This window comes from Deinococcus alpinitundrae (genome assembly GCF_009982895.1).
GTDB lineage: Bacteria > Deinococcota > Deinococci > Deinococcales > Deinococcaceae > Deinococcus > Deinococcus alpinitundrae.
Map to the genome: position 1 here is coordinate 1 of NZ_WXZL01000024.1, position 56347 is coordinate 56347.

Here is a 56347-nt window from a genome sequence, read left to right on the forward strand (position 1 = left end):
CCAGTCTTGGCTATGTCCCCCCTGCCGAGTTCGCTGCCCGCTATCATCCAACCTAGAAGTGACTTGCCTGCTGGTCCTGCGTTTTGGGTTCACTCCAGCCTTGATCAGCGACCGACCTTACCGGGCGGCCTGGAGCCAGGAGCGGGCCCTGGAGCACATTCAGATGGAGGCTGACACCCACTTCGATCCTCAGATCGTCGCGGTCTTTTTCCAGATGCTTCAGCAGGGTGCACCGTGAAGCCCCTACGATCTTCGAGAAGGGCTCACTCGGACGCTGTTCAGCAGCTGGCCCGGGTCAGGTCACAGCTGCGGGCAGCCTTGAGAAGCACGGCTGTCGCGGAGGAACGAGCGGCGGTGGCCGAGGAGCGCGCAGCGGACGCAGAGTACCTGGCCAATCTCAGCCTTGAGCTCGATGTCACCGCAGATCCCCGAATCATCAGCGAGCACGTGGTGCGGCGCCTTCAGCAGCTGACCCATGCCGACCAGATCTGCATCAGTTTTGGGACCGTCCTCGAGGGCGTTCAGGTGCTGGTCCTGCACGGCGAAGGACCGCCCGAGTTCGAGATGTTTCGCCACCAGCGCTTTCAACGGACCGAAGGCGGCGTCCTCTGGGAACGCCTCGAGTCGGGCGAACCGCTGTTCGTTGACGACTATCCTCGCAGCCTGATGACGTCACCGTTCATGCTGCAGGCCGGCCTGAGCGCCGTGGCGCATCTGCCGTTCGGCCAGCTGGACGGCGAGGTCGGGGTGCTGACGGCGTTCCGCTTTGGTGCACCGAGGCTCTGGACGTCCAGGGAACGGATGCTGCTGGAGGCCACGGCCAGAACGCTGGGTCACGCCCTACAGCGGGCGCAGCACGTCCTGGAACTGGACCAGGCGCTCCGGTTCTCGAAGGCCCTGGCTCAGGTCGCCCGGCTCACGGAGCTGCCGCTGAGTCTGTACGACACTGCCCGGCAGGCCGCTCAGATCATGGCGGGTCCGGCCCAGCTTGACCTTGTGGCCCTGGCGCAGGTGGCCGGTGAGGTCGTGCTCCGCCAGGTGGCCTTTAGAAGCGCGGCGGTGTCCGCAGAACTCGTTCGCTTGATCGAACAGCAGGTGCCCCGGTCGCAAAGTCTGGCATGGCAGAGTCTCGAACAGAACGAGGCGCTGTTCATCGACCGGTACCCGGACTACCCTAGGCGCATCGAGGCGTTGGTGGACGAGGGTGTCGGGGCGGTGGCGTACATCCCGTTGACGCCGGGAGACCCGGGCAGGGGCCTGGCGCTGATCATCGCCCGGGTGGGTGATGCCCCGCCCTGGTCTGAGAACGACCGGGCGCTGTTCCTGACTGCGGCGCAGAGCATCCGCTTGGCACATGAGCGACAGCAAGCATTGACGCAGCTGCGTGACGCGGCCCTCACCGATCCGCTCACCCAGCTGGGCAACCGCCGCGCCCTGGAGGACACACTGCGCCTGAGCCTGGCGGAGGCCCGTGAGAGCCGTTCGGGGCTGAGCCTGATCTCACTGGACCTCGACGGGCTCAAGGCCTTCAACGACCGTGAGGGGCATCACCGAGGCGACGCGCTGCTGGCCGGTTTTGCCAGGTCGCTCCAGCTGGCCTTCCGGGGCGAGGATGCGCTGTTCCGCGTTGGCGGTGACGAGTTCGTGGTGCTCGTGAAACATGCCGATCCAGCAGGCGCGGCGGTGGGTGGTTCGCTGGCCCGTGTCGAGGTGGCCTTAGAAAAGCTCAGGAGCAGCGGGTTCGACCAGGCGGATGTGAGTGCCGGGATCGCCACGTTCCCAGATGACGGTGACGAGGCCGAGGCGCTGCTGCGGCTGAGCGATCAGCGCATGTACCTCCAGAAGCAGGAGCACCGGGCATACATCAGGACGTAGAAGGAGACCCAGCTGGCTGAAGGGTTGTGTTGCCTTCATCGGGTCAGCCTACCCCGACCTGATGAAGGGCCTGTCCGGAAAGTCCGGGCATTCAGAGCCGAAAGGCTGCCCATGATGTGATTTTTAGCGTTGCTCCTTCAAGGATTCGCTCCGCTCTTCTCTGCACGGCTCTGGCCGCTGACTCGAACTGCTCAGGCCCGAACCGACGCACATTGACCATGCCGTGGGTCTCAGCGCGGCACAGTTGACCGGCCCCCGCTGCTCAACTCACGACGGTCGGCTTAAGAAGCCGCGCCACCTTCAGTAGGAGGCACATCGCGCGTTGCCATCACCCAGAATCCCCTTCAGAGATTTGTATGCTGTTCCAGTGGGCTTCGAAGACGACTTGAGGATGCTCCAGGCCATCACTGTTCAAGGTTCACAATGCTCTGGCGACTCCGCCTCCGTTTGTTCCCCCCTCCATCAAGCTCAAAAAGGCCCGCACGACATCCGGATCAAAGTGCCGACCGGACTGCTGTTCGATCTCCGAAACGGCGTCTTCGTGGCTCCAGGCGTTCTTGTACGGACGTTCGCTGATCAGCGCGTCGTACACGTCGCAGACCGCGAAGATCCGCGCACTTAGGGGAATGTTTGCGCCAACGAGGCCATCCGGATAGCCTCGGCCGTCCCAGTGTTCATGGTGCGAGCGAATGACATCCAGAGTGTTCTGCGGAAGCCCGGGAAGGCGAGTCGCGAGGTCATACCCCTGCTGGACGTGGCTCTGCATGGTCGTCCATTCTTCCGGTGTGAGCTTGCCAGGTTTCCGCAGGATCTGGTCCGGGATGCAGAGCTTTCCGACATCGTGCAGGTATGCGCCCTGCCGCAGATGACTGAGATGGCTGCTTGTCAGGCCAAGGGACTTACCGAGCCGCTCGGCCATGCTGGCAGCGCGGGTGGTGTGCCCTTGTGTCTCGAAGTCCCTGGCTTCGAGGACGATGCCGAGCGTCAGCATGCCCGCTTCGAGGGTCCGTTGGATCTCGCCCACAGCGCGGCGCAGTTCCAGGGCGTGCTCCAGGCGCAGCGCGGTGAGTTCCACAATCTTGCGCATCTGCGGCGTGATGGTCTGCCAGCGGTTCACGGCGCGCAGCACGATGGCAGCAACCACCTGCCCCTGACGGAAGACGGGCGTGACGATGCCACTTTTGACACCCTGTGCGATCACGCTCGGCATGCGGTCCGAGAGGCTCGGGTAGTCGGTGCTCCACGCTGTTGTCCGCGTACGGTGTACCGTGTCAACCAGGCCGGTCTCGGCGAGGGGGACCCGGACATTCAGGGCCGGTTGCGGAGCCGGGACGCCTTCGCGCAGGGCCTGATGCGAGAAGAAAGCCTCGTTCTCATCGATGATGGCGTAGGTAGCCTGATCGAAATTGAGCAAGCTGAGCAGTCGGTCCAGGGCATGCTGGATCAGGTCACCAGGCTCCTGGAGGGCCTCGAGTTCCTGAGAGAACGTCACGAGAGCGTCGGCTTCACGCGCGCCTGGGGCGGCTTCCTTGAACTGCTCTTTCTGGAGTTGGAGCTGTTCGTCCGCGATGGCAAATGCCCGCTCATAGGCCGTGTCAGCTTCCCAGACGGTCAGACCGACGGTGAACGCCAGGGTATTCGGCATCGGACCCGGCAAGGCCCGGTTCGTCTCATCCAGCAGATCCTGGAGGGCGTTCTGGTCACGGCCGGGGCAAAGGATCACGAACTCGTCGCCGCCCCAGCGGCAGATCAACGCCTCAACGGGCAGCGCTTCTCGCAGGGCATGCGCGATGGTGCGAATGTGCGCGTCCCCGCCGCTGTGTCCGAGCCGCGTATTGACGCTCTTGAGCAGGTTCAGGTCGATGATGGCTAGAACCTGCGGGAAGGTCAGCGTGCGCTGCGCTTGCACGAAGGCACTGCGGGTGAGGCAGCCGGTCAGCGCGTCGAAGTCGGTGTGCGAGGTATTCCCGGCGCTTCTGAGCAGCGGCCGGACGTGAACGGTCAGGCCGCCGTCGTCGGGGTAGATGATCAGGCCGATCCAGCCCTGGTGGCGGTCACCGAAGACTTCCAGCTCGGTGCGCTGCTGGGTTTTCAGAACGTGCCTGAAGGCAGTCATCACTTCAGGCTGGGCTTTCGTCGGGAGGGCGTCCTGATAGGTCCGCCCGAGCAACTCTTGAGGCTCTTTCCCCCACGCCTTCAGGGCGAAGGCGTTCACGAAGGTCAAGCGTTCATTGGCGTCGAGGGTAAACATGACGTCTTCCACCCGGTCGAAGGGGTGCACGCTGGCGTGCGGGAAGAGGGGAAGCATATGACAGCCTACGTCCCAGCCCCCACAGAAGCCTCACGGGCTCAGAAAATGATGGGGGTGCCTCAAGGATGGGCACGTGTGAAGTGCGCCCAGTGCCGGGGCGGCAAGGCTGGCCGCCCTCAACCCAGGGGTGAGCTGCTGGCACATTCCGGGAACAAAAAGCGTTCCTCAGCTCGAACGCCCGTTGACCTTCCGGAAGTCGACTCCCTCACCGTCCATATCCTCGCGGCTGTTGCCGAGAAGGAAGCCAAGATGATCTCCACCCGCACCAAAGACGCCTTGAAAGCGGCCAAGGTGCGGGGCGTCAAACTCGGCACGCCCAGCAATCTCACACCCGAAGCGCGCCAGCGTGGCGCTGATGCTGGTTGGTGGCGGGCCGTCGAGGCGTATCGATTGGTCAGCGGCTCTATCCAGTTGCTCAGGTCACAGGGGCTTCCATTGCAGCAGATTGCCACGCGCCTGAACGCCGAGGGGCACCGAACGGTCATGGGCAAACATTGGCAGCCCACGCAGGTCAGGAACGTCCTGCTCAGATGCACCGAGATCCTTCCTTGACAGCTCCATTCTCCTCGCGCGGAAGTGAACACCCAGGTCTGAAGTTCCCCGCACCCGTTATGGAAACTTCAACGTCGAGCGGAGGTGGGCCTCCAGTTGATTCGCCGTCAGGGGCCGGGCGAAGAAATAGCCTTGCCCGGCAGTCAGGCCCAGTTCGATGAGCTGGACACGCTGCGCCTCAGTTTCGATGCCTTCAGCGACCACAGTCAAGCCGAGTGAGTGTCCGATCACCGCGATGGTCCGGACCAGTTCCCGGTTCTGATCGAGGGTGGCCACAAACGAGCGGTCGATTTTGAGCATCCGCAGGGGAAAGCGGTGCAGGCTGCTCAGTGACGAGGTACCGATTCCGAAGTCGTCCACCACCAGTTCAATGCCCGCACGCTGTAAATCTTGCAGCGTGCGGGCATCAGTCTCCGCCGGGTGCATCAGGACCCGTTCAGTGATTTCGATCAGGACCTGCCAGGAGGAAGGGAGGGGTATCTTGCTCAGCGGGGCCGTGACGGCGGCGACCTGTCTTAGGTGGGCTGCCGAGACATTGACATTGAGCCACAGCGGGCGCTCCAGGGAAGGATTCACCGGCCACTCGGCCAGTTGCCGCACGGCGGTTTGAAGCACCCAGCTATCGAACTGTCCAATGAGACCCAGCTCTTCAGCCAGGGGCACGAACGCCCCAGCGGGCAGCAGCCCCTGCTGTGGATGCTGCCAGCGAATCAAGGCTTCGAGGCCGAGCAGCTGCCCACCTTGCAAGGCCACGATAGGTTGATAGTGCACCACCAGTTCGTCGCGTTCGAGGGCGTGCCGCAGATACGCTTCCAGCTCCAACTGGCCCCGGAACTCGTCGCGCATCGACAGCTCAAACAATCGGGTGCCCGCCGGTCCACCTCGCTTGGCCTGATACAGCGCCAGATCCACGTCCCGCAGGATGTCTTCCGGCGAGTGATACTCGTCGGTGACCAGCAAGACCCCACTCCCGACCTGAATAAACAGCTCCTGACCCATCACGACGAACGGGACCTTGAGCGCTTCTTCCAAGCGGGTAGTAACGCGCGACACCAGGACCTGATCCGCCATACCGTGAAGCAGGACCGCGAACTCGTCGCCGCCCAGCCTCGCCACCTGATCGGTGGGCCGGATGACGGTTCGCAGGCGGCGGGCCAGTTCCTGGAGCACCTGGTCCCCAGCCAGATGCCCCAGACTGTCATTGATCCGTTTAAACCGGTCGATGTCGCAAAACAGCACCGTAAACGCTTCTCCCCACAGGTGCAGTTCTTTGAGCGCCAGCGTCAGGCCTTCCTCGAACGCCACCCGGTTGGGAAGGGTGGTGAGAGCGTCATGCCGCGCCTGATGCCGAAACTGGTCGGCCAACACCCGGAGGTGCTGGGTGCTCTCGCGCACTCGCTCTTCCAGGCCAGCGTTCAGGGCATGCATGGCTGCCTGGGCCTCGAAGAGCGGCGTCAGGTTCGTGAGCGTCAGCAAAAAGGTGGGCTGATCCTGCAACGAACCCGGCAGTGTCAGGGCCTGCAACTGCACCTCCAATCGCTCGTTACTGCGATGAATCACGCGCAACTGCTTATCGACGGTGGTCCCGGTGTGGAGCAGCCGGCTGAACTCGGCCCGGTCTTCGGGGCCAACGAACTGCAAGAAGTGCCGGGTCAGAAGGTGGGAGCTGTCAAAGCCGAGGAGTTGTTCTCCCGCTCGATTGACGCTCTGGATATGTGCGTGTTCGTCTAAGGTGAAGTAGGCCGTCGGCGCGTGTTCATAGAGCGTGTGGTAGAGCCGGTGTTTGTACTCCAACTCCATGACTGTGAGCTGCAGTGACTCGTTCTGCGCAGTCAGTTCGGCGTGGTACACCTGAAGTTCGTGGGTCAGGGCGTCGGCGGGCCATCCATCCCACAGCGGGAGCGGTACGGCCAGACGCACCTGCTGTTCGGCGTTCTCTCGCAGAACCTGCGGGTTGGATAGCGGTTTGGGATCGGTCATATCGCCTCAGGAAAGAGCCGGGTGCTCAAGAAGCGAAATCTCTAAGACCATATCAGTCCGCACTTCAGTTTTTGAGGAAGACTGTGAGACATGCTACTAAACTGTTCAGCTTCGGAATGTGAATTTTACCAAGGTCGGTGGGTTCAGTCTGACCGAGGCGGCCCATCCCGCCGGGCATCATGTTCCAACTGCTCCACACTCAGACTCCTGTTCTGCGTGACGTTTTCAAAAATCAGTGCGCTGCGGGCTTCCATTTCTCTGGCCTTGCGCAGATACTCCCCGGCCAGTCGGGTATTCCCGGCTGCCTCAAACTCCTTGCCGGTGTTCTCCAGCAGCATGCTGGCTTCTTCCAATGCCCGCAAGGTGGCCCACAGTTTGTCCTCGATGGCCTCGGTCACACTGACCAGGAGCGTGTCCCCGCTGTAAGCATGCCCGGTATGACAGCGGTAGCGGGTAAAGCCCCCTTCCTGAATCTGCACCAGGACGCCGCCGCACTCCGGACAGGTCTGCGGCGTGACCTTGCCAAAGTCCATGATGCCCTTCTTAAAGGCGTGGCCACTGCTGGCGATACTGATCTCGGTGGCCACCCGCTGTTTTATCTGTTCTTCGATCTTGCCCCCCGGTGCTGGCGTGGACCCAGCGGTCAGCTTGACCAGCAGCGCGGCGAGCTCCTTGGCAGGCAGCACATGATCGATCTCCACCTGATTCAGGGCGCTCGTCGGCATCGAGTCGTACTGGGCATCGCGTGGGTCCTGCACCACGGTCGTGCCGCCGAAATGTTTGATCGCCCACAGACCGGAGGTGCCGTCGTCCAGCAGGCCGGAGAGCACCACTCCGATGACGTTCGGGCCAGCGCTGTACGCTGCCGAACGGAACAGGGTATCCACGGCGGGCCGCACCCGGTTTTCCTTGGGACCTTTGGTCAGGTTGAAGTGACCATCTTCGATCAGGAGGTGGTGATCCGGCGGCGCGCAATAGATCCGGCCCGGCAGCACCGGGTCACCCGTCGCCGGGTGCGAGGCCGGGAGCGGCCCAGCCCGGTCCAGGATGCCTGGCAGGAAACTCGGCGCGTAGGCCGGGATGTGCATGACGATGCACACTGCTGCCGGAAAGTCGCTGGGCAGGCCAGTTGCGAGGTCGAGCAGCGGCTGCATCCCCCCAGCCGACGTTCCGATCACCACCACACGATGTGTATCCATGCTGCCAGTCTGCGCGGCACCTGGAGCGGGGAAGTTTAGTATTCCTGAAGCTGGAGCGGATGTTGAGCGTGACGCCGGGTCAGTCAAGCAACAGGGGAAGAGGGGGGCCTGCGTCATCTGACGTGGTGTTGGGCTCTACACGCAGCGCGCTCGGCAGTTGCACTGAGAACACCGCTCCCTCCCCGGGCACGCCCTCGGCCCAGACCTGGCCCTGCCAGCGCTCCACGATGCGCCGCACCAAGGCCAGCCCCAGACCTTGTCCCTGGAAGTCATGGTCGCTATGCAGCCGCTCGAAGATCCCGAACAGTCGCCGTCCCTGTCTTGGATCGAAGCCCACGCCGTTGTCGCGGACGCTTAGCAGGACATGCACCTCACTCACCTGCACGCCCACATGGATGTGAGCGACCGGGCGCGGCCCGGTAAACTTGACGGCGTTCGAGAGCAGGTTCTCGAAGACCATGTACATGCTCTGGTAATCGACCAGCAACGTCGGCAGCGGGTCGTGGGTGAGCAAGACCTGCCGCCCCTGGCGCTGCGGTTCCAGCTCGTGAAAAATCACCTCGATGAGGCGGTTGAGATTCAGTGGGCGGGCCGAGTCTCCAGGCTGACCACTCTGGTAGAAGCGAATCAGCGAGGTTGTCAGTGCCCCCAGATTCGTGGACGCCTGAAGCAGGTCCTTGAGCAGTCTGGCGGTGGCCTCGTCCGTGGGCTGAAGGTGCTGGCTGAGCAGGGCGGTGAAGCCCTCGACCTGGCGCTGCGGGGCACTCAGATCGTGCGTCATCGACCGCAGGAAGGTCTGCAGTTCCTCATGCAGATGCAGCGTCTGCGTGACATGCCGCTGGGTGTTGCGCTGCGACTCCTTGAGCGTCGTGATGTCCGTCAGCACCATCCGGACCAGCGGAGTGAATTCGCCTTGTAGCAGCGTGCATTCCAGTTGAGCATCCCAGGGCTGGCCGCTGCGTCTCAGCATGCGCAGCTCCAGGCGTGGCGGCCCATCCGCTTCCAAGTCATGAAAGACCCACTCCAGAAACTGGGCCAGTTCGGGTCGCTGGACGGCCTCTACGAACAGCGCAAAGCGGCGTCCGACGAGTTGCCCGCCGTCCGAACCGAGTTGAGCACAGCCGGTCTTGTTGATTTGCTGGATGGATCCGCCTTCGTCGCAGATCACGTACCCGATGGGCGCGAACTCGAAGAGATCCGCGTAGCGGTTGCGGGCCTCCGCGAGTTCCACGTTACTCTGACGGAGCGCCTCGTTCTGCTGCTCGAGTTCGGCCTGATGAACGTGCAACTCGTGCTGCTGCTCGGCAAAGCGCTTTTCGAGCTGGGCGAACTGAGTCATGGGACTCCTGAGCGGGCTGCCGGGAGATCGGCGGCTGAATTCTCCAGGGATGATGAGGAGAAGTGGAGGCGGCTCAGTCCATGAAGTGCTCCTCGATGAAAGCACTTAGGGTTCTCTTAACTTACCACCGAAGCGGCGTTGAACCGTGACGCGGGGTGGGAACGCCCTAGGCCTGCCGCTAGGATGTCTCCGCTGGGTCAGCGTCCTGAGCTTGCTGCTCGGCATCATCTGCAGCGTTGAGCTGAAGCAAGAACAGCTCGCGGCGGCCGTCCCGACTGACCACCCGTTCGGCCTCAATCTTCAACTCGCGCGCGTGCTGCGCGCCTGGCACCCGCGTGGAGACCGGCTCCCCCGTTTCGATCACTGCCAGCAACCGTCGGCGCAGTTCCGGGAGGTTTAAGGCGAAATCCCCGGTGTTCAGCAACCGCTCGCCCTGCAAGAGCGGGCCGGTGGTTTCCAGCAGCGTCAGCAGGGCCTGGCTGGCCGTCACAGCGCGCAGGTGCTGGTCGAGCAACAGCAGGGGATCATGCGGCGCGTCGAGCGCCGCCTCGGTCAGGTTCAGCGCCTCAACCAGCTGCCATTCCAGCGCCTTGACCAGAGCGATGCTGGTGAGAGCCACCACTACGCCATCGATGTGGTTGTCCGTCGTGCGGTAGGGGTTGATCCGCAGCAGGAACCACTCCCCGTCATGGGTCTGCACCTGGGCCTCATGGGGTTCCAGGGTCTCCAGCACCCGGTGGATGTCTGTCAGAAGCTGGTTGTGGCGCAGCAGGATGTTGAAATCACTCAGGGGTCGGCCCGCATCAGCCGGGGTCAGGCGCACCAGGCGCCCGATAGGAAAGGTGAACCGCCGGATGGTGAGATCATTGCCCAGAAAGAGGATGCCGGTGCCCGCCGTATCCAGCAGGTTGTTCAGGTCGTCATTGGCGCGGGCCTGATCCTGAATGATGACCTGATGCTCGGCGTTTACGGTGCTCAGTTCCTCGTTGAGCGACTGGAGTTCCTCCTTGGAGGTCATCAGTTCCTCGTTGGTGCTCTGAAGCTCCTCGCTGCTGGTCTGAAGTTCCTCCACAGAGCGGGCTGAGTCCTCGACCATGGCATGCAGCACCTCACGGCCGTGGCGGAGTTCCAACTCCAGGGCCAGGCGGTGGCCGGCGTCGCTGGCATCCTCCGGCTGCGTGACCCCCCGGTGTCTTTCCTGGAACGTGATCAGTAGCGGCTCAGCGCTGGAGGATTGGAGTGGCCGGACGCTCAGGTCGAGCATCTGGGCGTGATCTGTCTGGGACTCACTTTGGCGTGCGGCCACCAACCCTCGGTACGTCACCCGTCGCCGCTCGCGGTGGGCCTCTCGTACGGCGGACTGCAGGGCCAGGCGCAGGCTGACCGGCACCATCTCGAACACGTTGTTCTGCACTTGCCCTGGCGGGAATTCGAGATAACGACCGGTACGTCCATGCACGAACAGCACGTCACCCTGCCCATTCACCACCACGGCTGGCGGGGCATACTCAGCCAGCAAGGCGTCTTGCAGCCGTGGGGACAGATCAGCGGGAATGGTGGGCGTGATTCGGACCTGCCCCCTCTCGGGGGCACGCCAGCCACTGGGCGGCGTCTCGCCAGTGCGTGCTAGGAACGTCGTACCCAGTGGTGGCAGGCCCGCTGTCCCCTCGCGGCGCCGGTAAATCTTCCAGCGCCTGTCGAGCGCGGTAAACGCGTCTTGGTCAGTGCCGACCGACTCGCTGGTTCCCAGAAACAGCAGGCCGGATGGCCTGAGGGCGTAGCGGAACAGTCCCACAATCTGCCGTTGCAGCTCGGCTCCGACGTAGATCAGCAAGTTGCGGCAGCTCACCAAGTCTAGGCGCGTGAACGGGGGGTCGGCAAAGGTGCTGTGGGTGGCGAAAACGACGCTGTCGCGGATCTCGGCTCGGACCCGGTACTGGTCGCCTTCAAGCTGAAAAAACCGCTGCAAGCGCTCCGGCGACACGACGTAGGCGATGTCCCTGGAATAGCGGCCCTGCCGGGCGGTCTTCACGACCACCGGGTCGATGTCGGTCGCGAAGATCTGCACCTTGAGGGTGTGATCCCCAGCCAGTTCACTAATCAGTTCGTACAGCACGATGGCGACCGAGTACGCCTCCTCACCGGTCGAGCAGGCCGCGACCCAGACCCTGAGGGTATCCTGCACCTGCTTATGGTCCTGGAGGTAGCTTCTCAGCTGGACTTTCAGGACCTCGAAGGCCTCGGCGTCTCGGAAGAAGCTGGTGACGTTGATGGTGAAATCCTGAAACAGCGCCTCGATCTCCTCCGGCGATTCTTCCAGCAACCGCAGGTAGCCGGCGACGTCCTGGATGCCTTGGCCCTTCATGCGGCGGTCGATGCGGCGAACCAGCGTGGCGTGCTTATAGCGCGTGAAATCATGGCCGCTGCGTGAGCGGATCAGCCGCAGGATCGTCTGGAGTGGCGTGCCGGATTCGCTCCCACCCTGGCTCAGTTCCTTCTCGTTGAGCAGGTGGGGCACTTCAGTCAGGCTCATCAGGCGCGCGGCGAGTTCCAGGGCAGGCAGCACGGCGTCCGCCAGCCCCGTGCTGGCCGCGCTGCTGGGCATGGCAGGGGACTGTGCGGTCTGCGGGTCTTCGATGAGCACCCGTCCGCCGAGCCGTTTGATGGCCCTGATTCCCTGCGTCCCGTCGCTTCCCAGACCCGACATGACGATCCCTACCGCCCGCCCACGCTGATCGGCGGCCAGCGCCTCGAAGAAGTAATCAATCACGTGACGGCCCGCTAGGGCCAGGTCTCCAAGGTGCAGCGTTCCACTGGCCACACTCAGGCTATGTCCCGGCGGAATGACGTGGACACAATTGGCCCGCAGGGGCTGGCTGCCAGTGATCTGTACCACGGGCATGCTGGTGCAGCGCGACAGGATGTCGGGCATCAGGCCCTGGTGGTTGGGATCCAGGTGTGGCAGCACCACGAAGGCCATCCCGGTGCTGGGCGGCAGGCCCAGAAAGAAGCGCTCGTAGCTGTCCAGTGCCCCCGCTGACCCCCCGATGCCGACCACCCGCAGCGGAGGATCCAGAGGTGACAAAGGACGGGAGAGGGAATCTTCAATAATGGCAGGCTCTCCTTGACAGGCGACGAGAGATTCAGGGGTACGCGAACGACCCCTGACGGCCTGCTGTTGCCCACATGGCAGTCTAAACCTTATCGGGCTTGTGCCCCGTACAGAGCTTAGCCCGGCGAAGGCCAGAATTTTGACCAGCTCAGGGTCGCCTTTTTAGAGGCGTACTGACGCGACTTCTGCGATCTGGAATACCTGAACGGCGTCAAGGACGCGGCTGATGACCCAGCCCACATCACCGCCTGGCTGTCCCGCTCAGAGGCTCAAAGAAGATCGATCAGGCTGACCAGCTGCGCAGGCAGACTCGGGGATGTTGCCGCCCTGATCCGCTCACGCAGCGCTGTTTCAGGATGCGTGAAGTACGTCTTGCCAAACCCGGCCAGCAGGCGCTCCAAGTGTTCGTCGATCTGGGCCGACAGATGGAGTGCAGTGTCCCGCCACTCCAGTAGAGTCGCCACCGCCTCGAAGCGGGAGAGGTACAACGCCAGGTGGATGGCACGTTTCCTGGGGGCGTCGGACTGCGCCTCGTTCCAGAACGCCTGCAGGAGCGGCGGTGTCACCAGGTCATGCTGTTTGATGCTGCGTTCGGCTTGCCGGGCCACCTGACCTCCCTGAGACAGCGCGTTCCACAGCAGCGGCTTCGCATGCCCGATGTCCAGTGCCGCGAGGGTCCGCAGGGCCTCCACTCGCTGCTTCACTGACGCGGGCGGGTTCAGATAGGGCACCACACGCTCACTGTCCACGGGCCGACCGACATCGGCCAGCCCTCCCAGGAAGCCCAGTTGCTCACGCGGCGACAGGGTTGCGTCTTCCAGATCAAGGTAGAGCTGCCGGACATCGTGGTCCGCCTGCTGCAAGGCGTACTGCACCGGCAAGCGGACACTGTTGTGCGTGTCCAGGAGTGCGCGCCGGATCTCTTCAACCTCGGGAGCAGCGATCAACGTCGGCAGCAACCGGCTCAGCGCCGAGGAGCGCACCCTCCCGTCCGGGTCACGCAGCAGCGCCCTCAAGGCGTCCGGGGCGATCAGCGGTACGAGCGCCCGGCGGATGCGCACATCCGGATCGCCGATCAGCAAGGTCTGGAGCTCAGCATTCATCTGATCGGAGCGGAGCAGCTGGAGCAGGGCACGGCGCACCGCCACGTCTGGAGAGCGCCAGCCTGCTTGGAGGGCTTCGGCGGCTCTAGGATCGCTCAGCAGTGTTTGGACCCGCCCAAACAGCGCAGGGAAGGGAGCCCGGACCGCCGATCCGAACCGCAGAACGAGAGGCAGGTGCTCGATCCACCAGGCAGCCAGAGCAGGTTGATCGTAGACGTCCAGAGCCGCGCGGGCCTCAGCGCGGACAGGGAGAACCCAGTCGTTGCTGCGCAGGAGCAATAGGCCCAGGCCACGGTTACTAGGGTAAGTGGCCAGAAGGCGGCAGCCCTGGGCACGCACGTAACCACTGGGAGCGCAGGCCAGGGCCAGCCGCAACTCGGGGTGAACCCTGATCAGAGGTGCCCACTCCTTCCATCCAGGAGTGACCTCCCAGTCTGGGCCCGCCAGTACCCGGCGTGCCCACTCGTCCAGCTGAGGCAGCTGACTCGCGTCTGCGCTGGCGATCTGCGTGGCGACCTCGAGCGCCGTTTCGAGTTGTGACCTGGACCCATCTATCATCTCCCCACTCTAGAGAACGCGCCGTGAACAGGCATCCGCATGTTGATCAGGTGCCAGCAAGCGCAGCCCGTTCCTCTCCCATCCCAGGCTCTCAGGTGGAAAGGCACGAGTCGCCGGACCACTCGGCGTGCCCGTCAGGGGATCAGCACCACCTTGCCCATCACGGTGCGGGACTCGGCGAGTTCCATGGCCTGCCGCACTTCGCTCAGGGGAAAGCGGGCCGCAATGTAAGGTCTGATCACGCCCTGGGCGAGCAGGTCCAAGACCTGACGGAGTGCTTCGTGCTGGCGCTGACGGAACCGTTTGGGGCTGAACGTTTTCCCACTCCAGAAATCGTAGAACGAAGCACGCCGACCATTCGGCAGCACGGTCCAGGCGATGATCTGACCGACCATCTTAAGAAACATCGGCAGCATTGAGCCGGCTTCATTCAGGTCGGCAGCCATCCCGTAAGCCACCAGAGTGCCGCCTCTGGCGAGCAGACCAAACGAGCGGCGGGCACTCTCCAATCCCAGGTGATCGAAAGCGGCGTCCACGCCGCCTGGGGCCAGTCGCCGGACCTGGGCCGTCAGATCGGAGGCATTGTAGTCAAGCGGCTGCACACCTAGCTCACGCAGTGCGGCATGGTGGTGGGGTGACGCCGTACCGATGACCCGTATCCCAGCATGCCGGGCCAGCTGCACCAGCACGTTGCCCACACCGCCGTTGGCACCGTGGACCAGGATGGTCTGACCCGGTTTGGCGCGGGCGCTGACGTACAGCATCTGCCAGGCGGTGATGCCGTTGACGATGACCGTTTCGGCTTCTGCCGGATCGACGGAGATTGGCACCGCCACCAGGTCGGCGGCGTCCACCAGGGCGTGGCTGGCCCAGCCGCCGGTCTTGGTGGCCACGGCAACCCGCGTGCCGATCAGGGTCGGGTCGACGCCAGTTCCGATTTCCCGAACGGTTCCGACAAGGTCGTAACCGGGCACGAACGGAAACTTCGGCTGGCCGGGGTAGCGGCCCCGCCGCATCCCCTGCTCGGCGAAGGAGACGCCGCTGGCCTCGACCTGCACCAGGACCTGGCCTGCGGTTGGCGCAATTAGCGTACGTTGCCGAATCTGAAGGCCGGACGGTTCGACGAGTCCTGGCAGGACGATCTCAGTGATCTGGGTGGTATGGGGGCGGGGCAGGGTCTGGGTCATGGTGGTTCTCCTTGGAGTCAGTTGAGGGCTGAGGGGCGTCGTGTGAAAGCTCAGGCTATAGGTATGTTTGATCAATCACTCACTCATTGGGACGATTCGTCAAGGGACACCCATCGTTCTGCTTCACCTCAGAAGTGCTGAATGCCGTTGGTGAGCGTGCGGGCCCAGTCGGCAGCGTTGTCGTCGAGTCCGGCGACCGTGATCAGGTGGCACAGTTGGCCGTAGGCGACAAACTGCTGGACCGCTGCATCCGGAGCCTGGGACCGGGCTTTGACGAAGGTGACGATCAGCGCCAGTCCGTCCCGCAGGGCAGCGGCGATGTCCGGCACGGTCGAAGCCGACTGGGCATGCACCTGAAGCATCAGCAGGGAGCGGTCGGCGATCAGGGCGGCGTATGCTTCACCCATCGCGTTCAGGACGACTTCGGGAGACTGGTCCGGAGCCGTCTTGGCTCCATCTTCGAGGGCCACTCGAATCAGTGCAAAGCAGCGCTCCAGGGCAGCGACGAAGAGGTCTTCCTTACGGGGGAAGAGCTTGAAGACGTAGGCGGTCGAGATCTGCGCATGCTCAGCGACGGCACTGACGGGCGTGCCGAGGTAGCCAGCACGGGCGAAGACGGTCAGGGCACTGGTGATGACCGTCTCGCGCCGGGCTTCTGAAGTGGAGAGGGTCAGTGGAGGAAGCACGAGGTGAGTGTACGCTCACTCATTAGGGAAGTCAAGCGAGGAATTCAGGGAGAAAGCTTCCCCCTTGAACGGTTCCTATCGACGACTCAAGAAGACATCGAGTTGTGTCCAGAACGCAGCGAGCCGAGTTTGCCAGACCTGGATTTCTGGAGATTCCAGGCCGGTCTGCTCAGCCAGGGTACGGAAAGGATCGGCCCAGTCTTTTGGTGCCGAAGGCCAGACGACGGGCAATGGATGCGTGTCGTAGCGGTCGAAGGTCACCACCAGCGCCTGCGCTGCCAAGGGGTCGGCCTTCAGTTCCAGCGTCAAAAGCAGGGCCAGATCGACCAGGTCTTTCACCCGAGTCTGGCGTTCGCGTGGACGGGTATAGGCATGCACCTTCTCGGCGAAGTGGCTGACCAGGGGATACACGCGCAGCGACGTTGGTGGCAGCGACGCGAAGCTCAGATCGACCTGACCCGGCATCCACTCTGGCTCGGCCGTGAGGACGTCTCCCAGAGCGATATCGACGTGGAACCGGGAGAACGGGCGTCCGGCCAGACGCGCTTCCACATGAAAGCGCTGGCCACCCTCCGGCGGCCCGGCCAGTCCTACCCCCTGGGTTCTGATGGTGAACTCGAAGTGGTCTTCGTGTCCGAACGCTGCGGCCCGCTGCAACGTTCCGAGAAGATCAAGCTGCGCCGTGGCGTTCAGATCGAGATCGAGCGTGCTGCGGGCCCGGTCTTGCAACCGCACTTCAAGCGCGTACCCGCCCTTGAGTACCCAGCTCTGCTGCGCCGTGAAGACCCGCAGGAGAAAGCGCTCAAAGGCGACCTGGGTCCGCAGACGATTGACGTCGCGTCCTTGTGTGCGGGCTTGCGTGAGGAGCCGGGTTTCCAGTGAGGCGCGAAAAGAAGCTGCTGTAGTGAACTTCATCGGCGCTGATCCACCACCTTCCGGAGCGTCCTGGCTTTCACTGAGCTGATCGCGCCGGTCTGGGCGGCTTGCGTGAGGGCTTGCTCCAGAACATCAGTGACATTGCCGCTGGCCAGAAGATCCTCGAGCGTGCGTAAAATGGTCGTCACCTGGAAACCGTGTTCGGTCTGTAGATCTTCAGCACTGAGCTTTGAGCGGTGAAGTACGACGCCTTCGGGAGGAGCCTTTCTAAATCCAGGCGGCACCGTCAAATGCAGGCGTTCCGGCAACAGATCGCTGACGCCGTGAAACGCCAGTGCAGTGTCATGCGACATGACCGCCTGAGGGTCACCTTGCCGGTTGCGGCTCCACAAGCTCAATTCGGCGAGTTGCTCATGTGGCGTGATGGGGTAAGTGGTCAGCCGAAAAAGTCCATGACGAACACGCTGCCAGTTGCCCTGCCGCAGATGATGGTGATGCAGTGGGTAACCGTAGCCGAGCACAGAGGCCTGGGCTGCCGTGAAGTAACCCGCTTGTGAGTCGGCGAGTGAGAAGAGCTCCTGGGCACGTCGAGTAGATGAGGTCATACAAGAACCTTCGTCATTATAGAAGGTTTTTGTATGACCCTTTGCTCATTCTTTGCTCTACCCAGCAAGTTTGCATTCCAAACGAACTACGAAAAGCGGCACCTGCCCAACAAAAAGCGTTGGGCAGGTTTTTTGTGTGGTGTGAATCACTTCAGGAGGGGCAATAGGAAATCAGTCATGAGGTCGCAAAACGCAAGCTCGTCTAGGTAGGGGCAGGGCGTAAGCCGTGTCCTGTCACCACTGCCCATCCTCTTCAGGCCACCCAATCTGGGTGGCCTCGCCATTTTAAGGAGTCCACCATGACCACACCTGACCACCAATGGATCCAGATCAAAAGAAGAAGCTACGCTACTGTCCGCAACCTTGCCCACGGGAGCTTCGCCCAGCCCAGCGCCCGACTCCTGAGTGGTGTCAAGACTACCGAAACCTGGCAGCTCACCGCTCACGCCGAGGTGATTATTCTCTCAGACGAATGTCTGTCCATCGCGGGCCAGTTGGTGGCGGCCCAACTCAGCCATCTGCCCACACACACTTACCGCTCGCTCGTCGCCGGATCGGCCTCATTCACGCAATACGAAGGTCTGGACGCGCTGTACCAGCAGGTTCGCCAGCCTCCAGAGGGCTGGAACCCGGCCAAATTCGCGCGTTTGCTGGAAGACACCGTCCGGGCGGGACGGCGACCCGATGTGCAGCCACGTCTGGTGGTACCGACCACGTACACGGCTCAGTGGCGATCAGATCAGATCTATCTACGTCAAAACGCAAAGGGTGACTGGTTCCTGGGGTTGATGTTTGACGCTCAGCACCTGCCCGGGCGGCGGCATGCGGCCCCGGTTCCGGTGGGTCTGGACCTCGGCTTGAACCCGTTGACGGTCGCGTGCACTGGGGCGGGGGGGGAGACTCAGACATTCTCCTCAAGCAGTATCGAGCATCTCCGGGAGGTGACCCGCCTTGATCTGACGCCTGGAGCCCAGGATTTGCTCGCTCAAATGGCCTACGCCGGTGGCCGCGAGGACGCGCAGCAGGTTTGGGTGAGACTGGCCAACATGCTGGGCGCGGCAGTGGTGACTGCGCCAGTGAGCGGGAAAACTGCAAAATCTCAGGTACTGAGATTTACCGCTAGCTTGAAGCAGCTTGACTACGGAATAAGTGGGCAGCTAAATTGAATTATGCGCAACGAGAGGCTGAGCAGAAGAGAAAAGTTCTCCGAAAGAATGGGAGACATGCTTGGCGTCTTTAAATATTTGCGTACTACAAAACGTACCAAGCCGATTGATGACCTTATATGGATTGGAAGAGCTTATGAAGAATTAGATTATATAAGCAAGGCAATACAATTATGTAGGGAGGACGTGAATTCAAGAGAATTTAAGGTCACAACTCAAGATGTCGAAAATATGAGTAAAATACTAGAATCGAGAGACAATTTGTCGATTGCACTGAAAAGTGGTATAGAGCATATTATAAACAACAAGAGCGTCTATAGAGTTGATATAACAAAAATCTACATAGAAAAATTGCAGAAAATATACTTGGAGAGCGGATTAACACATAATATACAATTTTCTAGTGCGGTCTCAATTATTATAGGTCTATCAGGGAGCAAAAAGAAGAAAAGGAGAAACAGAATTTCAAATAAAAGCGCTGGAAGATCTCCAGGTGAATTTACTGTGTTAACTAGTGAACTCCTGTCAATGCAGCGGGAGAGGGCAGCTACCTTAGAAAAAAGGGTCTGCACTGAAGAATTCAAAAGCGCGTTTAGTAATAAGTCATCTCAACCTCGATCTGATTTCAGAAGATTTAGAAATTGATAGTTTCACCTCTCCAATCTCTAAGCATTTCTAACGGTGGTTAGCAAAACGAAATCCGCCTGTTTGCCGGGTCACTCCGGAACCGGATCAGGGGAAAATTCCCAATATTCAGACCCTCGCGCCTGCTCTAGCCTGGGCTTGGCGGTGAGTTATAAAGGTTCTCAAACGCCCGTTCAACAACCTTTATACTTGAGCCAACCGTGAAAGCCATCGCCTATTACCGCGTCTCCCGCCAAAAACAAGCCGCCTCTGGTCTCGGCCTCGAAGCTCAGCAAGCCAACGTCGCCGCCTTCGCTCGCACCAGAGGCTACGAGGTCATCGCCTCGTTCACTGAAGTCGAAACCGGCACCAACAAACGTCAACGTCCTGAACTCGCCAGTGCCCTGGAACAGGCCAAGCGTGAGGGTGCCGAACTGATGATCGCCAAGCTCGACCGCCTGGCCCGCAACGTTCACTTCGTGTCCGGCTTGATGGAGAGCCGGGTCCGCTTTACGGCCGTCGATCTTCCCGAGGTGGATTCTCTGACCGTCCATATTCTGGCGGCGGTCGCCGAGAAGGAAGCCAAGATGATCTCCACCCGCACCAAAGATGCCTTGAAAGCGGCCAAGGTGCGAGGCGTTAAGCTCGGCAACCCAGAGAACCTCACGCACAAGGCCCGCTTGCGCGGTGCCCAGGCCCGCCGCCATCAGGCATTCGAAGCCTACCGGCTGGTCAGTGGGCACATTCAGCTGCTCAGATCACAAGGGTTGTCACTGCAAAAGATCGCCACCCGCCTGAACGCCGAGGGGCACCGCACCGTCATGGGCAAACACTGGCAGCCCACGCAGGTCAGGAATGTGCTGCTCAGAAGTGTGGCGGATTCAGTAGCGGGCGTTGAAGGGCAGCATGACGAATGACTTCATTCCACCGCCCATCTGGCCTGCTATTGCTAACACCGATTAGCATAGGGCTGACTTATCCGGTGAGGGGTGACAGGGCGGGTGTGCGGGTGTGATGCTGTCCAGGTGTCCCCGATCTCACAGCCGGTGAAGTGGCGACCCGCCTGGGCGTCAAGTCGAGCATGGTGCGCCGACATGCCTAGGCCCTCGAAAACGTCACCGGTATCAGCCTCCAGGGAGACCCAGTGCGGGGCCGGTTATTTCCTAAGCAGCGACGTATAGCGGCCTACCTTGGAACCCACCATCCGTGAAATCGGCTTCCACCTCGAGGCACCTCCACTTATATTGACTTATTTTTAGTTGGGGCTAATAATAAATCTATGACCCCGACGTATCCAGATTCTCATGTGTCTAAATCCAGGCTGTCTTCAAACGCAGAAGACTACCTCAAGCAGATATACCTGCTGGGCAACACCGAGCGGGTCGGTACTCAAGACTTGGCGGATGCGATGAATGTTTCGCCTCCGAGTGCCACCGGTATGCTGCGTAAACTTCATGACCTCGGGCTGGTTCACCACGTCTCATACCAAGGCAGCACCCTGACCGCACAAGGAACTCAAGTGGCGCTGGAAGTGCTTCGTCATCACCGACTGATTGAAACTTTCCTGCACAGGGCGCTGGGCTACACCCTGGATGAACTCCACGTCGAAGCCGAAGCACTCGAACATGTCATCAGCGAACGTTTGGAAGAGCGAATCGCTGCTTACCTGGGGTATCCGGAACTGGACCCACACGGTGATCCGATCCCCACCCCCGAATTCCATCTTCCATTGGCCAGTGGGGTGCCGCTCACGACCCTGGCCAGTGGTCAGCTCGTCCGGCTGACCCGCATTCCTGACGCGCCAACCGTGACCCGGAAACTCGTTGAACTCGGGCTTACCCCGGGTACGCTGATACGCATCGGTCAACACGATCCGGAACTGGGTGTGAGTAGTGTCTGGCTGGACCGCAATGAGGTCACGGTGTCGTTAGTGCTCGCTGCCCAACTGTTCGCGCAAGCAGAGCCTGAGGTCAGCGTATGAGCGTAGGACCAAATCTCACCCCACCCACCACTGTGCAGAGCTCCAACCTCGATCAGCGCATGACCACACGGGCTCAAGAAGTCCTGAGTGGTGGTGGCCGCCATCACGGTTGGCGCAGAATTCTTCCATTTTTCGGACCGGCATTTATCGCCTCCGTGGCCTACATGGATCCTGGGAACTTCGCCACGAATATTCAGGGCGGCGCGCAGTTTGGCTATTCCCTGTTATGGGTGGTGCTGCTGGCCAGCTTAATGGCCATGCTGATCCAGAATCTGAGCGCCAAGTTGGGGATCGCCACCGGGCAAAACCTGCCCGAAGTCATTCGCGAACGCTGGCCAAGGCCTCTGGTCTGGTTTTACTGGGTCCAAGCTGAACTGGTCGCGATGGCCACAGACCTGGCGGAATTTCTCGGCGCTGCACTGGCCATTCACTTGCTGACCGGTCTCCCCATGCTTTGGGGCGCTGTCGTCACAGCCTTCATCACCTTTTCGCTGCTGACGCTCCAAAAGCGCGGATTTCGGCCTCTGGAGATCGCTATTGCAGTGTTCGTTGGTGTGATTGGCATCGCCTATTTGGTGCAGGTGATCTTGGCCAAGCCCGGCCCAGAGGCCTTGACTGGATTTCTCCCGAGCTTTCAGGGGCGTGAGAGCCTCTACCTGGCGGTCGGCATCATTGGCGCGACAGTCATGCCCCACGTGATTTATCTGCATTCTGCTCTGACCCAGGGCCGGATTCCAACCATCAATGACGCTGAGAAAAAACGCTTGGTTCGCTTTAATCGCATCGACGTACTGGTGGCCATGAGCTTGGCTGCCCTGATCAACATGGCGATGCTTGCTTCGAGTGCGGCTGCTTTTCACGGAAAGGGTGTCGAGAATGCCGGTGACCTGACCGTGGCCTACCAGACCTTGACGCCACTGCTGGGGCCGTTGGCTGGCCTTGCCTTTGCGGTGGCCCTTCTGGCCTCAGGACTGAGCAGCAGTGCGGTCGGGACCATGGCCGGGCAAATCGTGATGCAAGGCTTTGTCCGACTGCAGATTCCGTTGTGGGTCAGGCGCGTGATCACCATGATTCCAGCCTTCGCTCTTATTCTGACGGGACTCAATGCCACCAACGTCTTGGTGGTGTCGCAAGTGATCCTGAGCTTCGGCATTCCGTTCGCACTCGTTCCCCTGCTGATGTTCACCGCCCGCAAGGATGTGATGGGGGTCCTGGCCAACGATGCTGCAGTGACCTGGACAGGTTGGGCGATTGCCAGCGTCATTATCGGTCTGAATTTCTACCTCCTCTGGTCCACCTTTATCGGCTGAACGTCTAGAGCAGGACTGACCTGATTGGGGATAGTGTCGCCGTGCACGGCGACACTATCCCCGATTACGAGGAGCTTCAGTGGTCTCCAAGCCAAAAGACTGAGTGTCTGGGGTTCTGGCAACTTAGCATTGAGCAGGGCAAATCTAGCCAGTGGCGGTCTGAATTTCAGACCGCCGCATCAACGGCGTGTTGCCAGGCCAGGTGAGCCTTGGCTTGATTCCTTCTTCGATTGAGTGCGGGGACAGTGATGCGGGTGTGCTGGTAAAGGTTCGAAACACGGGCATGCGGGGCCAGAAATTCCTGCGTTCGTCGCTGTTTCTTGAGGCTCAGCTGACTTCGCTTCTGTTCTCGGGCCTTGCGATGCGATTGTCTTGGGCAGAACGGCACCCTCGTCGTGAGCGGACTATCGTCATGAACGGACACCCGTATGGGGCCATTCCTCCCCATGAGGACGCTACTCCTCCCGTATGGAGCCTGCCCGCTGTTCAATCAAGTTGTTGCAACGAGCCGCCCTGATGACCTGGGTATGCTCCACAGCGTGGAGCACGGGAAGTTCTCGAATGGCCGCCCCGTAACGCCAGAGCTTGTCAGTGTGAACGACGTCTGGCACGTCGTCATTGATGAGTAAGCGTTTAAAAAAGATCTTCGCGGCATGGGTGTTCCGGTGGGTTCGCGAAAGAATGTCGAGCACCGCGCCAGTTTCATCGACGGCCCGCCAGCGGCCAGGCGTCCTCATGGGGAGGAATGGCCCCATACGGGTGTCCGTTCATGACGATAGTCCGCTCACGACGAGGGTGCCGTTCTGCCCAAGACAGGAACATTGATCCACACGACGACAAGAGCGCAGTCAGCAGGGGTTCAGACGATGGAAACGCGCTCAAGAATTCCTGAGGTTGCACGCCCGGATCAGCGGGCAAGCGTCCTCATGGGCGCTGCTCTGCCCAAGACACCAAGCTCCACCATCATTCCCGCACGAGCGTTTCCGCCACGATCAGAAGAAGCAATCAGAAACAAGCGTTCCAGACGTGGTCTGTGGTTGCAGCAGGGGTGGCCTGAGACTCAGGCCACCCCTGCCCTCCGTCTGGCGCAGGTCAAGTTAAGGCAACACAACCGTTCCAGGTAATGCACGACTTGGTCAGGGGGCGCTGATGTCCCCTCCTTCGACGATACTGGTTAGCGTGTTACGTCGTTTCGTCGGCGCGCCTAGGACGCGAATGTTCGGCGGCTCTTGTTTGGTTTGGTGGGGTCTGGCGGACTCGCTTTCCAGTCTCTTCCAGAAAGCGCAGGCCGAACGTCAGCACAGCCCCGGCCACTGCTACACCGTAAAGCGGTCCCAGGGAGTCAGTGCCCGCCAGGATGCTATGCAGCGTCAGTACCACGAAGGCTGGGTAAGCGGTAAGGTGCAGGGCTCGCCATTGTTTCTGGCTTAGACGTTTGCGCCACACGGTCGACAAGTACACCAACGCCAGGCTATACATCCCCAACGTCCCCAGGCACATTGCCAGCGTCGCACCCGTCGAGATCCACGGGAGAAGCAACGCCGTCAGTGGCTGCGCGGAGGTACCGTCCACCGCCAAGAACACCCCGTGAGCGGTCCCCAGGATCAGTGCGAAACCGCTCAGCAGACCATGCCAACCGTACTGCTGGGCCCGAGCGAGCCAGGCCGGGGCATAGCGACTCCCCAACAGGGCTCCGAAGTTGACGCTGAGAGCCAAGGCGAGATACGCGACGATGCCAGTCGCCCGCAGCAGCGATCCGGCTAGCGTTCCAGCTCCGAGGTTGAGCGCGCTCAGGATGAAGCCGATCAGCAACAGGGCTGCCAGCAGCAGACTCAGCAGGGTATTGATCCGGTTTCCGGTCACTGTGTTGGAAACCGGAGGCGACCGGCGTACGGGGACGGAACTTGTCATGACCATCTCCTGAAGGATGCTGGGATCTTTTCCTGATGGCGATCATTGGAAACCGGCCAGAGGACGTCAAAATCCATTTCGTTGGCTCGAATATGCATCAGAACGGCAATCTGGGTGTTGCGGAAACGCTGACCGATCATCTCTGCTGCTTCCTGTGTCCAGCTTGATGCCGAGCTCCCAGGCGCGTGAAGTCAGCACTGGTCGAGGCCTGGAAAGATGACAAGTCTTGGAGAGACTGGACCGGTCTGGCCAGGCCGATGGGAAGGAAGATCATGGTGCTGATTCCGGCCGTCAGGCTGAGGAAGATCAGCAGGGAGAAGCGGGTGGCTCGGACGTTATCGAACTTTCTTGTTGGGGTAGGCATACGAAGTCCTCCGGCGCGGCTAACCGGAGCCGGTACCCGCTGGAAAGATGAAGGCGAAACCATCAAAGGACGGTTGTTCTGCTAGACAAACTTTGCTCATTCCTGGTGGGAATTGAGTGCTATCAGTGCAGAGAGTGTTAAGTCAACGGTCCCGCTCTCAAAGAGTATGATTAAGAATAAGTTGAATAGCCATATCAATTAAGATTAGTTTCAGAATTCTACTCAGTATGGATTAAGAACAAGTCCTGCTATTCATGCTGAGCTGTTGCAGCATTCTATAAATAAATTCTAATGGAGGGTACATTAATTTATTTGGAGTGAATAAAATTGCTAAGCTTGACCATAGATAATCATTTAAGAAGCAGTAAATAACTGACGATAAGAGATCGCACTATCCCGTTTGCTCCAGAAACTATGGCCACCTGCTCTGGGGACAAAAGCCAAATCTAACAATAGGTGCTTTTCACCAGCGAGCTTCTTCGCTTCCTGCCATTCAAGTCGAGGTGACAGGGGAGTTGCCCTGCCACCTCTCTGAACTGCCATGGTCAACGCGTCACACATACAAGAGGTGCGGCCTATTTTCTCCAGCCACACCTGGAGCATTGTGGTCTGATCAATGCACGCATAACCGTGGACGACGCGTCACTCAGTGATTGATGGTCGGCTGCACGCTCAAGTTGACGATTTTCGTCTCGCCGTCACGGACCACCATGGCGTACTTCGCTTTGGCTACCGCTTGCGTGATGGCTTGCTGCTGCGTCGCCGTCGGCGTGCCGCTCAGCTTGATCGTCGACTGCACCTTCCCGCCCGAGAGTGGATCACTGGCGTAGAACGTCACGCTGCTCGCGTCACGTAAGCCGGGGAGTCGTGCGCCCGTTCCATCCTGGGTGTTTCCCCCATCAGTTCGGCCGTCTTGACCTCCGAACTGACCACCGTGGCCGCCACGTCCGTGGCCGTTACGGCCACCAAGCCCTCCATGGTCAGTGAATGTATTGGTCTGAGCGTCCTTCAGGGTGAGGATGCGCGTGCCATGGTCGCTGGTGAGAGCGACATACGTGGCACCTTTCGGAGGATTCGCGAAGGGATTAATGGGCGTTGTCGTGGTACCACGAGGCTGCGGCTGCACCGTAGTGCTCGACAAGCGCGTACCGCCACTGAGTGGATCCCCAGCGTAGAACGTCACGGTCAGTGGCGATCGTGCATGGGTTTGGGTTTGGGTCTGGTTGTTTGAGGGTGCACCAGCCTTGGTGGTTTTGGTGGTCGCTGAAGCGGCAAGGGCACCAGTGGTCAGCAAGGCGGCGGCGATCAAGGCGGTGAGGGTTTTGGTGTTCAATGTCATGGGAGACTCCTTTGTCGTGTGATGGCTTTGCTCACCACACGACAAAGTGTGCTCTGGACCTGTTCAATCGCGAGGTAGAAGATGTTCAGAACTTGCGTAGGCCACTGGGTATGAACTTGAGGCACAACCCAGCTCTGTCAAACGGCTGCATCTTGCATTGCACCCGTCCTGATAGAGCAAACGTGTGTCTGCTCTGACCGCTAGGTTGATTGGAGGACATTTTGGTGATTTCCAGGACCCAGGCCAGGATGATTCTCTGGCTCACTGCCGGGCATGGTGAAGGTCACTGTGGTGCCCTGGCCGAGCGTGCTGGAGATGCGAATCTGGCCACCGTGGGCCTCGACGATGGACTTGCAGATACTCAAGCCCAGACCACTCCCACCTGTACTTCGCGACTTATCTGCTCGGTACAGCCGTTCGAAGACGTGCGGAAGATCTTCAGAAGAGATTCCAATGCCAGTATCTTGCACCCTGACACACAGGAAATTTCCTTCCCAGGCGGCACCGACCTTTACGTCAGCGCCTGTAGGGGTGTGTGCCAGAGCATTACTCAGCAGGTTCTGAAGCACCTGTGTGATTCGTACTTGATCCACAACAAGGGTCAGCTCCTCCTGGGGTAATTCGGTATAAAGCGTGACACCCTGCTGTTCAGCGACTTCCTGAAAATTGCTCATGGCAGCAGTCATCAACTCGGCCACGTTGGTTGGTCTTGGGTGGATCTGAAGTTCGCCCGCATCGGCCAGAGAGAGGAAACGCAAGTCATTTACGAGTTGGGTGACATGACCTGTTTCATGGTGTAATCGCTGTAGCCGCTGCAGCGTAGGCTTGAAGGTTCCATCAAGGATGCCTTCCAGGGTTCCAGAAATGACCGACAGAGGGGTGTTGAGATCATGGGCGATGTTGGCGGTCAGTTGCCGGCGGGCTTGCTGATTGCGCACGATCTCCTGGTGCATCTCGTCAAAGGCCTCCAACACATCTCCAAATTCATCCTTGCGGTTCGTTCTTAAGGAATTGGAGGCTTCTCCACGCTGCAAGGCCCGAATCCCAATCTGCAGCTCCCTCAATGGCTTAAGGAGCGTGCGTGACAGCAGCAGCCCAATCAGCACGGCCAGCCCAGTGGCTCCCAACATCGCCCACCCAATTGCCCTGTACGTGTTGGCCAGGAATGCTTCACTCCGCCCATCTGGACGTGCTTGCATTCCAGACGGGACCAGGTAACCCACCAACGTCCCGTTAAAGGTAAGAGGTGTTTCTGGCTGGCCGACCACTTGGCGGCCCCGTGGGACGTTCGGGGTGGAGAACACGGCACGATGCTGTGCGTTCAGCACCAGCCAGGGACTGCGTAGTCCGCGATCCTTTCCATTCGGTGCGGTCCGAGAAGACCCGTCGACTCCCCTACCCTTGGCGGAGGAGGGCTGGAAGCCATTCAGGGTTCCATTGCTCTGCACATATGTTTGAACCTGGCCCGCCAGGTCCTCACGGGCCTGCTCACCCAGGAGGGCATTAAACTGCGACCGGGTGGAGGCCGCAGAAATAAACCCCACCGTTCCCAGCGTCACAGCACTCACGAGAACGCAGGCGAGCACAAACCGCCAGGCGAGGGTGCGCCAGAAGGGGCGCTTCATGGCATCAGGTCCGGATTCAGGCGGTATCCCACTCCAAACACCGTCTCGATCAGTCGCGGCTTCCCAGGCTCGGCTTCGATTTTGGCACGAAGGTTCCGCACATGCACGTCGATGGTCCGTTCCGAACCCAGGGCCTCCTCCTGAAGATGCTCAAGCAACACGAGTCGGGAAAAGACCCGGCCGGGCGCACGGAGGAACGCCGTCATCAGGTCGAACTCTGAGCGGGTCAGGTCCATCCGCTGTCCCCGCACACTGAAGAGCCGGGAGGTAGTGTCAAGTTCCAGTTCTCCAGCTCTCAGCGCGGAAACCGGAGCAGCCTCGGTCCCTCGCCGCAGATGGGCACGGACACGGGCAAGCAACTCGGCCATCGAGAAGGGCTTAGTCATGTAATCATCCGCACCCAATTCCAGGCCCAGCACTTTGTCAAGTTCCGTATCTTTCGCGGTCAGGAAGATCACGGGCACCCGTTCGGTCGTCCGGAAGCGGCGCAGGAATTCCAGGCCATTCATGCCAGGCATCATCATGTCCAACAGCACGAGATCGGGGCGATGGTGACGTGCTTCCAGAAGCCCTTCCTGACCGTTGGACGCCACCCGGACCTGGTAGCTGTGTTCTTCAAGGTACTCGCGCACCATGTCACGCACACCTTGGTTATCCTCCACGATCAGGATGCTTTTCATGCGTTGCTTCTGAAGGGAGGCAGGCAGGGGAGGGTGGCGGTGATCATACGGAAACTTTGTCATACAAGTGCTTCTCTTCGCTAGGATGCCAGGCTCAAGAACGGAGGGCAGTACCTACTGATGGCGGTCAAAGTAAAGTATCAGGAGATAAGGTCACGTGACCTTGCCTCAGTCTCGCGGATTCCGATGCAGCTTTCGTGCGGCGTGATAGACCGAAGGATGAGCGATCTCTACGCTGTGCTGGACCGACTTCTTCCCGTCGAACTCCATCTGCGGCTCCTCAACGCTCACCTGGGCACCACGGCACGAGTGGATTCCAGGACGTGCGCAGCTTCGCGGTGGGGTTCACCTGGGAACAGGCAGCACTCCTCGCTGCGGTGACCCTGCCGTGGAGCAATGGGCCAACCGAGGGTGTCGTCAACAAGATCAAGCTTGTCAAGCGTCAAATGTACGGCCGAGAATCGTTTGAACTCCTTCGTCGGCGCGTCCTGCTCGCCGTCTGAGTGCGGCATCGGGATTACACAAGAGCCGCAAAACTGAGGTATCCCCCGCCTGGTGCTCACACACTCGGGTGTACGCGCCCCCTGCGACTGAGACCAAAGCCCGTCAGTGCGAGGATCGCGAGCGTCAGCAGCGCCCATGGCCCGACTGCGCCAAGCTCGTCGGCAAGCGTGCCCAGCGGGTTGCTCCAGCCCACCCGGTCACCGAGCCAGCCCAGCGACGCCAGCGCGGCGAGCGAGCCCCCAATCACCCGCACGGCGGGATAGAGCCTCGTTTGCGCCAGCAGGATCAGCCACGGCATGGTCACGGCGATTACCAGCAGCTGCATCGTCTCGATGCCCAGGTTGAAGCCCAGCAGGCTGAGCGCCGTCTGCCAGGCATTCAAATTCAACTCCGCCAGAGTGTATGAGAAGGCCAGCCCGTGAATCAGGCCGAACCCAGCGGCGACGAACATTTCCCGCCCCGGAAAGATCGGCCGCAGAGCATGGATGGCCGACACGAAGATCGACACGGCGATCAGCGCCTCGATGGGAGCGTCCGGCACGTTTACGATTCGTAAAGTGCCCAGCAGCAGCGTCAGCGAGTGTCCCACCGTGAAAGCGGTGGTGATCTTGACGATGTTCAGCAGCGATCTCCGAGTGCCGCCGAACGTCCCCCAGTGGCGAGAGGCGACCACGAGCGGAGCGGGGAGCAGCAGCGTCAGCAGGAACAGCAGGTGGTCGGTGCCCTCGGCAATGTGGCGCAGACCCAAGCTAAAAATACCGACGAAGCCCCGCCAGGCGCTGCCCTGCTCCACGTTCACCGGCAGCAGCGGCACCAGTCCGGTGCGCGGGTCGGCCCGGATGACGCCGACGTCCACGCTCTCATTGCCGCTCTCGTTGTTCAGCCCGCGCTCCCAGTCGCGCCGCACCGACACGAGGATCGAGTGGGTCTTCACCTCACGCACGATGGCGTCGTACCTGAGGGTGAAGTCACGCACGCTCGCCCCGGCGGGTGGGGTGAGCCGGGCCGCCACGACGAATTCCTGATACGGGCCGGTTGCCGTCTGATGCGCCTCCGAGAGCGTCGGTTCCCTGATCTGAACAGTCCAGGCCGCCCCGTTCGACCCGGTAAGCGCGAGGTGCCCTGCAAGATACGCCCGAACGGCTGTTCCGTACTGCTCCAGCACCTGCTTGTTGTTCACAAGCTTCCAGTCGGTAGCGAGCTGAAGTTCGTTCAGTGGCACAGCCAACTCTGCCGAGACGTACTCGGTATGCAGATCGAGCTGCACGGTGGTCGTCGGCATCGGATGGGCGAGGCTGCGCCCAGGCAGGAAGAGAACAAGGGCGAGCAACCAGGACAGCGGAAGGAACGGACTGGGCTTTCGACGCATCATGCAATCCCCTCTGCTGAGCCCAAGCGCACGAAATGAATGTGCTTCTTTGGACGACTCACGAGCGGCTGGCCGTGTATTTCACCGTCAGCTGCTGGCCGTCATTGCTGTGCTGCTGCCCAGTGACCTGATACTGCCAGCCGCCAGCGGGTTGCAGGAAGATATTGGCAATCCACTGGCTTTTGACCGGCTGGTAGCGGTTTTGGTAGCTGAATGTCTGTCCGCCCGCCACATCTGGCCGCCTAGCGGTGGCGTAAATCTTGATGGTGTCGCCGCCGATCTTCAGGATCGCCAGCGGCGGCACCGTCACGGTGTCAAGTATCCACGGCACGGCCACACCGCCCAATATGAGGGTGGACTGACTCAGTACCTTTGCGGCGTACGCCCGCGCCTCGGCCCCACTGGCCTTGCCGTCGCCGTTGGTGTCCAGCGTTTTGAGCATTGTGCCCGCCACCTGGCTGCCTGGTGTCAGGTCCAGTTCCAACAGCACCTTCCCCGGCGTCAGGGTGAGGTACGCGCCCTGCACTACCTCGTCGACCGGGTGCGCCCCGGCCCAGCCGGAGAGCAGGGCCAGCACCACCCAGACAGGCCGCTTCATGCCTGGAACTTCACTTGGTCCAGGCCGCGCCGTAGTCGTCGGTCGGATCGCGGTACATGTTGTGCAGGTGATTGCTGGGGTCACCGCCGATCGACTGCGGCGAGAACTCGATCAGCACGGTGGGGCCGGTCACGCGGTAGTAGGCGGTGCCGTCAGCGGTGGTCGGGCCGTACCAGGCGAAATAGGTCTTGTCGATGTTCTGCGTGATGGGTGTCATCTTGGCGGCCAGATCGTTGTCGTTCAAAATGCCCAGCCGGTCTTTGATGAGGGCCAGGAACTTCTCCTTCTGCGCGGCGGTCATGGCGCTGGCCGGGAGCCCCTCGGCCTGGAGGGTCTTGCCGTCCTTGCCCGGCCCCAGAATGAGGTCGATGCGCGTGGTGCTGAGCACGGCCTTGGCCTTCTGGGCAGCACTCAGGCTGCTCAGCATGGCATACGAATCCTTGACTTCCTGCGGCACCTTCTGCACGATCACCACGGTCTTGCCGTTCTCAGTGGCCTTGATCGGCTGCCCCCCGGTCAGGCTGGGGGCAAGCGTGATGTTGCTGCCCACTACCGTGGCATTCAGCGCCAGGTGGTGCCCGCCGAACTGGAGCATCCAGGGCGAAGTGCCCGACGGCGTGCCCAGGAACGCCACATAATATTCGTCGCTGCCGAACACCAGATTACCTGGGCCGCCGGAGGCTTTCAGCACGTCATCGGCGTTCATCTGTTGTTTGACCATGCTCAGGCCGTCGGAACTCAGCACCATGCCCAGCAGGCCCATCAACGAGGTGCGCTGGGCCGCACTCATATCACCCCAGCGCAGCCCAGCGCGCTGGAAGATACCGGTAGGGAAATTCGACCATTTGGCCCGCTGCGCGGCGTCGGTGTAGGCAAAGCTTGCTGTCTTCTTCTGCGCGGCAGTCAAGGTGCCGAGAAAAGCGTTGGCAGCAGCCACGACCTTGGTGGTCTGGGCGTCCGCCACAGTGGCGGTGGTGGACGCGGTGGCTGGCGTGGTGCCAAGCGAGAGGGTCAATCCCAGGGTCAGGGCAGTCAAAGCGCTCAGAACAACGTTCTTATGAATCATTTGGTTCTCCAGGGTCGTCAAGTTCTGCGATCAGCTCTTACTTGAGTTTCGTCCAGGCCGCGCCGTATTCATTGGTGGGGTCGCGGTACATGTTGTGCAGGTGGTTGCTGGGGTCGCCGTCGTTGGCCTGCGGGGCGAACTCGATGATCACCGTCGGGCCGGTCACTCGGTGATAGGCGGCCCCCGCCGAGGTGGTGGGGCCGAACCAGGCGAAGTAGGTCTTATCAAGATGCTGCGTGATGCCCGTCATCTTGGCGGCCAGGTCGTCGGCATTCAGGATGCCGAGGCGGTCTCTGATCAACGCCAGGAACTGGGTCTTCTGCGCCGCCGTCATTGCGCTGCCGGGCAACCCCTCGGGTTGCAGGACCTGTCCGTCGTGGCCCGGCCCCAGCACAAGGTCGGCGCGCGTGGTGCTGACCACCGCCCTGGCCTTCTGCGCGGCGCTCAGGGTCTGGAGCAGCGCGTAGGCCGCCTGCGCCTCGACGGGCACGTTCGGTACGAGGGTGTAGGTCTTGTCGTTGAAGGTGACCTTGATCGGCTCACCACCCGTGAGGCTGGGCGAGAGGGTGATGTCCTTGCCGACCACGGTCGCGTTGATGGCCAGGTGGTGGCCACCGAACTGGAGCATCCACGGCGAAGAGGCTGAAGGCGTGCCGACGAAGGAGACGAAATAGTAGTCGCTCCCGAAGCTGATGGCGGGGCGGCTTCCAGAGGGCAGACCACCTGCGGGTGGCTGACCGCTGGAAGCCGGTTTCGTCGCCGCAGTGGCGATCCCGGCCGCCGGGGCATCGCTGCCCTGCGCGCCTGTGGAGGCTGGACCCGCGCCCTGGTCGGTGGCGCGGACGAGGTCGTCAGCGAGCATCTGCCCCTTGACCATCTCCACACCCGACGGGCTCAGTACGCTGCCGAGCAGGGTCATCAGGGCCGCGCGCTGCGCCGGGTTCATCTCGCCCCAGCGTACCCCCTTGCGATTGGCCCCAGGTCCGCCCAGTGGAAAGTTCGACCAGTTGACGCGCTGGGTCTGATCCGTGAACGCGAACACCGCGGCCTTCTTCTGCGCGGCGCTCAGGGTGGAGAGGAAGGCATTGGCGGCGGCCACCACCCTGCTGGTCTGGGCGTCGGCAGCGGGTGTGCTGGTGGTCATGGACGTGCCTGCCCCTCCTGCCGAAGCCACCGACAGGGAATACAGTGACGCGCCGCAGAGGGTCGCCAGAATCAAACCGGCAAGCATCTTCTTGTTCATCGTGAACCTACCTTTCGTGTTCTGCTCGGAGGCAGCACCCCCGTCTTCCTGAGAAAAGGCGATGGATGGGAGTGGTGTTCAAACGGCTCGTATCGTGGTTGGGCTCGGGTGTGCAGCTGCCATTGCGGCATCTTTTTCGTTCGGCTGTGACCTCTGTGCAGCTCCTGTGCAGGAGTACGTCGGCGCTAAGCTGAACAGCAGCGCTTTCTCTCCCAGGTTGCGCGAAGGTGGGCGCGTCCATGCGACACGTTTACTTTGAGGTGACTCCGAGGCGCTGCAGAGCGGCCTGCGCCGCAGTATTTCCGACAGCGGCGGCCTGCTGGTAGAGCGAGGTGGCCTTCTGGAGATCAGGCGTGACGCCCAGGCCGCGTTCATACAGCGCGGCCAGGCCGACCATGCCGTCCGAGGCGATGATGTCACCACGCTCGGCGGACGTGGTGTACCACTGCATGGCAAGGGCGTAATTCTGCTCGGTGCCCTGTCCGAGTTCGTACGCCCGGCCAAGGTAATACTGGCTGGTGATGTCTCCCCGTGCCGCCGCAAGCTGGAAGGCCGTGAAGGCCTGGGGATAGTCTCCAGTACCCTGGTAGCTCAGCCCGACGTAGCGCGGCGCTTTGAGGTCCCCGGCGTCGGAGGCGGCCTGGAAGTACCGCAGGGCTTGGGTGGCATCCTTCGGCACGCCCAAGCCTTGCTGGTACAGCATGCCGAGATTCAGCAGGGCGCGGGCATTTCCCTGCTTACCCGCCAGCTCGTACCACGAACGTGCAGCAGCGTAGTCTTGCGGCACGCCGTGCCCGTCCTGATACATCTGCCCCAGCCACAACTGGGCGTCAGCGTTGCCCGCCTTGGCCGCCTGCGTGAAGTCTGCCAGTGCCGTGGCACCGTCTCCCGCCTTCTGCGCCGTGTTTCCCTGCTGGACGAGCGCGGCCGCTTGACTCGCCGTCAGCGTGGTCGTTGACTGAACGATGGGTGCACACGCACTCACGAGCAGGACGGTGGTGATGGGCAGCAAGAGAGAAACCTGTCGGATCATGTGAGGGACCTCCGGAAACACGGGCATCCGCATCACTTGTGCTGCTGGAAGACCCAGTCGCGGATGCTTGAGATGGTGTAGGCAACGCGCCAGGTGTTTGAGTGCCCGGCAGCACCCTGGGTGCTCTGCCCCGCCGGAATCACTGTGCCTTTGGCAAACGAAGCGTAATAGACGTTGCTCTGCGGGTTTTGCGCGACCAGCGTTGAAGCGTTCGTACTGAGGGCCTCAGCGCTGGTGGTACCGTCCCACACCGCGCGGCTCACCTTGCCACCGTTCTGTTCGAGGGTGGTGGTGATCGCGTTCATCCCGGGATAAGCCTTGGCATCATCCTGCGACACCACGATGAACAGTTTGTTCTTCGCCATCGGCGCGACCTGCGTGGCATCCCACTGCCCGGCGACGAGGAACGACGCTGCGAAGAAGTTCGGGTACTTGATGTTCATGGCGATTGAGGTCATGCAGCCACCGGACTGACCGGTGGTGTACAGCCGCTTCGTGTCCACGTGGTACTGCTTTGAAAGCTGTTCGATGAGACGAATGGTCACGTCCATGTACTGCGAGGTCTGCGAGTCGTCGTTGGCCAGTTCCACGGGATACTCTGGGGCGAGCACAAAGGCAGGATGTTTGGCCTGGTCAGCGGGAGACGCCCAGGCGACCGCTCCGAGCCCCTGGGTCAGGGGATTGTAGACATTGGTGCCGATGGTGCTCGCGTCAGGCATGAACAGCACCAGTGGGTACGCCTGGTTGGGCCCGAGGTTCTTGGGAATGTACAGGTTGTAATCCAGCCGTAACCCGGTCACAGGATCGGTGTAACGAAACTGCTTGAAGTCATCCGCGATCAGGTTGGACAGCCGGGTGCTGGCGACCGTTTTGACAGTCGGAGCATAGGACGCTCCCGCCACCGTGCTCACCGGTTGGATCTGATTGAGGGTGACGGAGGTCTGCGATCCACCGGTCATCGGCCCCATCGCCGGTGGCCCGCCTGAAGGCGTGCTCCCACCTGCAGTGCTTACGCTCGAGGAAGAACCTGTGGTCGCGGAAGCGGCAGTTGTGGGCGGGGCAACTGTGCTGGTGGCGCTGGTGCTCGCCGCTGCGGCTGCAGTGCTCAGTTCGAGAACCACAAAGCGGCCATCTCTGCCGCTCATTGCCTTGGCAGCCGTGGTGTTCGCGTATACCCTGGTCACCGTGTATCCCGTCACCGTGAACGCGGCCTGGGAGAGGCTACTGTTCTTGATGGGCGCGTCGTACTCGACGATGGCAGCGGTAATCTTCTGACCCTCGCCGAACACTTCGGTGACCGCAGTGGCGGCTTTGATGTGTTCGGTGTAGTACACGCCGCTGCCAGGAGGTCCATGCTGGGCGGCGTCAGCTGGCGCGGCGGTCGTTGCTGGGGTAGTGATCTGCGCGTGTGTGTTGGACAGCAAGAGAACGCCCGAGACGAGGGCCAGGGACGTGCAGGAAATCAGGGTGTATCTGGAAAAGGTCATGGTGCGGTTCTCCTCGGTGTGAAAAGTTGTGAATGATAGCCAGCACAAGGCTGATGAGACGCAGACGCCAATTGGCAACGACGGGGCTTGCGCAGTGCTCAAGTTCGGTCTGCGCGGTGCTCGGGTTGAGAAGCCGTCCTCTTTACAGGCTCTGACTGGCGTCGTTCGACGCTCGGAAAAGCGATTTCTTTTCCTATCTTGATGTTGACGGTGCCATGTAACGGTTCTGTAAATAAGCCTTTGATGAACAGTCAACCGGGTGACGTTCTCCGGGGCAGGACGAGCGTTGCGCTCAGTCCACCCTCTGGTCGATTCGCCAGTTCCAGAGCGCCTCCATGTCCCTCCAGAATCGTCTGCACCAGGGCCAGACCGAGGCCCGCCCCACTGAGATTCTGGGTCTGTGCCCCCCGCTGGAACGGCTGGGTCAGTCGCGGCATCTCTGACTCGGGAATTCCCGGTCCGGCGTCCAGCACCAGAAGGCGTACCTGCCTGGCGTCCGTCTCACAGGAAACGTCTATAGATGAGCCTTGTGGGCTGTACTTGACGGCGTTCTGGATCAGGTTCCCGGCTGCCAACACCAGGGTATTGAAATCACCCGACGTGGCGGCGTCTTCCACCGATACCCGGAGGTGAATGTGCCTTTCCTGAGCTTCCCTGGCGTGGACCTCGGTGGTCATCAGCACCACGTCCGCCAGGTTCACCGCCCGTTGCTCGGCAGGTCGGGTGGCCTGCGCCAGTGTCATCAGGCGGCCTGTCAGGGCACTCATATCCTCACTGACCTCATGTATCTGCTCGAGGGTTTCACGGTACTGCTGTGGGGTGCGTTCCTGCTCCAGGGCCAGACCGGTCGCGGCCCGAATCACACTGATCGGTGTTCGGAGTTCATGCGCGCTGGCGTGGGCGAACAGCTGCTCACGTGCCAGTTGTGTGTCGAGCTTACTGAGCATGTCGTTGATGGTACGGGTCAGCCGAGCCAGCTCGTCACTCCCAGGAGCGACAGGAACACGCTCTCCAGGGTGGCCACCGCGGGCAATTCGGGCCGCCAGATCGCTGACCTGATCAATGGGTTTCATTGCGCGGTCCCCGATGAGGTAGCCAATCCCCAAGGCCAGGAGCAGCATGAGGGGCACCCCTGTCAATTGCAGGCGGAGAATTTGCCACAACGATGCTGTCACTGCCTGATCGGACTGGGTCGTCTGAATCCATCCCGATGGGATTTTCAGCATGAATACGCGCTCTGAGCCGATCTGAAACGTCCCCGCCCTGGGGATGAATTCAACCCGGGAAGGCCCCCAGTCCACCTGATTGCCCTGGGCATCGTACACGGTCATTCGGATGGGCTGTTGACGGTTGAGGCTGTCCAGGGCAGATGTCTTCCTGGCTGGCGGCTCCAGCTCAGTTCGAGTCTCCATCCTGGCCTGTTTCTGAGCAAAGACCTTAAGTGAATCGTCGAGGCTTGCGTACAGTGTGTGGCGGAATGCGGCATAGGTAAATGACTCAGCCAACAGCAGCATCAACCCCAGCAGCACGGCATAGGTCAGCGTCAGCCGCCAGCGGAAGGTCAACGACTCACCTCGCCGAGACGGTACCCATGCCCGCGCACCGTCAGAATCACGCCCTCACCGAGCTTGCGGCGCAAATTGCCCACGTAGACGTCCACCACGCGGCTGTCGACATCCGGCTGCCCCGACCACACCCGGGAAATTAATTCCTCGCGTGCATAAGCCCGCTCCGGGTGAAGTGCGAGACTTTCCAGAAGCTCAAATTCCCTGGGCGTGAGGGGAACGTTGCTCTTTGCCGCGTCGGTTACCTGACGCCTCAACAGTTGAAGCTTAAATCCACCCGGGAGAGAAACTTCGTTGCTGGGTTGACCAGCCGAACGGCGGACCAGTGCCGAGAGCCGTGCACGCAACTCGCGAAAATCGAAGGGCTTACTCAGGTAATCGTCCCCGCCGGCATCAAGCCCAGTGAGTCGGGAGTCCAGGTCAGCACGTGCGGTGAGAAAGAGGATGGGTGTCGCGTTCCCTTCCTCGCGCAGTCGCCGGGCAAGCTGAAAGCCAGCCTCTTCTCCCTCAGGAAGCATGACATCCAGGATAAAGGCATCGAAGCCACCTGAAAGAGCCATGTTGTACCCATTCTCAGCTGACGCGACTTCCTCCACGCTGTGACCAGATTCCTGCAGCCCTGTAGCAATGAGCGTTCGCAAACGGAAATCATCTTCGACGAGCAGGAGGCGCATAAAGGCAGTGTAGGGCCTGATTGTAACAGAACAGTAACCGGAGGAGAGCATAACTTCAACGGCGGTACTCGAGCATCAAACAGCTGGTAAGACCTGCCAGAACCTGAGAACGATCAGCATCTGACCTTGCTCAGGCCATCTCAATTCGCACTGACTGATCCGGTTGTGCTTTCGGCGAGTGCCTCAGCCGCTACTCTGAAAGCCGATGACCGCCACGCCGCCACCTGACCCTGATTCCAACCTCTCCGACCTTCAGAGCGTCGCTCAGCAGGCAGCACAGGACGTCCTCGCCGGTCAGCGGCCCTCCATCTGGGCGCGGCTGGCCAATGCCCTGCCACTTGTCGCGACGCTGGTCACGGTGGTCATCACCCTAATCAGCACCTTGCAAAGCCAATCCCAGTACCGTGAAACCCAGGCCAACGAACGCTTCCAGACCGCTGTGACCATGCTGGCGGCCAGCGACCTGAGCAGCCGACTGGGAGGCATTTATACCCTGATCCAGGTAGCACAGAGCTACCCGTCTCAGGAATATGCCACGACGCATATTCTGGCAGCCTATCTCCGCTCACGGTTTCCATCCACCGATGAAACACGCGCCGAGCCGCTGACCAAGCTGCCTGCAGTTGAGGAGATCAATGCCGTCATGGGCGGCCTCGTTGTGCACCGCGACGGGGGCGTGTCGCTCGATCTGGGCCGGATCTCAGCGCGCGGTTTGATGATGCGGGATCAAGATCTCCGTGGCTTGATCTTTCCGGATGCCGATTTGCGCGGCTCGATCTTCGCAGGTGCAGACTTGAGCAATGCCCTGTTTTCCCGCACTCTCCTGTCCAATGTCGATTTTCAGGGAGCTACCCTGACTGGGGCGGACTTCAGTGGCGCGACCTTGACCGGCGCATCATTTGTGGGCACTGACTTGAGTGAAACTAAAGGCCTGAGTGCACCCCAACTCGCCAGCGCAAAAACAGACGCGACAACAATAGTGCCCAACAGCTTCAAATAAGGGAGACTTGAGTTGCATGCCGAGGCTGGCTCAGGTGTATTAGATGAGACGGTTCTGGCGTCCTGACTCAGACCCAGTTACCCCCGGTTCAGCGTGGTGTGGGCCTGGCCTGGCTGGCCATCGAGGCGCAGGCACCGGTCTACATCGACGATTATCCCTCCCAACCTCGGGCACATCCTCTCTATCTGCAAGAGGGCCTGTCTTCGGTGGCGCTGATTCCGCTGACGGATCCCACCTCAGGCAACACCATCGTGTTGGTGGCCAGCAAGGTCAGGGAAAACAGAGGCTGGGCCACCTGGGAAAAGCAGCTGTTCGACGCCGCGCGGATCTCGGTGAGTAACGCCATGCAACGTCAGAACCATCTGCATCAGATGGAAACCGCTGCTTTGAAAGATGCGCTGACCGGCCTGGGGAACCGCCGGGCCTTCGAAGAAGACCTGAAGGGCGAACATGCCCGTGCCCGGCGGCATCAATCCAATCAGCAGCGCACGTCCTGCCCGAAGTAGCTCTTCGAGAGACTGGTGTACTCGCCGTCTTTCAGCAAGGTCGCCAGCGCGCCGTTGAGGGCCTGGCGCAGCCCCGCGTTGCCCTTCTGCACCGCTATGCCGATGCGCTCGCGCCAGAGCAGGTCGCCCATGACCAGCTTGGCCTTGTTGTAGGTTTTCAGCGCGTCCAGAGCGGCGAACTTATCGGTGACCACCGCGCTGACCTGGCCGGTGGCCACCGACTGAATGGCTTTCTGTGAGTTGCCGAAGACCTTGAGCTGCTTGTCGAACGGCAGTTTCTGGATGTAACCCATGTAGGTGCTGCCCGACTCGGCCCCCAGCACCCGGCCCGCCATCGCCTTGCTGGTCAGCGGCCCGCCCGGCTGGGCCAGCGCCACGCCGCCGGTGCAGTAGTGCGGCTGGGTAAAGTCCACGATTTGGGCGCGGGTCGAGGTGATGGCGTGCGAGGCGATCACAGCGTCGTACTCGTTCTTGCTGAAATCGCTCAGCAGCGAATCGAAATCGTCCTTGACCCAGACGACCTTGAGGCCAAGCTGCTTGCCGATCAGTTCGCCCAGATCGACCTCGAAACCCGCGAACTGGCCGTTCTTGAAAAAGTTGAACGGCTCGAAGTCGGCGCTGGTGGCCAGCCGCAGCACGCCGCTGGCGCGGACCTCGGGGAGAGTGCGGGCTTGAGCGGCAGACGCCAGGAGCGGCAACAAAAGAAGAGCAGCAAGGCGTAGGTGCTTCAAGGTGGGCCTCCTCTACGCCGCGCCCAGACAAGGGGTCGGGACCGGCGAGGTTGCAGGCACCCTAGCGTCCCACAGCTCACGCCCCTGTCACAAGCGAAAGAATTGCTCAGTGTCCTAAAATGCCAGCAAGATCTCATTCAGCTGCCAAAACCATCAGGTGACCTCCTCTGCTGCATCAGCCCGGCAAGATCTATCCGCAGCATCCTGATGGGCCACTTCGGAAAGCTGCGACACCTTACGCGCGAAGAACAGCGCGCTCAGGATCACACCGACCAGCACGCCCTGCGACAGGTCATGGGTCAGCACCGTCACGGCCACAGTCGAGAGCATCACGATCGTCTCGCTTTTCGGGAATTGGCCTCGATAAGAACAGTATTGAGCTTTCACCTCTGACAGGACGCTCCATCAGGCAAGTCTTCAAAAAAGTGTCAGGATAGGCTCTCAGAGCTTCGAGGGTTGCCGAAATCGAGGCTGTTTTTTGCCGTGTTCATCGCGTTTTACGTCCTCTAACCTGACGTCCGTTTGGGGTATACATACCTCAGGTTGACACTTGTTGCACGTTCGCTTCGGTCAGCCAGGCTGACCGAAGCGAACGTGCAACAAGTGAACGGGACCGATCAGGAGGAAACGCTCAGCTTGCAGCCGTTTACTGAGCGGCCGCCTCTTTCGGTACGCTTATCAGAACGTCCATGCTCAAGGCGCACGGCCTGCTCGATGGCTTGTGCCAGCGCCGTCATCCCCTTGATGTTGGGATGGTAAGCAGCATGCTCGGGTGCGAGCAGGTTGCTGAACCAGACGAAGCCCTGCACCCACGGATCGGCCGAGCAGACTTCATGCCCACGGCCCAGCTCAGAGGCACGGACCAGCGTGGCATGATTTCGGGCTGTGGCTGTTGCAGTGATCGCAGCGAGCCGCGCCGCGACCTGCCGCGCTTCACGCCGATGAACGTCATCAAGCGCGAGCTCTGTACAGCTGCCCTGCGCCGGGACGATCGGCAGGTAGTCGACCACGATGACCTGCGCACCAGGGGCCCGCTGGTGGATCTCCGTGAAGATGCGATCGAACTGCGCCGGTAACGCCTGAAATCTGGGTTCGATAGCGGAAGCCGCCTGCGTCTTACAGACGCTCGATGCCAGCAGTCGAGGAACCGCCTTTGGCTGAACCTGACATGACCAGGCATACAGATTGCCGATGTAATTCACGTCGTTGCCGCCGATGGTGATGGTCACGAGACGGGCGCGTGCGTTCACCGCGTCGAGCTGCCGATGTTGGAGAAATTGCCCCCGGTCCAGGAGATTCGTGGTCTGGGCTCCGCTGCAGGTTCGGTCCGCGAGCTTGAGGTTCAGACGGCGTGCAATGAGGTGCGGATAGTTGAGTGAGGATTGAGTGCAGAGTTGAGCGTCGTCGTTGGCATAAGGAAGAATTCCGGGGCCAGCGGCGAAGGAACTCCCGAGGGCGACATAGGTGGCGTCGGCCGGAATGGGTTTGTTCGCCTGCCAGAGGAACCAGGCCGTGATCAGGAGCAGGAAGAAGGCCAGAATGCTCACTCCGCGCAACACCACGAATCGAAAAGTACGCATGAGGTTCTCCAGGGAACGTGGGAAGCGATGGCAGCGGCTTTACAGCAGATGCGCCTGCCCGTGCCAGTCAAGGTGACACCACCGAAACCCTTGTCATGGCTGCGGGCCAACGTTGCCACAGGAAGGGCCGTCAGGTCAGCTGGGAAGGGTGGTCTCGGTGAGCGCGCCATTGAGGGGGTCGATGTTCAACGCCTTTCCCGCCTCCATGGCGTTCACCCCACCATTCAGCCAGGTCTGCAGGCGTGCCAGGGCCTTTATCCCGTCGGGAGCGCCAGGCCGGTCGAGTGGCGCGTGGTACGTGCCTTCCAGCAGGTCGTGCCAGACGGGAACTCCTGCGTCCCGCAGGCGCTCGGCGAACGGTTCACTGGCGCGTCGGAGCGAGTCCCAACCACAGCTGAGCACGTAGGTGGGTGGGAGGCCGCCGAGGTTCGCCAGGCCAGGGGCGACGTAGGCGTCCAGGGGCGCCGGGCCGGCCCAGTTCTGGAACATGGCTTCTACCCAGACATCATTCACTATGGGTTTGGGCGAGGTGGCGAGCGAAGCGGCGACTTCGGCACTGGGGGGCGCGAGCGTGGGCTGCACCACCGGATACTCGAGGACCAGCGAGGCCGGTTGCGCGTCGTTCAGGTCCCGCAGTCGCAGCGCCACCCCCGCCGCCAGGCACCCGCCGGCGCTCGCGCCGCCGAGATGCAGCTGCCCTGGACTCACGCCCAACTGGTCGGCGTTGCGAACTGCCCAGCGCCAGCCGGCCAGCACGTCCTGATGCGGAACGGGGTAACGCACGCCGTTGAGACTCATGCGGTAATCGACCGACAGCACCGGAATCCCGGTGGCGGCCAGTTCCAGGGACGGCCAGTGCGCCTCCTCCTGCTCCAGTCCGCCCAGCAGGAACGCGCCGCCATGAACCCAGACGAACGCAGCGTCCTTCCGGGCCACACCGGCCGGCGGCAGGTACAGTCGGGCACGCACCTGCCCATCGGCATTGTCCGCATAGATCTCACGGGTGACCACCTCCCGCAGCTGCGGGCGCGCCGCGAGCAGGGGTCCTTGCCAGGTGGCCGGACTGGGAATCCCGCCCGCCACCTCCAGCATGCGCAGGGTTTCCGGGAACGGGGCCAGCGGGCCCTCAGTCTTGAGGAGCCGCGTGAGGATCTGGTCGCGCAGGGGGACGGGAAGGGCTTTCACGGCGCGCAGGGGGTATCCCATCACGGTGGCTTTGCGCTGATTGACTGGGGGCATGTGTTCGAGGGGAGTCGTCATGGGGAATACCTCAGGGGAAGGCCAGGTCGAAAACCGGGCGAAGCGAGATGCGGTGGACTTCCAACGGCACCCGAGCCCAGCAGGGTTCGGCGGCGAGGGTCAGGCGAGGTGTAGATATGCGTCCGGCCACACTGAGCGTGCTCAGGATCAGGAGGAAGCCGCGACCGGCCCCGGTGCGGCTCCCCGGCTGAGGGCCAGCAGCGGCGCGACCGTATCCTCCGGGACCTTCAGGAAGCTCAGCACCCGCCTGAGTGGCATGGATTCGGTCATGCGGATCAGGCCTTCGAGCCTCTCCTTCGTTTCCGGATCGTCTGCCTGCGGCACCGCGCGCAGCAGACCCTGGCGGAACATCTGGCCGATGACCGGGTGGCCCAGCCATTCGCTCATGGTGGAGTCGAGGCTCAGCACCATCTGGGTTACGTCTCCTTCGAGCTGCACGGCCATCTCCGCGACGATGACGTGCGCGTTCTCCCCGATCTGCACGCGGTGCTCGCCGGGCGTGACGGCCCATCCGTGTTGCAGGACGTCGTAGTAGGCGAAGGCGCGGCGATCGAGTTCCAGGGTCACGACGCGTGACTCGCCAGCCTGCAGAGCGACCTTCTGGAAGGCGCGCAGCTCCCGGACAGGACGACGCACCGAGCCACTGGCGGGAGAAACGTATACCTGCACCACCTGGGCTCCCGCGCGGTCGCCCGTGTTCGTGACCGTCACGGAGACGCCCGCGGTGTCCTTGCCGGTGACCTGGACGATGAGATCACTCATCTCAAAGCTGGTGTACGTCAGCCCGTGCCCGAACGGGTACCGCACCGGCACTCCGATCGTCTCGTAGGCGCGGTAACCGACCATCACCCCTTCGCCGTAGCGCACGTGGCCCTGCTCTCCGGGGAAGTTCAGGTAACTCGGGGTGTCTTGCAGGCGGAACGGCAGGCTCTCCGCGAGGCGCCCGGAGGGGCTCGCCACGCCGAACAGCAGGTCCGCAGTGGCCCCGCCTCCAGCCTGTCCGAGCAGCCAGCCTTCCAGGATCGCGTCCACGTCATCATGCCAACCTTCCAGGGACACCACACCGCCGTTCGACAGCACCACGACCGTGCACGGGCTGACGGCCGCCACCGCCTTGATCAGCTGCACCTGCAGAGCCGGCAGGTCGAGGGTGGCGCGGTCGAAGCCTTCGGATTCTTCGCGCTCGGAGAGGCCGGCGAAGATGACTGTGACCTCCGCCTTACGGGCAGCGTCGACAGCCTCAGCACGCAGGCCCGCGGCGTCTCCTGAACCGTCCAGCGAGTAACCCGGGGCGAAACTTACGGTGCAGCCGCGCGCTTCGGCGAGCTGCTCGATGGCCTCCAGGCCCGAGTCGACCCGGATGGGGTTGATGTGCGAACTGCCTCCGCCCTGAAAGCGGGGAGCGGTTGCGAACGCCCCGATGACGGCGATCCGTCTGTTCTGCTGAAGAGGCAATGCCGCGCGGTCGTTCTTCAGCAGTACCGCGCACTCGGCCGCCACCTCACGGGCCAGGACGTGGTGGGCTTCCACGTCGATCTCTCCGGCTGCCGGGGCAGGGCGCGCGGTGAGCGCGAGGACCCGCCGGACCGACACGTCGACCTGCTCCTCGCTGAGGCGGCCTTCCCGGACGGCCTGCACGAGTTCCGCGTCGGTGCGGCCGTCCCGACCGGGCATCTCCAGGTCCAGGCCGGCGGCGAGCGCGGCCACCCGGTTCGTCACGGCCCCCCAATCACTCACGACGGCCCCCTCGAAGCCCCACTCGTTCCGGAGCACCTCGGTCAGCAGCCAGGGGTTCTCGGAAGCGTACACGCCGTTGAGCTTGTTGTAAGCGCTCATGACCGTGGCTGGTTGGGCTTCTTTCACGACCCGCTCGAAGGCCGGCAGGTAGATCTCGCGCAGGGTGCGCTCGTCCACCTCGGCATTGACGCGCATCCGGTCAGTCTCCTGGTTGTTGGCCGCGAAATGCTTGACGGACGCGCCTGGGCCTTCAGCTTGCAGCGCCTGAACGTGAGCACTGGCGAGCACGCCGGTCAGCAGCGGATCTTCGCTGTAATACTCGAAGTTCCGGCCGCACAGGGGGCTGCGTTTGATGTTCACGCCCGGCCCGAGGTTGATGGCCACGCCCAGCGCACGGGCTTCCTGACCGACCGCCGCGCCGATCTTCGCGGCGACGTCCGGGTTCCAGCTGCTGGCGACCGCCACCGCGGGCGGGAAGCAGGTGGCCGGGCTGGCGTTCAGACCCAGGTGATCGGTGGCTTCCGCCTGCAAGCGGATCCCGTGCGGCCCGTCGGTCAGGAGCAGCGACGGAATGCCGGCCTCCTCGATCGGTTTGGTGCGCCAGAAGTCGAGGCCGGACAGCAGCGAGGCTTTCTGCTCCAGGGTCAGGGTGCTGAGATCGACGTGGGTCATGAAACGCTCCTTGGGAAGGTGAAAGGGCCGGTGCCGTTCACGGCTGTGGCGCGTCCGGGGTCCGCAGCCAGGGTTCGATGACGTCGGCGATGAGCTTTGCGCCCTGGTCGTTGAAGTGAATGGAGTCGGTCTGGAGCGTGAGGCCGGTGCGGGCCGAGACGTCGTCCCAGCGGTGGCCGAGAATGTTGTGCATCCAGGCGGCCCGAAGGATCAGGCCGCCGACTCTGGACTGATCGAACGGCTGCCGGGGCCTGGACGGTTGAGCACGCAACCACGCGTCCATCTGCTCATAGACCGGGAGGTACACCGCACCCAGCTCGGCGGCGATGGCCCGGACCGCCTGGTTGAACAACTGGACGCTCTCGTTGGCCTCAGCATCCAGGTCTTCGCCCAGGGGCGGGATGGAGCACAGGGCGATGCGGGCCGGTGTGGCCTGCTGCAGGCGGGTGACGATCCCCCGCAGGTTCCCGGTGTACCACTCGGGCGTCATCGCCTGTGGGAGCTTCTTCAGGGCCTGGTTGAGCGGCGGCAGGAACCCGCCGCGCAGGTACGCCTGGAGGTCGTTGGTTCCGACCAGGATGACGACGACGTCCGGATGCGACTCGGTCACGGGGTCCAGGCGCTCCAGCAGGTTGTACGTGGTGTCGCCGCCGACGCCCGCATTCATGAAGCGGTAACCGTCACGTCCTAACCGCCCTGCCAGCACGTCCACGAAGCTGGCGCTCATCAGGCCTTCGGTAATGCTGTCCCCGAAGAAGGTCACCAGGGTTTCCCCAGGTCCCTTGTGCTGCGCGGTAATCTTGCGGGGAAAGGGAAGCAGTTTGCGCACGAAGGCCGCCAATGCGGTTCCCAGGGCGAGCGTTACGGCGATTACCAGTCCGAGTCGCGAGCGTGATCTTGACATTCGTTACTCCTTTCTGGCCGGGCCCTGCGCTGGGAGGGAGGCGCGCAGGTGATCGAGGTACAGGCCGATCATGTTGTGGAAGACGCGGAGCTGCTCGTCCAGTGGGACGCCCTGTTCCTCGGCGAGCAGCTCCCCGCGGGCGGCCATCTGCTGCAGGAACGCCAGGATGGTGTTGTAAGCCACGACGACGCTCGCGTACGGGAAGTCGCCGGTGTTCAGCCGGGAGAGACTCACGACCCGCTGGACCTGCTCGCGGTACCAGGCGGCCAGTTCCGTACTGGGGTAGTGGTCGCCGTATAGGTGGTCGAACATGCCGAGGTAGCGGTAGGCGTCGCGCAGCGTCTCGAAGTCGCGGATCATGGTCTGCGCGCGTCCTTTCAGGGCGTAGAGTCGCTGCTGAGCGTCAGAGCCAGTCTGGGAGGTGCTGGTGAACGGGTGGGCCGCGAGGCGTTCGAGCATCCGCACGGCAATCTCGAAGGACAGTGTGTCGCGGTCACCGAAGTACCGGTACAGGGTGACACGGTTGATCTCGGCTTCCTCAGCAATGTTGGCCATGGTCGATGCTTCCAGGCCTTTCTTCAGGAACACGCGCTCAGCGGCGTTAAGAATGTTGATTCGCTGGGCGTCCACCTGGGTCGCGCCGGTCTGACGGACTGTTTCGAGTTTGGAGCTGTTGGTCTGCATACTGCTCTTTCTACCTGACCGCTCTGATGGGGAGGATGGTGGCGGCCCCGATCAGGCAGAACAGCATGGCGACGATGAAGACCGGGCCGAAGCCGAAACCCAGGCCGATAATGCCGGAACTGATGGCAGGGGCGAGCACCTGCCCAGCGGTGTTGGCGGTATTGAGGATGCCCATGTCCTTGCCGCGGTTCTCGCCGTCGGGCAGCACTTCGCTCATCAGCGCGGAATCCACCGCGAAGTAACAGCCCAGGCCAAGTCCGGACATCAGGGCGAACGCCAGCATGCCGGTGACCGTCGGCAGCAGGGCTGGCAACAGGGTCGCCACGGCGAACAGCAGGGTGGCGATGATCACCGGCAGTTTGCGCCGGCCGCTGCGGTCGGAGAGCGGCCCGCTGATCCCGGCGCTGATCAGGCTGCCGGCGAGGGTCAGCAGCGCCATCTCGCCGATCAATGCGGCGACCCGCGCGCCGCTGAGGTGGAGGTAGTCGGTCACGATGTACAGCTGATACGCGCCGACCATGGCGTAGCCGAGGATGATAATCAGCCGTCCGACGAGCGCCCAGTAGAAGTCCGTCGCGCCCTTGAGCGAAGGCAGGGCGAAGTGGCGCAGCAAGTTCTTGGCCTCGAAGGTTTCCCGCAGCACGTGACGGTTCGAAGTGTCGGGGGCGATCAGCACGGCGAGTATCGGCAGCACCGCCAGGACCAGGGCGAAGACCCGCAGGCCGTCGGACGGGTGATCCAGGTAATGGGCGCCGAGCAGCTGACTGCCCGCAGTCCCCAGAAAGAAGCCGAGGGCGACGATGGTGGCGACGGTCCCGCGTCGGGCCGGCGGGACCCGGTCGGGCAGCACCGCCATCAGGCTCGCCACCAGGGCGTTGGCGGCGAACTGCACTAGGCACCACACGAAGACGAGTGCGCCTGTGGTCTGGGCGTTCGACAGGAAAAACATGGCCGCCCCGCCGGTCAGGCCGCCGCCGACGATCCAGGGGGTTCTCGACCCGAACCGCGAGCGGGTCAGGTCGGACAGGGCGCCGAAGATGACGTTGGCCAGCAAGGCCGCAATGGCCCCGACGATTGTCAGGAGAGCGACGACGGCGACCTTGCTGTCCGGGGCGATCAGAGCGATCTTGGCCGGAAGTAGCACTGTGCCGGCGCCGGTGAGGGGCAGGACCCACGCGAAGGTGCCGAGCAGCATCCCGATGCTTGTGCGGGGCAAACTCGCGTGTGGGGTGGCGGGTGACGTCATGGCCGGCGCTGGTGCCGTCCCGGAACTCAGGGGATCTGTGGTCATCGGGAAACCTCCTTGAAGAGGGAAGGGAAGAAGGGCAGTTGGCAGCAGGGCCATGTGGTATTCACAGTCCTGAAAGAAGGGCGCCCGTTGCAGTTCCGGAAGCGAAAGGGCCACTCGGGGACGCTTTGCTGCGGTGAAATGCGATCTACAAAGTGTTCGGTGCCTCTGACGCCGGCGGCGGCTCGTCGGATAGATTGACGTGCCAGAGTCCTGAGAGTCCTGGCGGACGAAAAATGAGCCCCGCATCCCTGATCAGGACCACTGATGTAACACGATGTAGCCCTATGTAACACTGTGTTGCATTAAAAGTCAAGCAATGCCACACTCCAGGGGCCAGGTGACCTCTTCTGAGGTAGCAATGAGTGGGACGAGGGCCGTCTACAAGAGACCGGTCCGGCGCTGCTCAGCCTTTCTCGTCACGCTTTTTGGATCGGCGCCCTGTCCTGTTCCTCCCGAAAGACATGTACGGCAGCACCTGCGGGATGCAGAGGAACCGCTCTTTCCTACGGTGAAAACATCAGATTGCGTTTTTTATGACTGGTAGGCTTCCTGGCACGTTCATTGCCTCTCGACATGGACCACTTCACGTTCCACGATGGGTGCTTGACGGCGCCTTGCCTTTGCCCTGTTCAGGCTGTGTTGTCTCCCTACCAGCGGAGACGTCTCAGCCAGGTTCGTTCTGAAGGGGGACATCGGGAGGTGAACCGGTGGCGCTGGCCTGCAGACCTCTGATGATCAGGTCCAGAGCGAGGTCGAAGTGTGCGTCGCTGCCTTCTTGCGGCGCTGGGAGATACGGAGTGGTGTGGTAGCGCTTGGGGTAACGCCTGACCGCGCCGACTTCGACCTCGTACTCTTCCCGGGTAAACGCACCTTCCCGTTCGGCGCGCAGAAAGCCCGTCAGGAAGGTCAGCAGGAACTGTCCGGTCTGCCAGACGAGCGGGTCGGGAACACCGGCCTGACGCAGCAGCGTATAGAACGCATCCAGCGCTTCGAGTTCCCTGGGCGCATGTTCCAGGTACTGCAGGAAGCCGGTGAGGAAGCTGGGATGGCGAAAAGCCAGGCGGCGCAGGCTCTTCGCGCTGTGGCGCAGTTGTTCCTCCCAGGGAGCGGACGGATCCGCGGGCTGTTCGAGTTCGTCGAGGATCGCGAGGTACACGGCGTGGAGCAGGTCGTCTTTGGTGGCGTAGTAGTGGTACACCGCTTTGCTGCTGACGCCAAGTTCGGTCGCGAGTCGGCGGGTGCTGAGCGCGTCGATGCCGTCCTGGTCGATCATGCCGAGGGCGGTGGCGATGATGCGGTCGGGGGTCAGAAGGGGCTGATCGGCAGGAGGTCTGGGCATATCCAATTGATTTTACTACGCGGTGAGTAGTAACGTATCTCAGCTACGCAGTGCGTAGTAAGACTGCCGACCGGAGTTTTCCATACATTCCACTACGCACTGCGTAATTATCTCCACGCCCGGCTGCGTTCCAGAGGACTTCCTATGACACAGAAGCTTAACCCCATCCCCACTCCGCCCCGGCATCCCCAGTACGGCCACCTGCACTACTTCTCAGGCGACGCGCCGGTGTTGAACTTCTACGCACTCTCGCAGCAGATCCCCGAAGGCATCTTCGAACTTGACCTGCAGGGGCGCGCCGTCATCCAGGCCTACGACCCGGACCTCGTCGCCGAACTCACCGACGAGCGCCGATTCCAGAAGCGCGTCGACCCCGGATACACCAACGTTCGCAACCTCGGCGGAGACGGCCTGTTCACTGCGGACAACTTCGAGCCGAATTGGGGCAAGGCGCACCGCATCCTGCTGCCGGCCTTTAGCCAGCGCGCTATGAAAGGGTACTTTGGGCAGATGCTGGAAGTGGCGCAGGCCCTGGTCGGCAAATGGGACCGCACCCAGGGCCAGGACCTGCGCGTCGGTGACGACATGACGCGCCTGACCCTCGACACCATCTCCCTGTCCGGCTTCGACTACCGCTTTCAGTCCTTCGAGCAGGACGAATTGCACCCGTTCCTGCAGGCACTCGCGCGGGCCATGCAGCACACCATGACGCTGAGCAGCCGCCCACCCGTCCTCACCCCCGAGATGGAGGAGGCCGACCGGGCGTACGTCGCCGACATCGACAGCATGAACGCGCTGGTCGACGAGGTGATCCGCCAGCGCCGCGAGCAGGGTGGCGTCGCCAATGATCTCCTCGGGCTGATGCTGAACGCCACCGATCCCGAAACCGGCGAGCAGCTCAGCGATGAGAACATCCGTTACCAGGTGCTGACCTTCCTGATCGCCGGGCACGAGACGACGAGCGGTCTGCTGGCCTTCACGCTCTACCTACTGCTGCGCCACCCGCACGTCCTCGCCCAGGCATACCAGGAAGTCGACCGGCTGCTGCCCGGCGACACGATGCCGACCTACGAGACGGTGATGAAGCTCGACGTGATCCCCCGCATTCTCGACGAAGCGCTGCGCTTCTGGAGCACCATCCCCAACTACGCCGTCACGGCCCTCAAGGATGAGGTGATCGGTGGCCGCTACGAGATCAAACAGGGGCAGTTCGTCGCCCTGCTGATCCCGGCCCTGCACCGCCACCCGAAGGCCTGGGCGAACCCGGACGAGTTCGACATCGACCGCTGGACCCCGGAACACCGGCGCACCCACCATCCGGCCGCATACAAGCCCTTCGGTAACGGAACGCGCGCCTGCATCGGCCGCCAGTTCGCGCTCACCGAAGCCAAGCTCGCCCTGCTGCTCATCCTGCAGAAGTTCGCGCTGATCGACCCCCACGACTACCAGCTCAAGGTCAAGCAGAGCCTCACCATCAAACCCGACAACTTCGTCATCAGCGTCCGTGCGCGCCGCCCCCACGAGCGGTTCAGCATGCCCATACCGGTGGTCGAAGAGCCTCAGCAGGACCTGAGCACGCTGAGCGTCACGGGCGCGGGCATCGCGTTGACTGTCGCCTACGGCTCGAACCTCGGCAGCACCGAGGACCTGGCCAGCCGTATCGCCGACTACGCCACCCGCTCAGGCTTCCAGACGCGCCTGACCACCCTGGACGATCTGGTCGGAAACGTGCCGGGCGAGGGCCTGCTGCTCGTCGCGACCGCCACCTACAACGGCGCCGCGCCCGACAACGCCGCCCGCTTCGACGCTTGGACCCAGGAGGGTGGTCTGACAGAGGGAAGTCTCCAGCACCTGCGGTTCGCCCTGCTGGGCACCGGGAACACCCAGTGGACGACTTACCAGGCGTTCCCGAAGCGGGTGGAGGCAGCCCTCCTGAAGGCGGGGGCTCAGCCGTTCGTTCCACGCGGCGAGGCCGACGCCAACGGTGACTTCGACGGCATGGTCAACGCGTGGCTGGGAGGGATACTGCGTCAGGTGTCCGAGGAGTTCGGTGTCAGTGCGCAGGAACCGGACGGACCCCGCTACGCCCTCGACGTGCTCAGCGAGGCCGACGTACGTCCCGCAGTCGTCTCGGAGAAAGCGTACGGCCTGAAGGTGGTGGCCAGCGAGGAACTCGTCCGTGACCCGGCCGGCCTGTGGGACTTCAGCCAGGAACCGCCCCGCCCCTCCACCAAGGCCATCACCTTCGCACTGCCCGAGGGCGTCACCTACGAGACCGGCGACCACATGGCCGTCTTCGCCCGGAACGAGCCCAGACTCGTCGAATGGGCTGCGCAGAACCTCCGAATCAACCCCGGCCAGGTGGTGCGGCTGCGACAGAACGGCAACCGCAAGTCCCATCTGCCGCTGAACACGCCCGTCACCGTCAACGTGCTGCTCTCCGAGTTCGTGGAACTCCAGGACGTCGCCACCCGCGCGAACATTGACACCCTCCTGGCCCACACCTCGTGCCCGTGGACCACCGGTCAGCTTCGCGGCTACCTGGACGACCCCCTGAAGTACGAGTCGGAAGTCCGGAAGGCGGGCCTCTCCGTTCTGGGGCTGCTCGAGCGTCACCCGGCGGTGGAACTCCCCCTCGCGGTCTTCCTGGAGCTGTGCCCACCGATCCGGCCACGGTACTACTCTATCTCGTCGTCCCCCCTCGTCGCGCCACGCACCCCCAGCCTCACGGTAGGCCTGCTGGAGGCACCCTCCTGGGCCGGTGCGGGGCAGTTTCGCGGCCTCGCCAGCGCGTACCTCAAACAGGTCCGGCCGGGTGACACGGTGTTCGGGTACGTCCGCCGACCCAACCCGCCCTTCCGCCCACCGGCCGACCCGAGGATACCGATGATCCTGGTCGGTCCCGGCACCGGCATCGCCCCCCTGCGCGGCTTCCTGGAAGAGCGGGCGGCGCAGCGCACTGCGGGCCAGACCGTCGGCCGCTCCAAGGTGTTTTTCGGCTGCCGCCACCCCGAGCATGACTTCTTCTACCGTGATGACCTGGAGCGCTGGCAACAGGAAGGCGTGGCCGAGATTCACACCGCGTTCTCCGCGGTGGCCGGGTACCCGTACCGCTTCGTGCAGGACGCGGTGTACGGAGACCGGGACAGCCTCTGGGCCCTGATCGAGGCGGGCGCCAGCATCTACGTCTGTGGTGACGGCGTCCGGATGGCCCCCGCCGTCCGGCAGACCATCGCCCGGATCTACGCCGAGAAGACAGGCGCCTCCACCGAAACCGCCGAAGCCTGGGTCAGGCAGCGCCTGCAGGAAGGCCGGTACCAGCAGGACGTCTTCGGAGCCAGCAAATAAGCCTGGGAAAACACGCCAGGTCCCCGAGAGACAGGATCAGCCCATCTTTACGGCGACGCCATGAGCACGACGTGGCTCTCCAGCTGGGAAAAGCCCTCTTCAGCGAGAGTGAGATCCGTAACGTCATCGTCAATCAACACAACTCGCAATGGTCTCAAGGCGCGCTCCTTCAGCTCTGTGGCTCTCCGGTGTTCGGCTCCATCTCCAGTCTACCTGGTAATGCTCCAAGGAATCCTTCCAAAAACATCCGCCCACTTGCGAGGGTGAGGCAGACTGGAGGGAGATCATGAGAAAACAACGAAAGAAATGGCCCATCGACACCAAAGAGCAGATCGTGCTGGCTGTTCTCGGTGGCCAGCTCAGCGTAGCGGAGGCGGCCCGGCAGCACGGCGTCAATGAAAGCCTGATTCACACCTGGAAAGCTCAATTTCTGGAAGCGGGTCGTGCCCGCCTTGCAGGCGACCGCACCGACGACCGACACGGTGAGCTGGAGCGAGAAAACGAACGCCTCAAGGCCTGGGTTGGCGAGAAGGAATTGGCGCTCCATATCGCAAAAAAAGCTCGGGGTCTTTGAGCCCAGCCCAGCTCCTCGTCCTCTACGAGGAGCTGCTCAGAGACCAGCCACCATTGAGTCTGGCCGGGTCTGGCAAGTTGTTGCCGTAGGGTGAAGCCGTGCTGAGCGACCAGAAGCTTCCAGGGTACCGATTCCCGCTTTCGGTCATCGGCCATGCCGTCTGGCTCTACCACCGATATGCCCTGAGCCAGCCATGCTGTTGGGGTCAGGTTTAGTGGGCAAGCTTAATCCGCGAGTCTTCATTTTCTGGTCAAAACCCGGTCACGGTACGCCTGTGGGGCAATACCGGTGACCGTACGGAACTTGCGGGTAAAGGCGCTGTGGTCAGCGTAGCCACAGGCATGGGCAATTTCGGAGATAGACAGTGTGGGCTTGCGGAGGAGTTCTACAGCAGCATTGAGCCGCGCCTTGATCAGGAACTGCTGCGGCGTTACCTGGCACACCCGCCGGATCAACCGCTCAAAGTTGTCTTCTGACAAGCCAATATGGGCAGCAAGAAACGGGATCCGCAAGGGCTGATCATAATGCGCCTGCATGTAACTCAGGGCCTCCGCAACCCGCGCGAAATCCGCATGTCTCTCCATTGGAATGGGGACGTCCCGTGAGATTCCTGCTAACCCCACCACCTCACCCGCCGCGTTTCGCACGGGAATCTTATGCGTCAGGCACCAGATTGGTTCGCCCCGCGGGCCGAAATACATCTCCAGCACGTCCCGAAGCTCCTGACCCTCCCGCAACGTCCGCACGTCCTGCTCGTTGAAACGCTGGCCCGGGTCGCCTATGAAGACCTCAGCAGCGGTGCGGCCCAGCACATCGCGCTTATGCGGGACTCCGGTGCGCCGCCGCAGGGTGTCATTCACACTGACGTAACGGCCTTGAAGATCCTTGACAAAAAAGATCAGATCGGGCACGCCGTCCAGCAAGGTCTCCATGGGCCAGCTTCCATCTGGTGCGGGGCGCAACCAAGCCCTGGGGTCGTCCATAGGCTTAGTCTGTCATATCAATCCTTTCTTAGGATTATGCTGACTTCCGCGGAGAAACTCGTGGGATTGATCAAGACAGTTGGCCCCGCTCTGCCTACGCTGGAAGCATGTTGAAGGCTCCTCCACTTCCGACTCAGACCACCCAGACCGCGCACAGCGGCGGAAGTGGCGTTGGCTTGGCCCTGCTCTCCGCGGCGGCTTCCGGCACGCTGGGACTCTGGGGCAAGCTGGCCATGACCCTCCAGCTGACTACCCCTACCCTCCTAAGTTGGCGCTTTGGTCTCGCAGCCCTCCTGCTCTTTGCTCTCGGTTTCGGGCGCCTTTCCCTGCGCACGCGGGTTGAACTGCTCCTGCTCAGCGCCATCTATACGGCCTCTACGGTGTTGTACTTCATGGCGCTCGCCCGGATTTCCGCCAGTACCGCCGCATTACTGGTCTACATTGCTCCAGCCTTCGTCATCCTCTACGGCGTTCTGGCCCGCGTCCGCCTTTCACGCTGGCAGATGGGGGCACTGCTGTGCACCCTGACCGGGCTTGGGGTCGTCGTGGGGTTGCCGAGCGCTGCCGACCGCGATCTCACCGGTCTGCTGCTGGGCGGGATCAGTGGAGGCCTGTACGGCGGATATATGTTTGCCAGCGGCCGACTGGCCCGCACGGCGTCCCCCCTCACGGTGGCTGCGCACCTCTCGCTTGTGTGCGCCGCCACTTTTGCGGTGCTCGGTGGGGTAACTGCACAGTTAGTGGTGCCGAACAGTCCCGCGCAATGGGGAATTATTCTCGCCATGCTGCTGATCCCAACGCTGGTGGCCCTGCCTGCTCTGTCTGAAGCCGTGCGGCGGATCGGCCCAGCGCGCGTCAGCCTGCTTGCCACGACTGATCCCCTCTGGGCCACCTTGTGTGCGCTGCTGTTTTTAGGCGAGCAGCTGCACTTCACCCAGATGGTGGGGGGAGCGCTGATTCTGGCGGGCGCCGCCTTTGCACAGTGGATGCCAAAGCCTGTCTCAGCTTTACCTGTGGGGGCTGCACGCGTGTGAAGGGCGTTCTGAAGGCCCAGCCCACTGGTTCTGGGTGTCAAAAGCGCCTCCATCTTTCTGGCCCGCTTCTCACTTCGGTGCACACTACCCGCATGCAGGAGAGTCAATGAAAACCACACTGACTGTTCTTACCGCCCTCGCCCTGGGAAACGCTGATGCCCAGGCGACCATCAAGATTGCCAGTCTCGCGCCCCTGTCCGGCAATCAGAGCACCATCGGCATGCAGGCACGCAACGGCATCCAACTGGCCGTGCGCGAGTATCAGCCGCAGTTCAGCAAGCTGGGACTCATGTTCCGTTGGATAATCAGGCTGACCCAGCCAGCGGTACCTCCGCTGCCCGCAAGATTGCAGCAGACCATTCCATGCTGGCCGTGGTAGGCGCTCTGAACAGCGGCGTCACCATTCCAGTGAGTGCGGCCTTGGCCTCCAGCCACGCCGCTCTGGTCAGTTCAGCCAGCACGGCCAATCAGGTCACCGATCACAGCCTCCGAGATATGAACTGTATTGTTGCCCGTGATGACGCGTAGGAGTCAGCCGGCGCAAACTTCCTCATCAGCAATCTTGCGGTGGGCAGGTCAAGCTCAGCACCGTCATCCTGGTCAAACCCGGCAAGCTCTAAATTTAAGCGGCGCGCGAAAGGGCGGAAGGACATTCTTCCGCCCTTTCGCTTCTGACCACTTGATCTACTGAGATGTTGCGGTTTACGAAAAAGCTGTCCAGCACGGCTTTGCACCTCAGAATGAGGGTGTGAACGCAAAGGAAACTCGTGCTGGACAGCTTT

At 62.0% G+C, this 56347-nt stretch carries 47 protein-coding genes and 4 pseudogenes; 16 read left to right on the forward strand and 35 right to left on the reverse strand.

The genetic code is table 11. The features are described from left to right. Positions 1-100: 100 nt before the first annotated feature. Both GUI70_RS17655 and GUI70_RS17660 read left to right on the forward strand, forming a co-directional pair. Complete coding sequence (locus GUI70_RS17655; protein WP_161883636.1) at positions 101-238, forward strand: hypothetical protein; 138 nt, start codon at positions 101-103, stop codon at positions 236-238. An 80-nt stretch (positions 239-318) separates the two neighbouring features. Next, positions 319-1875, forward strand: coding sequence for a sensor domain-containing diguanylate cyclase (locus GUI70_RS17660; RefSeq protein WP_161883637.1), 1557 nt, complete (start codon positions 319-321; stop codon positions 1873-1875). A 418-nt stretch (positions 1876-2293) separates the two neighbouring features. Here GUI70_RS17660 and GUI70_RS17665 read toward each other — a convergent pair whose 3' ends face one another. Further along, positions 2294-4183, reverse strand: a complete 1890-nt coding sequence (locus GUI70_RS17665) for a sensor domain-containing diguanylate cyclase/phosphohydrolase (RefSeq protein WP_161883638.1) — start codon at positions 4181-4183, stop codon at positions 2294-2296. Between the two features lie 252 nt (positions 4184-4435). On the opposite strand from GUI70_RS17665, the gene GUI70_RS17670 reads away from it, so the two are divergent. Beyond that, a complete protein-coding gene (locus GUI70_RS17670; protein WP_161883639.1) occupies positions 4436-4738 on the forward strand; it encodes a recombinase family protein in 303 nt (100 codons plus the stop codon). Between the two features lie 57 nt (positions 4739-4795). Here the strand turns inward: GUI70_RS17670 and GUI70_RS17675 are convergent, their stop codons facing one another. The 9 genes from GUI70_RS17675 to GUI70_RS17715 form a co-directional block, all read right to left on the reverse strand. Then, positions 4796-6718 (reverse strand): putative bifunctional diguanylate cyclase/phosphodiesterase, encoded by a 1923-nt coding sequence (locus tag GUI70_RS17675; protein ID WP_161883640.1) that lies wholly within the window; start codon positions 6716-6718, stop codon positions 4796-4798. A 143-nt stretch (positions 6719-6861) separates the two neighbouring features. Continuing rightward, on the reverse strand, positions 6862-7917 hold the full coding sequence (locus GUI70_RS17680; RefSeq protein ID WP_161883641.1) for a chemotaxis protein CheB: 1056 nt from the start codon (positions 7915-7917) through the stop codon (positions 6862-6864). Between the two features lie 79 nt (positions 7918-7996). Then, positions 7997-9256 carry a sensor histidine kinase gene (locus GUI70_RS17685; protein WP_161883642.1) on the reverse strand — a complete coding sequence of 420 codons (1260 nt, stop codon included), beginning with the start codon at positions 9254-9256 and terminating at the stop codon, positions 7997-7999. Positions 9257-9434: 178 nt separating this feature from the next. Further along, complete coding sequence (locus tag GUI70_RS17690; protein ID WP_161883643.1) at positions 9435-12341, reverse strand: CheR family methyltransferase; 2907 nt, start codon at positions 12339-12341, stop codon at positions 9435-9437. A gap of 296 nt (positions 12342-12637) precedes the next feature. Next, positions 12638-14029, reverse strand: coding sequence for a hypothetical protein (locus GUI70_RS17695; protein ID WP_161883644.1), 1392 nt, complete (start codon positions 14027-14029; stop codon positions 12638-12640). Positions 14030-14163: 134 nt separating this feature from the next. Beyond that, a complete protein-coding gene (locus tag GUI70_RS17700; RefSeq protein ID WP_161883645.1) occupies positions 14164-15216 on the reverse strand; it encodes a medium chain dehydrogenase/reductase family protein in 1053 nt (350 codons plus the stop codon). Between the two features lie 128 nt (positions 15217-15344). Next, positions 15345-15902: a TetR/AcrR family transcriptional regulator gene (locus GUI70_RS17705; protein WP_237725013.1), complete on the reverse strand. Its 558-nt coding sequence runs from the start codon at positions 15900-15902 to the stop codon at positions 15345-15347. A gap of 75 nt (positions 15903-15977) precedes the next feature. Further along, positions 15978-16817: a nucleotidyl transferase AbiEii/AbiGii toxin family protein gene (locus GUI70_RS17710; protein WP_161883646.1), complete on the reverse strand. Its 840-nt coding sequence runs from the start codon at positions 16815-16817 to the stop codon at positions 15978-15980. Beyond that, positions 16814-17383: a type IV toxin-antitoxin system AbiEi family antitoxin domain-containing protein gene (locus GUI70_RS17715; RefSeq protein ID WP_161883647.1), complete on the reverse strand. Its 570-nt coding sequence runs from the start codon at positions 17381-17383 to the stop codon at positions 16814-16816. The genes GUI70_RS17710 and GUI70_RS17715 overlap by 4 nt, the downstream gene beginning before the upstream one ends. 299 nt (positions 17384-17682) lie before the next feature. Here GUI70_RS17715 and GUI70_RS17720 point away from each other — a divergent pair, with 299 nt between their 5' ends. The 5 genes from GUI70_RS17720 to GUI70_RS17740 all read left to right on the forward strand — a co-directional run bounded on the left by GUI70_RS17720 (position 17683) and on the right by GUI70_RS17740 (position 22464). Beyond that, a complete protein-coding gene (locus tag GUI70_RS17720; protein ID WP_161883648.1) occupies positions 17683-18549 on the forward strand; it encodes a hypothetical protein in 867 nt (288 codons plus the stop codon). Positions 18550-18552: 3 nt separating this feature from the next. Further along, entirely contained in the window at positions 18553-19194 is a 642-nt protein-coding gene (locus GUI70_RS17725; RefSeq protein ID WP_161883649.1) for a hypothetical protein, read from the forward strand. Between the two features lie 200 nt (positions 19195-19394). Continuing rightward, on the forward strand, positions 19395-20090 hold the full coding sequence (locus GUI70_RS17730) for a recombinase family protein (protein WP_161883650.1): 696 nt from the start codon (positions 19395-19397) through the stop codon (positions 20088-20090). A gap of 362 nt (positions 20091-20452) precedes the next feature. Continuing rightward, a complete protein-coding gene (locus tag GUI70_RS17735; RefSeq protein ID WP_161883651.1) occupies positions 20453-21154 on the forward strand; it encodes a metal-dependent transcriptional regulator in 702 nt (233 codons plus the stop codon). Further along, on the forward strand, positions 21151-22464 hold the full coding sequence (locus tag GUI70_RS17740) for an Nramp family divalent metal transporter (RefSeq protein WP_272952896.1): 1314 nt from the start codon (positions 21151-21153) through the stop codon (positions 22462-22464). Before GUI70_RS17735 ends, GUI70_RS17740 begins: the two co-directional genes overlap by 4 nt. 166 nt (positions 22465-22630) lie before the next feature. Here GUI70_RS17740 and GUI70_RS24495 read toward each other — a convergent pair. Together GUI70_RS24495 and GUI70_RS17745 are read right to left on the reverse strand one after the other, a co-directional pair. Continuing rightward, positions 22631-22834, reverse strand: a pseudogene (locus tag GUI70_RS24495) (hypothetical protein); the annotation flags it as partial. Between the two features lie 85 nt (positions 22835-22919). Next, positions 22920-23183 (reverse strand): annotated as a pseudogene (locus GUI70_RS17745) (DDE-type integrase/transposase/recombinase); the annotation flags it as partial. Between the two features lie 109 nt (positions 23184-23292). Between GUI70_RS17745 and GUI70_RS24500 the strand changes: the two are divergent. Next, positions 23293-23521, forward strand: a pseudogene (locus GUI70_RS24500) (hypothetical protein); the annotation flags it as partial. Positions 23522-23646: 125 nt separating this feature from the next. Here the strand turns inward: GUI70_RS24500 and GUI70_RS17750 are convergent. From GUI70_RS17750 to GUI70_RS17770, 5 genes are all read right to left on the reverse strand, one after another. Continuing rightward, complete coding sequence (locus GUI70_RS17750; RefSeq protein WP_161883654.1) at positions 23647-24375, reverse strand: ferric reductase-like transmembrane domain-containing protein; 729 nt, start codon at positions 24373-24375, stop codon at positions 23647-23649. Then, entirely contained in the window at positions 24372-24515 is a 144-nt protein-coding gene (locus tag GUI70_RS17755) for a hypothetical protein (RefSeq protein WP_161883655.1), read from the reverse strand. The genes GUI70_RS17750 and GUI70_RS17755 overlap by 4 nt, the downstream gene beginning before the upstream one ends. Before the next feature lie 870 nt (positions 24516-25385). Further along, positions 25386-26078 carry a hypothetical protein gene (locus tag GUI70_RS17760; RefSeq protein WP_161883656.1) on the reverse strand — a complete coding sequence of 231 codons (693 nt, stop codon included), beginning with the start codon at positions 26076-26078 and terminating at the stop codon, positions 25386-25388. A 200-nt stretch (positions 26079-26278) separates the two neighbouring features. Continuing rightward, complete coding sequence (locus tag GUI70_RS17765; protein ID WP_161883657.1) at positions 26279-27703, reverse strand: sensor histidine kinase; 1425 nt, start codon at positions 27701-27703, stop codon at positions 26279-26281. Further along, positions 27700-28383: a response regulator transcription factor gene (locus tag GUI70_RS17770; RefSeq protein ID WP_161883658.1), complete on the reverse strand. Its 684-nt coding sequence runs from the start codon at positions 28381-28383 to the stop codon at positions 27700-27702. Before GUI70_RS17770 ends, GUI70_RS17765 begins: the two co-directional genes overlap by 4 nt. A 197-nt stretch (positions 28384-28580) precedes the next feature. On the opposite strand from GUI70_RS17770, the gene GUI70_RS25060 reads away from it, so the two are divergent. Next, a complete protein-coding gene (locus tag GUI70_RS25060) occupies positions 28581-28886 on the forward strand; it encodes a transposase (RefSeq protein ID WP_272952897.1) in 306 nt (101 codons plus the stop codon). Between the two features lie 56 nt (positions 28887-28942). On the opposite strand, the gene GUI70_RS17780 is transcribed toward GUI70_RS25060, so the two are convergent. The 8 genes from GUI70_RS17780 to GUI70_RS17815 form a co-directional block, all read right to left on the reverse strand. Beyond that, positions 28943-30169: a HupE/UreJ family protein gene (locus tag GUI70_RS17780; protein WP_161883660.1), complete on the reverse strand. Its 1227-nt coding sequence runs from the start codon at positions 30167-30169 to the stop codon at positions 28943-28945. A 145-nt stretch (positions 30170-30314) separates the two neighbouring features. Beyond that, complete coding sequence (locus GUI70_RS17785) at positions 30315-30854, reverse strand: hypothetical protein (RefSeq protein ID WP_161883661.1); 540 nt, start codon at positions 30852-30854, stop codon at positions 30315-30317. 10 nt (positions 30855-30864) lie between these two features. Then, positions 30865-31920 carry a DUF3500 domain-containing protein gene (locus GUI70_RS17790; protein WP_161883662.1) on the reverse strand — a complete coding sequence of 352 codons (1056 nt, stop codon included), beginning with the start codon at positions 31918-31920 and terminating at the stop codon, positions 30865-30867. Positions 31921-31957: 37 nt separating this feature from the next. Continuing rightward, positions 31958-33163, reverse strand: coding sequence for a DUF3500 domain-containing protein (locus GUI70_RS17795; RefSeq protein WP_161883663.1), 1206 nt, complete (start codon positions 33161-33163; stop codon positions 31958-31960). 250 nt (positions 33164-33413) lie between these two features. Beyond that, the gene (locus GUI70_RS17800) at positions 33414-34196 is read right to left on the reverse strand and encodes a tetratricopeptide repeat protein (protein WP_161883664.1); all 783 of its coding nucleotides are present in this window, start codon (positions 34194-34196) and stop codon (positions 33414-33416) included. A gap of 32 nt (positions 34197-34228) precedes the next feature. After that, entirely contained in the window at positions 34229-35683 is a 1455-nt protein-coding gene (locus tag GUI70_RS17805; protein WP_161883665.1) for a peptidase, read from the reverse strand. Between the two features lie 251 nt (positions 35684-35934). Beyond that, positions 35935-37212 carry a sensor histidine kinase gene (locus GUI70_RS17810; protein ID WP_161883666.1) on the reverse strand — a complete coding sequence of 426 codons (1278 nt, stop codon included), beginning with the start codon at positions 37210-37212 and terminating at the stop codon, positions 35935-35937. Between the two features lie 32 nt (positions 37213-37244). Further along, positions 37245-37922 carry a response regulator transcription factor gene (locus GUI70_RS17815; protein WP_161883667.1) on the reverse strand — a complete coding sequence of 226 codons (678 nt, stop codon included), beginning with the start codon at positions 37920-37922 and terminating at the stop codon, positions 37245-37247. A 205-nt stretch (positions 37923-38127) separates the two neighbouring features. Here GUI70_RS17815 and GUI70_RS17820 point away from each other — a divergent pair, with 205 nt between their 5' ends. Further along, a complete protein-coding gene (locus GUI70_RS17820) occupies positions 38128-38922 on the forward strand; it encodes a pentapeptide repeat-containing protein (RefSeq protein ID WP_161883668.1) in 795 nt (264 codons plus the stop codon). A 98-nt stretch (positions 38923-39020) separates the two neighbouring features. Beyond that, complete coding sequence (locus GUI70_RS17825; protein ID WP_161883669.1) at positions 39021-39428, forward strand: GGDEF domain-containing protein; 408 nt, start codon at positions 39021-39023, stop codon at positions 39426-39428. On the opposite strand, the gene GUI70_RS17830 is transcribed toward GUI70_RS17825, so the two are convergent. The 9 genes from GUI70_RS17830 to GUI70_RS17870 form a co-directional block, all read right to left on the reverse strand. Next, the gene (locus GUI70_RS17830; RefSeq protein ID WP_161883670.1) at positions 39401-40159 is read right to left on the reverse strand and encodes an ABC transporter substrate-binding protein; all 759 of its coding nucleotides are present in this window, start codon (positions 40157-40159) and stop codon (positions 39401-39403) included. The two genes, GUI70_RS17825 and GUI70_RS17830, sit on opposite strands and share 28 nt — an antisense overlap. A 153-nt stretch (positions 40160-40312) precedes the next feature. After that, positions 40313-40471: a hypothetical protein gene (locus GUI70_RS17835; RefSeq protein ID WP_237725014.1), complete on the reverse strand. Its 159-nt coding sequence runs from the start codon at positions 40469-40471 to the stop codon at positions 40313-40315. 305 nt (positions 40472-40776) lie between these two features. Then, complete coding sequence (locus GUI70_RS17840) at positions 40777-41739, reverse strand: SGNH/GDSL hydrolase family protein (RefSeq protein WP_161883671.1); 963 nt, start codon at positions 41737-41739, stop codon at positions 40777-40779. Between the two features lie 135 nt (positions 41740-41874). Next, on the reverse strand, positions 41875-42999 hold the full coding sequence (locus tag GUI70_RS17845; RefSeq protein ID WP_161883672.1) for an alpha/beta hydrolase: 1125 nt from the start codon (positions 42997-42999) through the stop codon (positions 41875-41877). A 147-nt stretch (positions 43000-43146) separates the two neighbouring features. Further along, positions 43147-45408 (reverse strand): glycoside hydrolase family 3 C-terminal domain-containing protein, encoded by a 2262-nt coding sequence (locus GUI70_RS17850; protein ID WP_161883673.1) that lies wholly within the window; start codon positions 45406-45408, stop codon positions 43147-43149. Positions 45409-45445: 37 nt separating this feature from the next. Continuing rightward, complete coding sequence (locus tag GUI70_RS17855; RefSeq protein WP_161883674.1) at positions 45446-46312, reverse strand: SGNH/GDSL hydrolase family protein; 867 nt, start codon at positions 46310-46312, stop codon at positions 45446-45448. Positions 46313-46315: 3 nt separating this feature from the next. Then, positions 46316-46996, reverse strand: coding sequence for a TetR/AcrR family transcriptional regulator (locus tag GUI70_RS17860; RefSeq protein ID WP_161883675.1), 681 nt, complete (start codon positions 46994-46996; stop codon positions 46316-46318). A 10-nt stretch (positions 46997-47006) separates the two neighbouring features. After that, entirely contained in the window at positions 47007-48191 is a 1185-nt protein-coding gene (locus tag GUI70_RS17865) for an MFS transporter (RefSeq protein ID WP_161883676.1), read from the reverse strand. Positions 48192-48951: 760 nt separating this feature from the next. Beyond that, positions 48952-49626: a TetR/AcrR family transcriptional regulator gene (locus GUI70_RS17870; RefSeq protein ID WP_161883677.1), complete on the reverse strand. Its 675-nt coding sequence runs from the start codon at positions 49624-49626 to the stop codon at positions 48952-48954. A 144-nt stretch (positions 49627-49770) separates the two neighbouring features. Here GUI70_RS17870 and GUI70_RS17875 point away from each other — a divergent pair, with 144 nt between their 5' ends. Together GUI70_RS17875 and GUI70_RS17880 are read left to right on the forward strand one after the other, a co-directional pair. Beyond that, positions 49771-52974 carry a bifunctional cytochrome P450/NADPH--P450 reductase gene (locus GUI70_RS17875; protein ID WP_161883678.1) on the forward strand — a complete coding sequence of 1068 codons (3204 nt, stop codon included), beginning with the start codon at positions 49771-49773 and terminating at the stop codon, positions 52972-52974. A 286-nt stretch (positions 52975-53260) separates the two neighbouring features. Continuing rightward, positions 53261-53548: a transposase gene (locus tag GUI70_RS17880; protein WP_161883679.1), complete on the forward strand. Its 288-nt coding sequence runs from the start codon at positions 53261-53263 to the stop codon at positions 53546-53548. A 239-nt stretch (positions 53549-53787) separates the two neighbouring features. Here GUI70_RS17880 and GUI70_RS17885 read toward each other — a convergent pair whose 3' ends face one another. Next, positions 53788-54480 (reverse strand): AraC family transcriptional regulator, encoded by a 693-nt coding sequence (locus GUI70_RS17885; RefSeq protein WP_237725015.1) that lies wholly within the window; start codon positions 54478-54480, stop codon positions 53788-53790. 227 nt (positions 54481-54707) lie between these two features. Here GUI70_RS17885 and GUI70_RS17890 point away from each other — a divergent pair, with 227 nt between their 5' ends. Both GUI70_RS17890 and GUI70_RS17895 read left to right on the forward strand, forming a co-directional pair. After that, positions 54708-55565, forward strand: a complete 858-nt coding sequence (locus tag GUI70_RS17890; protein WP_237725016.1) for an EamA family transporter — start codon at positions 54708-54710, stop codon at positions 55563-55565. A gap of 106 nt (positions 55566-55671) precedes the next feature. Then, positions 55672-56090: pseudogene (locus GUI70_RS17895) on the forward strand (ABC transporter substrate-binding protein); the annotation flags it as partial. Between the last annotated feature and the right edge of the window lie 257 nt (positions 56091-56347).

Excerpts from the sequence above, each read along its gene's own strand:
- GUI70_RS17870 (WP_161883677.1), bottom strand. The coding sequence starts at position 49,626 with ATGCCCAGACCTCCTGCCGATCAGCCCCTTCTGACCCCCGACCGCATC.
- GUI70_RS17790 (WP_161883662.1), bottom strand. The coding sequence starts at position 31,920 with ATGATTCATAAGAACGTTGTTCTGAGCGCTTTGACTGCCCTGACCCTG.
- GUI70_RS17785 (WP_161883661.1), bottom strand. The coding sequence starts at position 30,854 with ATGAAGCGGCCTGTCTGGGTGGTGCTGGCCCTGCTCTCCGGCTGGGCC.
- GUI70_RS17800 (WP_161883664.1), bottom strand. The coding sequence starts at position 34,196 with ATGATCCGACAGGTTTCTCTCTTGCTGCCCATCACCACCGTCCTGCTC.
- GUI70_RS17770 (WP_161883658.1), bottom strand. The coding sequence starts at position 28,383 with ATGAAAAGCATCCTGATCGTGGAGGATAACCAAGGTGTGCGTGACATG.
- GUI70_RS17860 (WP_161883675.1), bottom strand. The coding sequence starts at position 46,996 with ATGCAGACCAACAGCTCCAAACTCGAAACAGTCCGTCAGACCGGCGCG.
- GUI70_RS17795 (WP_161883663.1), bottom strand. The coding sequence starts at position 33,163 with ATGAACAAGAAGATGCTTGCCGGTTTGATTCTGGCGACCCTCTGCGGC.
- GUI70_RS17665 (WP_161883638.1), bottom strand. The coding sequence starts at position 4,183 with ATGCTTCCCCTCTTCCCGCACGCCAGCGTGCACCCCTTCGACCGGGTG.
- GUI70_RS17685 (WP_161883642.1), bottom strand. The coding sequence starts at position 9,256 with ATGACTCAGTTCGCCCAGCTCGAAAAGCGCTTTGCCGAGCAGCAGCAC.
- GUI70_RS17670 (WP_161883639.1), top strand. The coding sequence starts at position 4,436 with ATGATCTCCACCCGCACCAAAGACGCCTTGAAAGCGGCCAAGGTGCGG.
- GUI70_RS17780 (WP_161883660.1), bottom strand. The coding sequence starts at position 30,169 with ATGCCGACGACCACCGTGCAGCTCGATCTGCATACCGAGTACGTCTCG.
- GUI70_RS17845 (WP_161883672.1), bottom strand. The coding sequence starts at position 42,999 with ATGACGACTCCCCTCGAACACATGCCCCCAGTCAATCAGCGCAAAGCC.
- GUI70_RS17855 (WP_161883674.1), bottom strand. The coding sequence starts at position 46,312 with ATGTCAAGATCACGCTCGCGACTCGGACTGGTAATCGCCGTAACGCTC.
- GUI70_RS17720 (WP_161883648.1), top strand. The coding sequence starts at position 17,683 with ATGACCACACCTGACCACCAATGGATCCAGATCAAAAGAAGAAGCTAC.
- GUI70_RS17765 (WP_161883657.1), bottom strand. The coding sequence starts at position 27,703 with ATGAAGCGCCCCTTCTGGCGCACCCTCGCCTGGCGGTTTGTGCTCGCC.
- GUI70_RS17680 (WP_161883641.1), bottom strand. The coding sequence starts at position 7,917 with ATGGATACACATCGTGTGGTGGTGATCGGAACGTCGGCTGGGGGGATG.
- GUI70_RS17675 (WP_161883640.1), bottom strand. The coding sequence starts at position 6,718 with ATGACCGATCCCAAACCGCTATCCAACCCGCAGGTTCTGCGAGAGAAC.
- GUI70_RS17850 (WP_161883673.1), bottom strand. The coding sequence starts at position 45,408 with ATGACCCACGTCGATCTCAGCACCCTGACCCTGGAGCAGAAAGCCTCG.
- GUI70_RS17805 (WP_161883665.1), bottom strand. The coding sequence starts at position 35,683 with ATGACCTTTTCCAGATACACCCTGATTTCCTGCACGTCCCTGGCCCTC.
- GUI70_RS17735 (WP_161883651.1), top strand. The coding sequence starts at position 20,453 with ATGACCCCGACGTATCCAGATTCTCATGTGTCTAAATCCAGGCTGTCT.
- GUI70_RS17760 (WP_161883656.1), bottom strand. The coding sequence starts at position 26,078 with ATGACATTGAACACCAAAACCCTCACCGCCTTGATCGCCGCCGCCTTG.
- GUI70_RS17840 (WP_161883671.1), bottom strand. The coding sequence starts at position 41,739 with ATGCGTACTTTTCGATTCGTGGTGTTGCGCGGAGTGAGCATTCTGGCC.
- GUI70_RS17715 (WP_161883647.1), bottom strand. The coding sequence starts at position 17,383 with ATGACCTCATCTACTCGACGTGCCCAGGAGCTCTTCTCACTCGCCGAC.
- GUI70_RS17700 (WP_161883645.1), bottom strand. The coding sequence starts at position 15,216 with ATGACCCAGACCCTGCCCCGCCCCCATACCACCCAGATCACTGAGATC.
- GUI70_RS17865 (WP_161883676.1), bottom strand. The coding sequence starts at position 48,191 with ATGCTGCTCGGCACCTTCGCGTGGGTCCTGCCCCTCACCGGCGCCGGC.
- GUI70_RS17820 (WP_161883668.1), top strand. The coding sequence starts at position 38,128 with ATGACCGCCACGCCGCCACCTGACCCTGATTCCAACCTCTCCGACCTT.
- GUI70_RS17880 (WP_161883679.1), top strand. The coding sequence starts at position 53,261 with ATGAGAAAACAACGAAAGAAATGGCCCATCGACACCAAAGAGCAGATC.
- GUI70_RS17695 (WP_161883644.1), bottom strand. The coding sequence starts at position 14,029 with ATGATAGATGGGTCCAGGTCACAACTCGAAACGGCGCTCGAGGTCGCC.
- GUI70_RS17875 (WP_161883678.1), top strand. The coding sequence starts at position 49,771 with ATGACACAGAAGCTTAACCCCATCCCCACTCCGCCCCGGCATCCCCAG.
- GUI70_RS17740 (WP_272952896.1), top strand. The coding sequence starts at position 21,151 with ATGAGCGTAGGACCAAATCTCACCCCACCCACCACTGTGCAGAGCTCC.
- GUI70_RS17725 (WP_161883649.1), top strand. The coding sequence starts at position 18,553 with ATGCGCAACGAGAGGCTGAGCAGAAGAGAAAAGTTCTCCGAAAGAATG.
- GUI70_RS17750 (WP_161883654.1), bottom strand. The coding sequence starts at position 24,375 with ATGACAAGTTCCGTCCCCGTACGCCGGTCGCCTCCGGTTTCCAACACA.
- GUI70_RS17710 (WP_161883646.1), bottom strand. The coding sequence starts at position 16,817 with ATGAAGTTCACTACAGCAGCTTCTTTTCGCGCCTCACTGGAAACCCGG.
- GUI70_RS17755 (WP_161883655.1), bottom strand. The coding sequence starts at position 24,515 with ATGATCGGTCAGCGTTTCCGCAACACCCAGATTGCCGTTCTGATGCAT.
- GUI70_RS17885 (WP_237725015.1), bottom strand. The coding sequence starts at position 54,480 with ATGGAGACCTTGCTGGACGGCGTGCCCGATCTGATCTTTTTTGTCAAG.
- GUI70_RS17815 (WP_161883667.1), bottom strand. The coding sequence starts at position 37,922 with ATGCGCCTCCTGCTCGTCGAAGATGATTTCCGTTTGCGAACGCTCATT.